The organism is Porphyromonas endodontalis (assembly GCF_052173515.1).
Classification (GTDB): domain Bacteria; phylum Bacteroidota; class Bacteroidia; order Bacteroidales; family Porphyromonadaceae; genus Porphyromonas; species Porphyromonas endodontalis_A.
In genome coordinates this window covers 1-52,191 of sequence record NZ_JBQMYL010000015.1, presented here as the reverse complement: position 1 = coordinate 52,191, position 52,191 = coordinate 1, and the positions used below count along the sequence as shown (strand labels likewise).

General features: G+C 46.5%; 44 protein-coding genes, 1 tRNA gene and 1 pseudogene. 24 read left to right on the top strand and 22 right to left on the bottom strand.

The genetic code is table 11. The features are described 5' to 3' along the window. The 6 genes from ACTTHR_RS07585 to ACTTHR_RS07560 form a co-directional block, all read left to right on the top strand. A partial coding sequence (locus tag ACTTHR_RS07585; RefSeq protein ID WP_442605739.1) for a hypothetical protein occupies positions 1-247 on the top strand: 247 nt, incomplete at its 5' end. Further along, positions 244-1,236, top strand: a complete 993-nt coding sequence (locus tag ACTTHR_RS07580) for a pseudouridine synthase (RefSeq protein WP_442605738.1) — start codon at positions 244-246, stop codon at positions 1,234-1,236. The genes ACTTHR_RS07585 and ACTTHR_RS07580, both read left to right, overlap by 4 nt. Before the next feature lie 17 nt (positions 1,237-1,253). Then, positions 1,254-3,353, top strand: a complete 2,100-nt coding sequence (locus ACTTHR_RS07575; protein WP_442605737.1) for a protein-disulfide reductase DsbD family protein — start codon at positions 1,254-1,256, stop codon at positions 3,351-3,353. A 6-nt stretch (positions 3,354-3,359) separates the two neighbouring features. Further along, complete coding sequence (mazG, locus tag ACTTHR_RS07570; RefSeq protein WP_442605736.1) at positions 3,360-4,154, top strand: nucleoside triphosphate pyrophosphohydrolase; 795 nt, start codon at positions 3,360-3,362, stop codon at positions 4,152-4,154. A 34-nt stretch (positions 4,155-4,188) separates the two neighbouring features. Next, positions 4,189-5,082, top strand: a complete 894-nt coding sequence (locus tag ACTTHR_RS07565) for a class I SAM-dependent methyltransferase (protein ID WP_442605735.1) — start codon at positions 4,189-4,191, stop codon at positions 5,080-5,082. Positions 5,083-5,086: 4 nt separating this feature from the next. Next, positions 5,087-6,238 (top strand): hypothetical protein, encoded by a 1,152-nt coding sequence (locus tag ACTTHR_RS07560; RefSeq protein ID WP_442605734.1) that lies wholly within the window; start codon positions 5,087-5,089, stop codon positions 6,236-6,238. 61 nt (positions 6,239-6,299) lie between these two features. Here the strand turns inward: ACTTHR_RS07560 and cbiD are convergent, their stop codons facing one another. Together cbiD and cobM are read right to left on the bottom strand one after the other, a co-directional pair. Further along, positions 6,300-8,114, bottom strand: coding sequence for a cobalt-precorrin-5B (C(1))-methyltransferase CbiD (cbiD, locus tag ACTTHR_RS07555; RefSeq protein WP_442605733.1), 1,815 nt, complete (start codon positions 8,112-8,114; stop codon positions 6,300-6,302). Positions 8,115-8,134: 20 nt separating this feature from the next. Beyond that, a complete protein-coding gene (gene cobM, locus ACTTHR_RS07550) occupies positions 8,135-9,970 on the bottom strand; it encodes a precorrin-4 C(11)-methyltransferase (protein WP_442605732.1) in 1,836 nt (611 codons plus the stop codon). Between the two features lie 489 nt (positions 9,971-10,459). Here cobM and rplM point away from each other — a divergent pair, with 489 nt between their 5' ends. The 15 genes from rplM (at position 10,460) to dnaA (ending at position 30,275) form a co-directional block, all read left to right on the top strand. Then, positions 10,460-10,915 (top strand): 50S ribosomal protein L13, encoded by a 456-nt coding sequence (gene rplM, locus ACTTHR_RS07545; RefSeq protein WP_297947565.1) that lies wholly within the window; start codon positions 10,460-10,462, stop codon positions 10,913-10,915. 11 nt (positions 10,916-10,926) lie between these two features. Next, positions 10,927-11,313 (top strand): 30S ribosomal protein S9, encoded by a 387-nt coding sequence (gene rpsI, locus ACTTHR_RS07540; protein ID WP_304284925.1) that lies wholly within the window; start codon positions 10,927-10,929, stop codon positions 11,311-11,313. Between the two features lie 237 nt (positions 11,314-11,550). Then, positions 11,551-12,420, top strand: coding sequence for a 30S ribosomal protein S2 (gene rpsB, locus ACTTHR_RS07535; protein ID WP_442605731.1), 870 nt, complete (start codon positions 11,551-11,553; stop codon positions 12,418-12,420). Positions 12,421-12,458: 38 nt separating this feature from the next. Further along, positions 12,459-13,283, top strand: coding sequence for a translation elongation factor Ts (gene tsf, locus ACTTHR_RS07530; RefSeq protein WP_442605730.1), 825 nt, complete (start codon positions 12,459-12,461; stop codon positions 13,281-13,283). Between the two features lie 339 nt (positions 13,284-13,622). Continuing rightward, a complete protein-coding gene (locus tag ACTTHR_RS07525; RefSeq protein ID WP_424776930.1) occupies positions 13,623-14,546 on the top strand; it encodes a hypothetical protein in 924 nt (307 codons plus the stop codon). Positions 14,547-14,761: 215 nt separating this feature from the next. Continuing rightward, a complete protein-coding gene (alaS, locus tag ACTTHR_RS07520; protein ID WP_442605729.1) occupies positions 14,762-17,386 on the top strand; it encodes an alanine--tRNA ligase in 2,625 nt (874 codons plus the stop codon). A 3-nt stretch (positions 17,387-17,389) separates the two neighbouring features. Continuing rightward, complete coding sequence (gene aroB, locus ACTTHR_RS07515; protein WP_442605728.1) at positions 17,390-18,472, top strand: 3-dehydroquinate synthase; 1,083 nt, start codon at positions 17,390-17,392, stop codon at positions 18,470-18,472. A 31-nt stretch (positions 18,473-18,503) separates the two neighbouring features. Continuing rightward, positions 18,504-18,578 (top strand) — tRNA-Pro (locus ACTTHR_RS07510). 497 nt (positions 18,579-19,075) lie between these two features. After that, positions 19,076-20,668 (top strand): sensor histidine kinase, encoded by a 1,593-nt coding sequence (locus ACTTHR_RS07505; RefSeq protein WP_442605727.1) that lies wholly within the window; start codon positions 19,076-19,078, stop codon positions 20,666-20,668. A 66-nt stretch (positions 20,669-20,734) separates the two neighbouring features. Further along, positions 20,735-21,463, top strand: a complete 729-nt coding sequence (gene rprY / locus ACTTHR_RS07500; RefSeq protein ID WP_304284922.1) for a response regulator transcription factor RprY — start codon at positions 20,735-20,737, stop codon at positions 21,461-21,463. A 193-nt stretch (positions 21,464-21,656) separates the two neighbouring features. Continuing rightward, positions 21,657-22,091 (top strand): ribose 5-phosphate isomerase B, encoded by a 435-nt coding sequence (gene rpiB, locus ACTTHR_RS07495; protein WP_304284923.1) that lies wholly within the window; start codon positions 21,657-21,659, stop codon positions 22,089-22,091. 185 nt (positions 22,092-22,276) lie between these two features. Then, positions 22,277-25,963, top strand: coding sequence for a phosphoribosylformylglycinamidine synthase (purL, locus tag ACTTHR_RS07490; protein WP_442605726.1), 3,687 nt, complete (start codon positions 22,277-22,279; stop codon positions 25,961-25,963). 21 nt (positions 25,964-25,984) lie between these two features. After that, a complete protein-coding gene (dprA, locus tag ACTTHR_RS07485) occupies positions 25,985-27,091 on the top strand; it encodes a DNA-processing protein DprA (RefSeq protein WP_442605725.1) in 1,107 nt (368 codons plus the stop codon). 11 nt (positions 27,092-27,102) lie between these two features. Next, positions 27,103-28,236 carry a glycosyltransferase family 1 protein gene (locus ACTTHR_RS07480; RefSeq protein ID WP_442605724.1) on the top strand — a complete coding sequence of 378 codons (1,134 nt, stop codon included), beginning with the start codon at positions 27,103-27,105 and terminating at the stop codon, positions 28,234-28,236. Positions 28,237-28,859: 623 nt separating this feature from the next. Further along, the gene (gene dnaA, locus ACTTHR_RS07475; protein WP_424776936.1) at positions 28,860-30,275 is read left to right on the top strand and encodes a chromosomal replication initiator protein DnaA; all 1,416 of its coding nucleotides are present in this window, start codon (positions 28,860-28,862) and stop codon (positions 30,273-30,275) included. Between the two features lies 1 nt (position 30,276). Here dnaA and ACTTHR_RS07470 read toward each other — a convergent pair whose 3' ends face one another. The 19 genes from ACTTHR_RS07470 to ACTTHR_RS07380 form a co-directional block, all read right to left on the bottom strand. After that, positions 30,277-30,912 (bottom strand): WbqC family protein, encoded by a 636-nt coding sequence (locus ACTTHR_RS07470; protein ID WP_442605723.1) that lies wholly within the window; start codon positions 30,910-30,912, stop codon positions 30,277-30,279. Beyond that, positions 30,909-31,451, bottom strand: a complete 543-nt coding sequence (locus ACTTHR_RS07465; protein ID WP_442605722.1) for a S26 family signal peptidase — start codon at positions 31,449-31,451, stop codon at positions 30,909-30,911. The genes ACTTHR_RS07470 and ACTTHR_RS07465 overlap by 4 nt, the downstream gene beginning before the upstream one ends. A 42-nt stretch (positions 31,452-31,493) precedes the next feature. Next, entirely contained in the window at positions 31,494-32,903 is a 1,410-nt protein-coding gene (gene lepB / locus ACTTHR_RS07460; RefSeq protein WP_442605721.1) for a signal peptidase I, read from the bottom strand. 42 nt (positions 32,904-32,945) lie between these two features. After that, on the bottom strand, positions 32,946-33,671 hold the full coding sequence (locus ACTTHR_RS07455) for a 4-hydroxy-tetrahydrodipicolinate reductase (RefSeq protein ID WP_442605720.1): 726 nt from the start codon (positions 33,669-33,671) through the stop codon (positions 32,946-32,948). Between the two features lie 324 nt (positions 33,672-33,995). Next, positions 33,996-34,571 carry a nicotinate (nicotinamide) nucleotide adenylyltransferase gene (gene nadD, locus ACTTHR_RS07450; RefSeq protein ID WP_442605719.1) on the bottom strand — a complete coding sequence of 192 codons (576 nt, stop codon included), beginning with the start codon at positions 34,569-34,571 and terminating at the stop codon, positions 33,996-33,998. A gap of 24 nt (positions 34,572-34,595) precedes the next feature. Next, positions 34,596-35,774, bottom strand: a complete 1,179-nt coding sequence (gene pncB / locus ACTTHR_RS07445; protein WP_442605718.1) for a nicotinate phosphoribosyltransferase — start codon at positions 35,772-35,774, stop codon at positions 34,596-34,598. A 27-nt stretch (positions 35,775-35,801) separates the two neighbouring features. Beyond that, entirely contained in the window at positions 35,802-37,502 is a 1,701-nt protein-coding gene (locus ACTTHR_RS07440; RefSeq protein WP_442605717.1) for a hypothetical protein, read from the bottom strand. Between the two features lie 89 nt (positions 37,503-37,591). After that, positions 37,592-38,890: an L-cysteine desulfidase family protein gene (locus ACTTHR_RS07435; protein ID WP_442605716.1), complete on the bottom strand. Its 1,299-nt coding sequence runs from the start codon at positions 38,888-38,890 to the stop codon at positions 37,592-37,594. Between the two features lie 49 nt (positions 38,891-38,939). Next, on the bottom strand, positions 38,940-40,025 hold the full coding sequence (locus ACTTHR_RS07430; protein WP_442605715.1) for a GDP-L-fucose synthase family protein: 1,086 nt from the start codon (positions 40,023-40,025) through the stop codon (positions 38,940-38,942). 21 nt (positions 40,026-40,046) lie between these two features. Next, on the bottom strand, positions 40,047-41,213 hold the full coding sequence (gmd, locus tag ACTTHR_RS07425) for a GDP-mannose 4,6-dehydratase (protein WP_304285012.1): 1,167 nt from the start codon (positions 41,211-41,213) through the stop codon (positions 40,047-40,049). A gap of 21 nt (positions 41,214-41,234) precedes the next feature. Then, positions 41,235-41,771, bottom strand: coding sequence for an FHA domain-containing protein (locus ACTTHR_RS07420; protein WP_424776945.1), 537 nt, complete (start codon positions 41,769-41,771; stop codon positions 41,235-41,237). Between the two features lie 6 nt (positions 41,772-41,777). Further along, entirely contained in the window at positions 41,778-42,788 is a 1,011-nt protein-coding gene (locus ACTTHR_RS07415; RefSeq protein ID WP_442605714.1) for a calcium/sodium antiporter, read from the bottom strand. After that, positions 42,785-43,750 carry a diacylglycerol/lipid kinase family protein gene (locus ACTTHR_RS07410; protein ID WP_442605713.1) on the bottom strand — a complete coding sequence of 322 codons (966 nt, stop codon included), beginning with the start codon at positions 43,748-43,750 and terminating at the stop codon, positions 42,785-42,787. The genes ACTTHR_RS07415 and ACTTHR_RS07410 overlap by 4 nt, the downstream gene beginning before the upstream one ends. After that, complete coding sequence (gene queF, locus ACTTHR_RS07405) at positions 43,719-44,180, bottom strand: preQ(1) synthase (RefSeq protein WP_281676895.1); 462 nt, start codon at positions 44,178-44,180, stop codon at positions 43,719-43,721. The genes ACTTHR_RS07410 and queF overlap by 32 nt, the downstream gene beginning before the upstream one ends. 142 nt (positions 44,181-44,322) lie before the next feature. After that, positions 44,323-45,765: a methyltransferase RsmF C-terminal domain-like protein gene (locus ACTTHR_RS07400; protein ID WP_442605712.1), complete on the bottom strand. Its 1,443-nt coding sequence runs from the start codon at positions 45,763-45,765 to the stop codon at positions 44,323-44,325. 12 nt (positions 45,766-45,777) lie between these two features. After that, positions 45,778-46,491: an SAM-dependent methyltransferase gene (locus ACTTHR_RS07395; protein WP_442605711.1), complete on the bottom strand. Its 714-nt coding sequence runs from the start codon at positions 46,489-46,491 to the stop codon at positions 45,778-45,780. 17 nt (positions 46,492-46,508) lie between these two features. Continuing rightward, complete coding sequence (locus ACTTHR_RS07390) at positions 46,509-47,204, bottom strand: peptidylprolyl isomerase (RefSeq protein WP_442605710.1); 696 nt, start codon at positions 47,202-47,204, stop codon at positions 46,509-46,511. Beyond that, the gene (locus tag ACTTHR_RS07385; protein WP_004334280.1) at positions 47,201-48,112 is read right to left on the bottom strand and encodes a YitT family protein; all 912 of its coding nucleotides are present in this window, start codon (positions 48,110-48,112) and stop codon (positions 47,201-47,203) included. Before ACTTHR_RS07385 ends, ACTTHR_RS07390 begins: the two co-directional genes overlap by 4 nt. A 120-nt stretch (positions 48,113-48,232) precedes the next feature. Continuing rightward, positions 48,233-49,093, bottom strand: coding sequence for a glycosyltransferase family 2 protein (locus ACTTHR_RS07380; RefSeq protein ID WP_442605709.1), 861 nt, complete (start codon positions 49,091-49,093; stop codon positions 48,233-48,235). 225 nt (positions 49,094-49,318) lie between these two features. On the opposite strand from ACTTHR_RS07380, the gene ACTTHR_RS07375 reads away from it, so the two are divergent. The 3 genes from ACTTHR_RS07375 to ACTTHR_RS07365 all read left to right on the top strand — a co-directional run bounded on the left by ACTTHR_RS07375 (position 49,319) and on the right by ACTTHR_RS07365 (position 51,694). Next, entirely contained in the window at positions 49,319-49,792 is a 474-nt protein-coding gene (locus ACTTHR_RS07375) for a histidinol phosphate phosphatase (RefSeq protein WP_442605708.1), read from the top strand. 77 nt (positions 49,793-49,869) lie between these two features. After that, positions 49,870-50,706: an EcoRI family type II restriction endonuclease gene (locus ACTTHR_RS07370; RefSeq protein WP_442605707.1), complete on the top strand. Its 837-nt coding sequence runs from the start codon at positions 49,870-49,872 to the stop codon at positions 50,704-50,706. A 19-nt stretch (positions 50,707-50,725) separates the two neighbouring features. Next, on the top strand, positions 50,726-51,694 hold the full coding sequence (locus ACTTHR_RS07365) for an adenine-specific methyltransferase EcoRI family protein (protein ID WP_012458261.1): 969 nt from the start codon (positions 50,726-50,728) through the stop codon (positions 51,692-51,694). Between the two features lie 36 nt (positions 51,695-51,730). Here the strand turns inward: ACTTHR_RS07365 and ACTTHR_RS07360 are convergent. Further along, positions 51,731-52,027, bottom strand: a pseudogene (locus ACTTHR_RS07360) (tyrosine-type recombinase/integrase); the annotation flags it as partial. Between the last annotated feature and the right edge of the window lie 164 nt (positions 52,028-52,191).

The following is a 52,191-nucleotide window of genomic DNA, read 5'->3' as shown; positions in this document are numbered from 1 at the left end:
TGTCCTTCTCTTGGGATCTTTGGGCTATCTCTCGGCAGTGGTTGCCTATCGGGCCGGCAAAGACACGCTCCGTATTAGGCGTCTTATTCGCCTCGCCCATTTCTCAGGATTGCTTTGGCTCTCAGGTGCTATATGCCTATTCTTCAAGAGTGAGTTGTGGATCCTCTTTTTCTCAGTAGCTTGCGTATTTATGCTTTATAGCAATATTGCATTGAGTCGTGGGCATAGTAAATCTCGTAATAAATGACTTATAATAAAAAGGGAACCCCACGGCGCTATCGTCGTGTAGTAGTGCAAGGGACAGCTTCTGAGGCTACTCCACTTATGGGTATGCTCTCTCAGTTGCTCCCCAATAGTAGCCGTACAACCCACAAACAATACCTGAGAGATCGTTGTATAAAGGTCAATGGTCAGGTTGTTTCTGAGCACAATGCCCCAATTGCAGTGGGGGACGAAGTGGTTGTATATAGTGTGGGGTTTGCTCCCGTATTGGACAATACAGAGGTAAAAGTGCTATGGCAAGACGATTGGTTTATCCTGGTGCAAAAAGAGCCAGGAATCCCTACAATCGCTTCCAAGCCCGGGGATAAACATACGGTATACCGGATTGTTGCAGATCACTACAAGAGTGGAGATGCTCGGGAAAAGATCTTCCTACTCAATCGCCTCGATCGGGATACACGAGGATTAATCCTCTTTGCTCGTGATCGAGAGGTGCAGCAGGAGATTTTGGATAATTGGGAGAAATATATTTTGAGTCAGACGTTTGCCGCCTTGGTCGAGGGGTTTGTACCCGAAGAAAAAGGCGAGTTTGCTCCCCCTCCCAAACCTAAAAAAACGGTAGGAGATAAGGATACCAAAAAGAAGGTGGTGCCTTCTCGCCGCTCTCGAGCTACCTATCAGGTAGAGGAGAGAGCCTCGTGGCGAATCCTTCTCCGCATCTCTTTACTAGGGCGTTATAATGGCATTCGCAGTCAGCTCAACGAGAAAAAGTGTCCCTTAGTGGGTGAAAGCAAAGGTGTGATCAAGGGAGCTCCCTCTATCGCCTTGAGCCAACAAGAGCTAGTGCTGTTGCATCCTGTAACAAAGGAAAAGCTTTGTTTTGAATCGCCTGTTCCTTCCTTTTTTTACAAGTTACTACGCCGCCGTTTGACCACCTCAGAGCGCAAAATCATCGAAAAACGAACAGAAAACGAGAAGGATCTATCCATAGATTCTCTCAAAAAGATAGACTGAACTAAACATATTAGCCTATGTATCGGAAATTAAAGAACCTTTCTTTCCTCAGCCTTTTTTGCTGTCTAACCCTGCTTTTCTCGGGAGCAGCCAAGGCCCAGATGCAGAATGACATTGTTACTTGGAAAGCCTCTCTAGAGGATAAAGGTACGGCAGAAAAGACTCTTGTTTTCTCTGCAAAAATCAAATCTGGGTGGCATATTTATGATCAGAATATGCCGGAAGATGGCCCCAACTCTACGGAGTTTAAGTTCTACAAGCTCCAAGGTGCCAAACGAGTGGGGGGCTTTGTTGCCGATCGTAAGCCTCACGAGGCGTATGAAAAGCAGTTTGAGATGACGGTACGCTCTTTCGATGGAACCGTTACTTTTCGCCAGAAAATCGTTGTTACAGATGCCGATAAGTTTGCTATAGAGGTCGGTGTAAAATCGCAAGCCTGCAACGAAGAGGCGTGTCTCCCTCCGGATGGGATTGAAGTTTCTTTTTCTTCCAAAGATCTTAAGTCTAAGGCTGTGGATGCAACGGCAGAGGCCGATGGAGCTACAGATGCTGCACTGGCCGATAGTACCGATACGGCAGTGGCTGATAGTGCCCTCGCTGCAGCGGCATCTTCTTCTCTCGAAGGAGATAAAGAAGCTCTATGGACTCCGGTAATTGACACCCTCAAAGCCTATGGAGACGAATCCCTGAGTCGTGCAGACGCTTCTCTCTGGCAGATTTTCCTTTTCGGCTTCTTGGGTGGGTTAGTGGCCCTTATAACTCCTTGCGTTTGGCCGATGATCCCTATGACGGTGAGCTTCTTCCTTAAGCGGACTAAAGAGCGCAAAAAAGCAGTTCGCGACGCTATTCTCTATGGGATGGGTATCATAATTATCTATCTAGTATTGGGCTTGGCTGTAACCATTGGTTACGGAGGGAGTAAGCTAAACGAGCTTGCTACCAATGCTGTTTTCAACCTCATCTTCTTTGCTCTATTGGTGCTTTTTGCAGTATCATTCTTTGGGGCATTTGAGTTGGTTCTCCCCTCTAAGTGGACCAATAAGATGGATAGCAAGAGTGACTCAACAACAGGGTTTGTGAGCCTCTTCTTCATGGCATTTACCTTGGTACTCGTCTCATTCTCGTGTACGGGTCCCATTATCGGTACGCTCCTTGTACAGGCTGCCTCTATGGGGCAATACTTAGGGCCGGCCTTGGGTATGTTTGGTTTTGCCTTGGCTTTGGCTCTTCCTTTCTCCATTTTTGCCATATTCCCCAACATGCTTCAGGGGCTACCCAAGAGTGGTGGATGGCTCAATTCGGTGAAAGTTGTAATGGCATTCCTCGAATTGGCTCTCTCTCTTAAGTTCCTCTCCATTGCGGATTTGGCATATGGCTGGGGTATCTTAGACCGTGAGACTTTCCTCGCATTGTGGATTGTGATTTTTGCCTGCCTTGGTTTTTATCTTCTTGGGAAAATTCGTTTCCCCCACGATACGCCTATGGAAAAAGTTGGGGTGGGGCGTTTCTTCCTAGCTCTCATATCCCTGTCGTTTGCCGTCTATATGATACCGGGGCTTTGGGGTGCACCTCTTAAGGCAATTAGTGCTTTTGCTCCTCCTCTTTATACGCAAGACTTTAACCTCTACGAGGGCGAAGTACATGCAAAATACACCGACTACGAAGAAGGGGTGGCCAAAGCGCGTGAGATGGGTAAGCCCATTCTGCTGGATTTCTCCGGCTATGGGTGTGTCAACTGCCGGGAGATGGAGAATAATGTTTGGATTGACAGCAAGGTAAAACAGCTACTCGATGAAGATTATGTTGTGATTACTTTGATGGTCGATGATAAGACAGAATTGCCCGAGGTTATAGAGGTTACAGAGAATGGCAAGACCCGAAAACTACGCACCGTAGGCGACAAGTGGAGCTATCTACAGCGTAGTAAGTTTGGTGCTAATTCACAGCCTTTCTACGTTCCCATAGACCATGCAGGGATGCCTTTAGGTTCTTCGTATCAGCACGATTTGGATATCAGCAAATACGTTCACTTCCTAGAGAATGGGAAGAAAGAGTTTGCGGCTCGCAAGGATGGTAAGCCTATTCCCTCTCTTCCTTCGCCCTCCGCACAACAATAAACAACAATGAATAGCAAGGCAGAGAAACTTGAAGCTTTTGCTCGCCTCCTAGATGTTCTCGATACCCTAAGGGCTCAATGCCCTTGGGATCGGGAGCAAACCAAAGAGAGTATCAGAGCCAATACGATAGAGGAGGTCTACGAACTCTCGGAGGCCATCTTGCAAGAAGATTATCAGGATATGAAGAAGGAGCTCGGTGATGTGCTCCTTCATATTTGTTTTTATGCCCTCATGGCTCAAGAGGAAAACCGCTTTGATATTGCGGATGTATGCAATACTCTTTGTAATAAACTTATCTTCCGCCATCCTCATGTGTACGGAGAGTGTGTTGTAAGTACAGCCTCGGCAGTGACCTCACAATGGGAGCAGATAAAACAGCAAGAGCGGGGAGGAAACAAAACGGTGCTCTCGGGCGTCCCCAGCTCCTTGCCCTCTTTAGTAAAAGCCTATCGCATCCAAGATAAAGCCCGAGCCGTGGGGTTTGATTGGGAAGAAGCGCAGGAGGTCTGGACAAAGGTGCAGGAGGAGATACAGGAGGTGCGCCAAGCTCTTGAGACAAAAGAAGCCGAAGATATCGAAGCGGAGTTCGGAGATTTGTTGTTTGCGGTAGTGAACGCGGCTCGGCTCTATGGGGTCAATCCCGATAATGCATTGGAGCGCACCAATCGTAAGTTTATATCTCGTTTCGGTTATATAGAGAGCCAAGCCAAGGCGCAAGGTCGGGATATAAAGGATCTTACTCTAGGTGAAATGGATGCCCTCTGGGAGGAGGCAAAGCATCTAAAGCACTCGCAAATCTGATCTAGGCCGAGGATTATTCTTAATTATTTCTTCTGTGATCTGCCCTATTTGTCACCATCAGCAGCAAACTCCTGTGGGGATTGCTTCGGATCATTTGGTGAGTGGGAAGAGTTTCCCACTCGTGCGTTGTAGTCATTGTGGGCTTATCATGACCGGATCCCTTCCCGCAAAAGAGGATCTAGGTGCCTACTACAAAAGCAATAACTACATATCGCATAGCGATGTGCACAAAGGGCTTATGAATCTCCTTTACCACGCGGCAAGGCGCAAGATGCTCAAGCAGAAGGGCAAGTTGGTAAAGCGCGCTACCCCTCATCAGGATGGGACTTCTCCTCGTCTTTTGGACGTGGGGTGTGGTACGGGATACTTCCCTCATCACATGCAGCAGCTGGGCTACCAGGTCTCTTGTGTGGAGCAAGATGCCGAGGCTCGTGCGTTTGCTAAAGAGAAGTTTGCACTCTCGCCATCAGAGGCTTTGCTGCACACCAATTGGTCCGATCACTCCTTCGAGGTCGTTACGCTTTGGCACGTTTTGGAGCATATTGCAGACCTTGAGGAGCATATGCAACGCCTGTCTCAACTTGTCACTCAAGGGGGAGCTTTGCTGATAGCTGTCCCTAACCCTACAAGCTACGATGCTCAGCTCTTGCAAAGCGAGTGGGCTGCTTACGATGTTCCCCGTCACGTATGGCACTTTACCCCCGATAGCCTGATAACTCTTGCCGAACGGTACGGATTCCGTTTGGAGAAGCTCCGCCCTATGTGGCTTGACGTCTATTATATTGCTCTCATGACCCAGCAACAACGAGGGCGTAAAGGCCTAAATGCATGGCTTCGGGCAGTGGCAATTGGGCTTTGGGGTAACGTGCGGACTCTGATGGATGCACGTGCCGCAAGTTCGCTTATTTACCTCTTTCGTAGAGTTTAATCTAATGAAACGCTTTTATCTCTGCCTATTTTTCTTTTGCTGTTTGGGCTTATCGGTGGGCAGAATGCAGGCTCAAGACTCTCTTCGGTGGAGTGCCAATCTTGGAGCCGAAGGCTTCTTTCGCAACAACGAATATGCCCAATCTTATGGCACGGGTTACACGCTACCCGGGTATCGTTTGCAGGGGACTATTGCCTACTCCATGCCCGAAGTGCTCTCGGGGGCTACCATAGAAGTGGGTGCCCATGCCACGGGTTTCTTTGGGGCAAGACGCTATCCTACGGGTACATGGTGGGCTGAGCTGCCCCATTGGACGGACGAATCTACCGTGAGCGCCGTACCCCATCTTGTCCCTCTCTTCGGTGTTTTTCTCCGTGCTAATCCCCATCTTGAGGTGCGATTGGGGCGAATTGACAATAGTCGTGCGCACCAACTTATCCAGCCTTTGTACAACCCCGAATTACTTTACTCTGCCGATCCGGAGATGGGCGTACAGCTGAAGGCCAATTATCCTTGGCTCAAGAGCGATTTTTGGATTGACTGGCAGAGCTTCACGTTCCGAGCCGATAGGCACCAAGAAGCATTTACCATGGGGCTCTCTCTTGACCTCCCGATTGTGGAAAAGGATCCCTATTCTCTACGTGCTGTAGGGCAGGTTGTGGCTACACATCGAGGGGGAGAGATAAGTTGGCATCGACACGATACGGTGCATAGTTACTTGGCATCTGCTATAGGGATACGTGCTTCTTGGGCATTATCACATGGAAGAATTGAGGCGGCTGCCTATTATCTTCCCTCTCTCCTTAGGGCAGAGGCTCCGGCGCCTATGGGGCATGCTTTTTATGCCACCTTGGGGTATCAAAGGAAACATTTGCTTACGGAGCTTTCTTATTGGAGGGGAAGTCACTTTGTCTCTCCCATGGGAGGACCCTTTGTCAATAGTCGAGTGCTCTGGGAGGGGCCGTTGGTTCGGGATCAAGAGCGGACTTCGTTTTTGGGGATTCGAGCGCATTATCAATTCTTTTCTACCCCTCTTGTGCAGATGGCATTCGTTGCCCGAGGGTGGTATCATCTCCTTGATTTGGAAGGAGCCCCGAAGCGTTTTAGCCACGCTCTAGAGTTAAATCTTGCGCTTACCCCCAGCTTCCATTTTTGATTTTTAGCCTCTGGTTAGGGGTGAATCTGATAACCTTCTCTCTTCGTAAAGAGGGGAAGTTTTATATTTTCTCGGGATAGGTGAGTATGGTTTCGCCTCCTTCGCTTATAAGGTGTAGCACGATGGGGGTATCGGGTGATAGCTGAGAGGCCGTTACGGAGTGGCACTTTTGGAGGAGGGCAAGGAGGAGGCGATCTCGCTCGGGGATGGTGGGAATGCCCCACAACTCTCGTGCCATGGTTAGCTCGTCAATCAAGGCATGCGTATCGGGGCTAGCGCCCACTTCGTGTGCTACGTTGTGCAGGAAGTCCTTGTTCATAACCACCTTCTTGCTATGGGTGTCTAGGTTACCCTCTGCCAGCTTTACGGCCTTACCTACCATAATACCGAGGCTGACCGAGGCAAAGTGCATCTCGTGGGCTATACTGAGAGCATCCCCTATAAAATTGCCGTAATGCACAAAGGCTTGGGGGGGCAACTGGGGGTAAAGTGCTTTTATATAGGCCTCACTTTTGGCTCCTGAGTTCATGACAAGGCGGGAGGGGCTAAGGGCAAAGGCCACACTACACTCTTTGCGTAGGGAGTCTACAAAAGCCTCGTGAGAAAAGGGTTTTACGATGCCGGAGGTGCCGATAATGGAGAGCCCTCCTACGATGCCCAAGCGAGGGTTGAAAGTCTTGGCAGCAAGAGCAGCCCCATCCGGAATACTTATGGTAACATCTATGCCGCCCTCGGGATAAAGGGCTCGGAGCTCTTGTGTGATGGTACGGCGGGGCGTGGCATTGATAGCAGGGGAGCCAATGGGTAGCCCCAACCCGGGCAAGGTAACTACGCCTACGCCCTCTCCTTGCAAAAAGCGTAACTCATCTCCCTCTACAAGTTCTACAGTGGCTGCAATGATATGCCCATGGATTACATCGGGGTCGTCTCCTGCATCTTTTCGGATGGTCGCACGAGCCTTGGTGGGAGATAGGCGTTCTACGCTCTCGATGGGGAGGGTTATAATTTCTCCACCAGGTAGGGCTACCTCTATCTCTAGCTCTTCACTCTCGTAAAGTAGAGCCATAAGGGCAGCTTTGGCTGTGACTGTGGCGCAGGTCCCTGTGGTGTATCCTCGTTTGAGGGGAAAGTAATCCGGGATATAACGGCGTACCATGCGGTACAGTCCATGTTGCCCCTCTACCAGATGAAAGTGAGAGGGGAGCGGTGGGCGCACTACAACGTAAATGCGAATGCCTGCACGGCGAGCCGCCTCTATTTTCTCTAAAAAACCGCCACTCTCTCCGCTCTCTTTGGTTATGATGGCATCGGGATGGATTCGGTTAATGGGGGCGTCTTCTCCCTCTTCGGGCGTGTAGAAGATCACATGCTCCTCTGGGAAGCCCTCTTTGCGAGCAATATCGAGGGACTCTTGGCGTGATAAAATGCGAAATGTTGTCTCGCGCTGTTGCCAAAATCGCCGAAGCTTCCCAATCGTTTGGGTGCCGGTGAGAGCCAGCAGGTGCTTAATTCCATCGTCAAGCATCCTATCTACAGCCTCTTCGTAGCTTGTGCAATAGGTTATATCCGGGTCGTGAGGCGGATAGTTCCTCTCCAAACGGATAACGGGGATCCCCAGCGATAGACTTGCCACTCCTATATTCTTGTGTAGCTCTTGGGCAAAGGGGTGGGCAGCATCAATGATAAGGCGGATCTCGTGGGTACGACAAAACTCCTCTATGGCAGGGGCATCCATCCCCCCCGTAATGCGCTGCACAAGGGGATCTTCTACCTTCTGTTGCTCTCCACGTGTAGAGTAGTAAAAAGGTTTCCCCCCCTCGCTGAGCGTGTCGATGGCTATACGCCCCTCAGTGGTACCTCCAAAGACGAGAATCATATAAGAGTGGATAGATTTGCTTATTTGCGGAAGAGATGTTTGAATTCGTCTGCATAGAGCCGTGATATGCCCTCGCGGTGATCAATGGCTTTGCCTACTACGAGTAGGGTGGTGAGGGTGAGATTATTCTCGCGCACCAGTTGAGTAAGTTGGCTTAGCTCTCCCCGGTAGATTCGTTCCTCCTTGTGTGTGAGTTTATAGCAGGCTGCAACGGGTGTATTGGGAGGGTAAACTTGTAGCAGTTCTGCCTGTACTCGCTCTACAATGGCCGCACTTAAGTATATGCACATGGTGCTTTGGGAGCGCGCCAGTAGGTGGAGTTGCTCTCGCTCGGGCATGGGAGTGCGCCCTTCGCCACGTGTAAGAATAATAGTTTGCACCTCCTCGGGAATGGTAAACTGAGAGCGTAGTGCTGCGGCAGCTGCTTGGAATGACGAAATACCCGGAGTGATGTGGTAGCTCATGTTGTAGCGGTCGAAGAAAGCCATTTGCTCTGCAATTGCCCCATAGATACAAGGATCTCCTGTGTGTAGTCGCACCACAAAAAGCCCCTTGTCGTAGAATTCTTTCATAAGAGAGAACTGTTCCTCCAGATTCATATTCGCCGAACTTCGTATCACAGCCCCCTCTTTCCCATAAAGGGTTAGCTCTCGGGGTACAAGGCTGCCTGCGTAGAGGATCAGGTCGGCTTTCTGGAGCATCTTTTTCCCTCGTACTGAGATGAGCTCCGGATCACCGGGGCCTGCCCCTACAATTTCGATATGCCCTTGAGAGCGATCGCACGAAAGGGGAAGAGCTACGGCAAAGGTGAAGTCGTTTTCGTTTTGGGTGGAACCTTTCGTCTTCTCGATAAGAAGTCGCCCCTTTTGAGAGGAGGCAAGAGCGGAAGCCTCAGCTACGCCCCATGCTCCGGTAGTCTCGTATACTTTTTGCGAGGGGTGTGGCACCTCTATCTCACCAAGTTGTGATGCCGTATAAATTTGGGGAGAGGGGCAGGTAAAGTGCTTGGCAAGATGAGCTATGAGAGGCTCGTCTTTTTTTAGTTCTATCGTGGCAATCTCGCCGACAGCAAGGGGAGAAATGCCTGCACTTATTAGAGTTTGCTCTATCGTATCACTAACACCAAGGGTAGGGCAGTCTCGTTTACAACCCACCCCGAGCGTAAGAAGCGGAGTATAGTACGCTAAGTGAAGAATATTTTGAGGAGAATAGATGCTATACCCCACGGAGATAAGGAGGTCATATTTTGCGAGAGGTATATCCTCGTATCGGTAGAATACATCTACATGGGGAGGGCGAGAAGCTTCTAAATGCTCAGCGCCTTGGTTGCGCACTTCTAGTAGTAGGGCGGTCTTCTTCCCTCCCACGAATGCAAATATCGCCTGATTCATCTCTTGGGGAGAGGCGGTGGTATGCCATCCCCACTGACCAGCGAGAAGGTCTAAAGCCCAGAGGTCTTGATTGTCGCTTTGGGTTGTGATAATGGCTTCTCCGCCCGTAATGCCGGCCAAGTGGCGTGCCAATTCGTTGCCGCCTCCCACGTGACCGGATAGTACGGGTATCACAAATTTGCCGGTACTATCCACGTTCACCACAGCCGGATCGTGGTACTTGTGAGCCACCTGAGTTGCAATACAACGCACACAGATGCCTAGAGCTCCAACAAAAATGATAGCAGAGCATTCTCCAAAGTGCTCCTCTATAAAGGATTGATAAGAGTTGATAAAATAGGTGCCCTCGGCCTCTCCTTTGTAGTAAATGATGGCGTTGGGAAGTTCTTTTTGTATGGTGCGAGCGACTTTTAGCCCTGCTTCTGAGATTACTACTAGGGCAGTCTCTTTCTTCTCTTTACTCATAACTGAAGTACAATATATGGTGGAGCTATCTATTTTTTTCTCCTGTTTTTTCGTCACAAAGGTACAGATTCGCCCCCGAAGAATGCGATACTTTGGTAGATATGGGTCAAGGAGGCTGTATAGTGGGCGTGAAACGCTCAAAAAACGCTGCCTGATAAATAAATCGCTACAGGCTAAGAAAAAAATATTTCTCAGGCAAAGAGGGAGGGGCTTTCTGCCTAATAAATCCGAGGAAATAGGGCAGAAATATAGTTGCTATTAGAGTGGAATTTTGTACCTTTGCCGCGCTGATTATTATCGAAAGATAAAGAAGCTCCAATAATGGCAAGGTGCTGAGCGAGTCTCTGCCTTGGTACTACTCGAAGAGAGGGCCCCGTCCAAACCCTCTAAAATGCGAGGTAGTGGGTGACAATGGTAGTGGCTATAAACCGCATAGTATTGAGCCGGAAGAGGAGCAGTAAGTAACACAATTGTAAGTAAAAAGAAGAAATGAACTCTGTAAGTTACCAGACAGTATCGGTGAACAAGGCAACTGCATCCAAGGAATGGGTGATTGTGGACGCCGATGGTCAGAGCTTGGGTCGTTTGTGCTCCAAAGTAGCGAAGCTTCTTCGTGGTAAGTACAAACCCAGCTTCACTCCACACGTAGATTGTGGCGACAACGTTATCATCATCAATGCCGAAAAGGTTGTGCTCACGGGCAAGAAATGGGAAGATCGCGTCTACCTTAAGTTTAGTGGCTACCCCGGTGGTCAGCGCGAGTTTAGCCCCCGTGATCTCCAAAAGAAGGGGTCTGATCGTCTCTTCCGCAAAGTAGTAAAGGGTATGCTCCCCAAGAATAAGTTGGGTGATAAGCTCCTCAACAATCTCTACGTATACGAAGGTAGTGAGCATGCACATACCGCTCAGCAGCCTCGTACTATTGACATCAACACTCTTAAATAACCCCTCGGATGATGGAACAGATTAATGCAATAGGCCGTCGCAAGTGTGCCATAGCACGTGTATATGTAACCGAAGGCACAGGTAAGATTGTAATCAATAAGAAGGATCTTGCCAATTACTTCCCCTCTAGCATTTTGCAGTTTGTAGTGCGTCAACCACTCAACAAGCTCGAAGTTGCAGAGAAGTACGACATTAAGATAAATCTCCGTGGTGGAGGTTTTAAGGGTCAGAGCGAAGCTGCTCGCCTTGCTATCACACGTGCTCTTATCAAGATCAACCCCGAAGACAAGGCTGCGCTCCGTGCCGCAGGTTTCGTAACTCGAGATCCTCGCGTAGTAGAACGTAAGAAGCCAGGTCGTCCCAAGGCTCGTAAGAGATTCCAATTCAGTAAGCGTTAATCTCCTTTTCTTTTCCCTCTATTGCTCTCTATTATGGGGGAACAAAGATTTTTCTTTGGGTACGATAGATGGGAAGAATACAGATTACTCGCGTTTAGTATCTAAACTGCTTGGATGGCTCTTTATTCACCACCTCTTGTACAAACATCCGGTGGGTACAAATGAGGGGTAGAACCCTACCAAGTGGTTGCAAAATCAATGGTTTAATCAATTAAGAACGTAAACGAAACAAACAATATGGCATCGATCACATTCGAACAGCTACTCAAAGCCGGGGCTCACTTTGGACACCAACCCCGCAAGTGGAATCCCGCTATGGCTCCCTATATCTTCATGGAACGTAATAACACCCATATTATCGACCTCCACAAGACAGTTGCTAAGATAGAGGAGTCTACCGAGATTATCCGCAATATGGCACGCAACGGCAAGAAGATCTTGTTCGTAGCCACCAAAAAACAAGTAAAGGAACCCGTTGAAGAACTCGCTAAGTCTGTAGGCATGCCCTACGTAGTAGAGCGTTGGCCGGGTGGTATGCTTACCAACTTCCCCACCATCCGCAAAGCGGTAAAGAAGATGGTGCAAATCGACAAGATGAAGGAAGATGGTACCTACAGCAACCTCTCAAAGCGCGAAAAACTCCAAGTAGAGCGTCAGCGTGCTAAGCTTGAGAAGACGTTAGGTTCTATCCAAGATATGAATCGCTTGCCTTCGGCTCTCTTTGTTGTAGACATCACCAAAGAGCACATTGCCGTGCGCGAGGCTACTCGTTTGGGCATCCCTGTATTTGCTATCGTAGATACCAATGCGGATCCTAAACTTGTGGATTACGTTATCCCTGCTAATGACGACTCTAGAGAGACTGTAGAGCTTATTATGGGTGCTATGTGTAGTGCCATTAGCGAAGGTCTCACCGAGTATAAGTCTCAAAATGTAGAAGAAGAGGTAAAAGATGAAGCAGCTGTAGAAGGTGCTCGCTCGGGCCGTCGTACGCGTACCGGTGCTCGTCGCGAACGCTCTAAGGAGACTTTAAAAGAGGCTCCCGAAGCTACTAGCGCAGAAACCGAAGCTCCCAGTGTAGAAGCTGAAACTCCTGCTGCCGAATAAAAATTCTCTTTTCAGAAAACATACTAGTAATAAAGGAAATGGCTATTTCAATCCAAGATATTGCAAAGCTCCGCAAGATGAGTGGAGCAGGGCTTACGGACTGCAAGAACGCCCTCGAAGAAACAAATGGAGACTTCGACAAAGCTATGGAGATTATCCGCGCCAAGGGTAAGGCTGTAGCTGCTAAGCGTTCTGATCGTGAAGCTGCCGAAGGGTGTGTACTTGCAGACCACGCTACAGGGTTTGCAGCAATCGTATCTCTCCAGTGCGAAACTGACTTCGTAGCTAAGAACGAAGGGCATATCCAATTGACTAAGGATATACTCAACGTGGCAATGGCTAAGCAACCTGAGAACAAGGAAGCCCTTCTTGCTCTTACGCTTGCTGATGGTCGCACGGTGGCTGATCACATTACCGATCGCACCGGTACTACGGGAGAAAAGATGGAGCTCGGAGCTTACGAATTCGTAAAAGCTGAGCATACAATTTCTTATATCCACCCGGGGAATAAGCTTGCCGTTGTTGCTGCTTTCAACGAAGCAGTTGATCAAGAAATGGCTCGTATGACAGCTATGCAGATTGCTTCTATGAACCCCGTTGCTGTTCGCGAAGAAGAGGTGCCCCAAGAAGTGGTAGAGCGTGAACTAAAGATTGCTCGTGAGAAAGCTCTTGAAGAAGGGAAGAAACCCGAGCTTATCGATCGCATTGCTCAAGGTGCTTTGCAGAAGTACTATAAGGAAAATACCCTCCTACGCCAGGCTTTTATTAGCGATGGCAAGATGGATGTGGAAGCTTATCTCAAGACGGCAAGTAAGACTCTTACAGTGAATGCTTTCCGCCGCGTGACACTGAATGCAGAGTAAAGCACTTCCTCTCTTTCTCTCTCCGGCTTCTTACTAGATAAAGGGGCTAGGATGGAGAGAAATGGATAATGTACTATTTTTATACCCACTCATCCTTATTTTGGGATGGGTGGGTTTTTCTGTATCATTCTCCCTTTTTTACCGCTTCATAATACTAGAATATCAACGATTTCTTTTTGTCTCTACTATTGTGAGGAATAAATAAATTGCTATCTTTGTGGTGTTGGATTTCCTCTTTTTAGAGGGTGGGTTTTGGAGCTTGCATGCCAAAAGACCCAGTTCTCGGGGAGAGTCCCGGTGCAGATAGATAACGAACAATTTAGATATGTCTAACACTAAATGAAATTGAAAATGAAAAAGTTTTTTGCGGCACTTGGTGCCTTGGCAATTGTAGGTATGGTTGCCGTGGGATGTGAAGGGAAGCAACCTAAGGTTGAAGACTCTATTACAGTAAAGCAGAGTGGAAAGGATGTTACTGCTCTTACTATGAGTGTTGGCGACAAGGTAACGATTACTACTAATGCAGCTTCTGCAGCAGATGGTGCTCTTGTTGTGGTTGCTAAACCCGCTGGTTTCACGGTAACAAGTTCTGATCAGAACATTGTAGCAGCTTCTAATACAGCTCTTGAGGCTAAGGCTGCTGGTACTGCTAAGGTTACTTTTACTTCCGGTAAAGCTAAAGTGGAAGTTGCTGTTACAGTGAAAAAAGGAGAAGATGTAACTTTCGATCCTAAGAATTTCCTGGGGAAAGAGATCTATATTCCTAGCGACAAGAAGTTTGAGATGATGAAGGATTGGAAAGCTGAATTGCTAAAGGCTTATGGGTCTATAAATTGGGAGTTTACAGCTTATAGTAATGACAAGGACTCGGAGCGAACATATCTCTTTGTTGTTAAAGACGGAGTTCAATCTGTGCTAGGACGTGTAACTTTTGTTCATAATCCTACGTCAGGCCCCAAGTTTATCTCTGCTGAAGCAGGCTATCAATTAGGTTTTTGGAAAGAAGAAACTCAGAAAGCTCTTCTCGATCTCTTTGGTTTTGTTGATAACCAGAAACTTGGTGCTAAACTGCAGGATGAAACACCTGCTGCTGGTGGTGAGAATAAAGCTCGTGGGTTGGATGCTATTATGTTCATGAAAAAGCAAAAGGGGGAAAATGGTCAAGAGTATGAACATGTGACTCTTCAAATTTCGGAATTGCAATCTAAATCTGCTACTACTCTTAGCAAACGTATGCCTTATAGTATCCCTTATGAAAAATGAAATAACCTTTTTCTCTTAAGGATTTAGTAAGAAAGCCCTTGTATCTGCCGCTAGATATGAGGGTTTTCCCCTTCTGATATTGCCTCCCACGTGGTATCCTCTCTCCTTGAAGGATACGATGTGGGAGGCTTTTTTTATCCCTAGAGATGCCATATAGTAGCTAATTTGTACCTTTGCACCCATAAGAAATAAAGAGAGAACCATATTATACAGATATGATGACCGCTAATGAGATACGTGCCGCTTTTGTGGCATTTTTTGCTGAAAAGCAGCACCATATAGTCCCCTCTGCCCCTATGGTGGTTAAGGGGGATCCGACCCTAATGTTTACCAATGCCGGGATGAATCAATTCAAAGATATAATCCTTGGGAATGTGGAGGCAAAGTATCCGCGCGTTGCAGATGCTCAGAAGTGTCTTCGCGTGAGTGGTAAGCACAACGACCTAGAGGAGGTGGGGCACGACACCTATCATCATACTATGTTTGAGATGCTCGGGAACTGGTCTTTTGGCGATTACTTCAAAGAGGAGGCCATCTCGTGGGCATGGGAGTTCTTGCACGATCGTCTGGGTATCCCTGCCGACCGCTTATATGCCACCATATTTGAGGGAGCCGAGAGCGATGGCCTAGAGAGGGACAACGAAGCAGCCTCCTATTGGGGACGCTTCCTCCCCCAAGAACGGATTCTCGATGGTAACAAAAAGGATAACTTCTGGGAGATGGGAGAGACGGGGCCGTGCGGACCTTGTAGCGAAATTCACATCGATTTGCGAAGCGACGAGGAGCGTATGCAGCAATCCGGTAGGGAGCTCGTAAATCGGGATCACCCCCAAGTAGTAGAGATTTGGAACCTTGTATTCATGCAATATAATCGTATGGCAGATGGCTCTCTATCTCTTCTCCCGCACAAAGTTATTGATACCGGTATGGGCTTTGAGCGTCTTTGTATGACCATGCAGGGGAAACGCTCTAACTACGACACCGACGTTTTTCAACCTTTGATTAGAGCCGTTGCCGAGCTCTCGGGCATTCCCTACGGGAAAGAGGAGAGTAGCGATGTGGCAATGCGTGTAGTTGCAGACCATGTGCGCACTATTGCATTTGCCATTACAGACGGGCAGCTCCCCTCCAATGCTAAGGCCGGTTATGTTATTCGTCGTATTTTGCGTCGCGCTGTACGCTATGGATATACTTTCTTGGGGCGTAGAGAAGCCTTTATGTATGCTCTATTGCCCACTCTTATTGAGTCTATGGGAGGGGCTTACCCCGAACTAATAGCTCAGAAAGACCTGATTCAAAAAGTAATGAGAGAGGAGGAAGAGAGCTTCTTGCGTACGCTGGAGGCCGGTATCAAACTCCTTGATAAGAAAATAGAAGAGTTAGGGAATAAGGGACAACTCTCGGGGCACGATGCTTTTGTGTTATACGATACATTCGGCTTCCCTCTAGACTTGACGGAATTGATCTTGCGTGAGCATGGTATGACTCTCGACCAGGAGGGGTTTGATCAAGAGATGGCAGAGCAGAAAGCACGAGCACGGAGTGCTGCTCAACTTGAGACGGACGATTGGGTGACTCTCGCCGAGGGGGAAACTCTTTTTGTCGGGTATGATCAAACGGAGGCAGACTGCTCTATACTTCGCTATCGCCACGTAAAGCAAAAGAATAAAGACTTCTATCAAGTTGTACTCTCTGTTACTCCTTTCTATGCCGAGATGGGGGGACAGGTAGGCGACTCCGGTATTCTTGTAGACGAAGAGGGCGTGCGTTATGCCATCGTAGATACGAAACGAGAGAATAACCTCCCCGTACACCTTATGCCCAAACTCCCTAATGATCCCGGACAAACCTTCCGTGCCGAGATCAACCAGGAGCGTCGTCGCATGGCAGAGGCCAACCACACAGCAACACACCTCTTGCATCAAGCCCTTCGCACGGTACTTGGGGAGCATGTAGAGCAGAAGGGATCTTTTGTAAGTCCGGAGGTGTTGCGCTTTGACTTTTCGCACTACAATAAACTCACCCCTGAGGAGATTCGCCAAGTAGAGGAGCTTGTAACCCAAGCAGTACGTGCCGATTACCCCAGAGAAGAGCATCGTAATATACCCATTGCCGAGGCTCGTGCTATGGGGGCTATGGCTCTCTTTGGAGAGAAATATGGCGAAGAAGTACGCGTTATGAAGTATGGCACTTCTATCGAATTGTGCGGGGGGACTCATCTTCCCTCTACGGGTATGATTGGCTCTTTCCGTATTGTATCCGAGAGTTCGATTGCTGCCGGAGTACGTCGTATCGAAGCCGTTACCGCAACTAATGCAGAGGCATTCCTCTACAAACAAGAGGATACGCTTAAGGAGATAAAGGCTCTTCTTAACAATACCCCAGATGTGGTAAAGGCTTTGCAGAAGCTCCTCAGCGAAGAGAGTGCCCTCAAAGCTGAACTTGATACTCTGCAACGTGCCCATGCAGTAAGGCTCAAAAAAGAACTCTTGGCATCGAGTGCCGAGCGTTCCGGCTATCGGATGTTTGTGCTGCAGGGAGAAGAAAAAGCCGATACAATCAAGGATATAGCCTTCCAATTGCGAGGAGAGTTACACGAGCCATTCGTTTTTGTGGCGGCAACTACAGAGGGTGCAAGAGGGCTTCTTACGGTAATGCTGAGTGAAGAGGCCATTGCCTCTGGGCTCCACGCCGGCAATCTCGTAAAAGAGGCTGCACGATTGATCCAAGGTGGCGGTGGTGGACAACCCCACTTTGCTACAGCAGGGGGGAAAGATGGGAATAGGCTTCCTGAGGCTCTAGAGTTAATTCTATCCCAAGTAGACGCACATGCTAGATAAGCCATGTCGTTAGCGACCTCTCCCTCCTACATTGCTCTAGATGTTCTCAACGAAAGGTGGCTACCTTTCTATGCGAAAGGTGGCTTCGATCGGTGTCTAGCGATTGTGGACGAAGAGGTTGCAGCAAAGGCTGCTCCGCGTCTTGCTCCTCTATGGACTTGTATAGAGCCTTGCAATCGTCTTGTTATTCCCGGAGGGGAAGAGGTGAAATCCCTCACTCATGTGGGAGAAACGATTGACTGGCTACTTGCACGATCAGCCACTCGTTCAACCCTATTGGTCGCTGTGGGAGGAGGGGCTTTGCTCGACTTTGTGGGATTTGTTGCCTCTATATATAAGAGAGGGATACCTTGTGTCTATGTGCCTACCACTCTCATGGCCATGATTGATGCTTCTATCGGAGGGAAAACAGCGGTTGATTATGCCGGAGTAAAGAATCTATTAGGAGCCTTCTCTCTCCCCAAAGCTGTGATGATAGACCCTCAATTTCTATCCACCCTGCCGCAAGAGGAAATCCTCTCGGGGTACTGGGAATTGGTGAAATATGGACTTCTCTCCTCAGGAGACCTATGGAGAGAGATTAAAGCTTTCGACCCTTTTGGCAGTATAGACTCTTGGCTCCCTTTTATAAATAGGAGTGTAGCTATCAAAGAGCAATTTGTAGAAGCCGACTTTACCGATAAGGGGCTTCGCCAATGGTTAAACCTTGGGCATACTATAGGTCATGGGGTGGAGGGACTATCCCATATCCGAGCCCAAGAAGGATCGAGTAGGGTATTGCGGCATGGAGAGGCCGTGGCTATCGGGCTTGTATGTGAGCTTTATCTCTCCCATATTTTGCTTGGTGCTGATAAAAGTTATCTCTCGGATCTTATCGCTCTTATGCGGGAGTATTTTTCTCCTTATACTTTTTCTTGTAAACATTATCCTACTATCCTGTCTCTCCTTCATCAGGATAAAAAAAATGAGGATGATACTGTTTCTATTATTGCCTTTAAGTCTCTGGGAAAGATGGAGAAACTCTCTTGTACGGACGACTTACTCAAGGAATCGCTCGATTTTTATCGAGAAATGTTTGGTCAGTAGAAAAAAAGTATCTACCTTTGCAGCCGTTGTTCGGGATGTAGCTCAGTCCGGTTAGAGTACGCGTCTGGGGGGCGTGGGGTCGCTAGTTCGAATCTAGTCATCCCGACAGAAGTTGGAAGAAGCACTTTGCATAGTCTTGCAGAGTGCTTCTTTTTTATAAAGAGGAGAGAGAATCCTCCTTCTCTTGGGATAGAAGATCAAGCGAGGAGAAGCGAGTTTTATCTATCTATCAGGATCGTTAGGATATCGTAAAGGGTACTTGTATATCGCTTTCTGTTTTTCTTTACAGGGTAGAATTCCCTTTCTGTATAGGATGTCCATTGTTACTTATTTCAAGACTTCTTTGGAGCCTAGCAGAAAGATTTTTAAAAGAGATATCATTAAACCTCTTGCCTATTAGGGGATTATTGTTATTTTTGTATCTGTAAGATGAGGCAAGGGGGTGTAAATAGAAAGCTAATTATCGCGCTTGAGAGTATCCTCAAGTACCCGAATTCGCAGATTTCCCGAGAGCAGGGAGGGGTTGCGTTGTTCCATGATAAAAGAAATTTCCCCCTGATGTATTGTATTGCATAAGAGAGAGCAAAGAGGTAAAGAGGTTGTATGTTTAAGAAGCGTTGGGTCATAATTCTTTTCGTCCTACCCGTTTTGGCTTTGACTGTGTCTCTCTACACGCAGTTTCGTTTCCTACGAGACATGCACGAGATGCGGCAGGAGTATTTTATCTCCAACATAAAGAATGCAGTAGATCAAGCTGTAGAGGAGGTAGAGCGCGAGGCCATCGCTCAGTTTGTCGCTAGTCAGCTCGACCTTCGTAATGTGGTTTGTAAAATGCAAGATAATTGTCGGGAAGAGGAGCGAAGGGCACTACCATCGGTTCTTGACAAGCGTATCAAAGATCTTGTTTTATGGAATTCTTCGGCCAATCGCTCTCGTTTTTCTGATCGCTCAATGGCATATTTAGAAGATACCCTCCCACCACCTCCTCCCGTTATAACGGATTCTCGTTCGCTTTTTACAATGGGAATCCAGAAGCGATTGCTCGATGCCTATCTATTTCATCAGGATGCTCTTAATGAGGTGATACTGAGTTCTATTATAGACTTAGAGAGTGATATTCATCCCTCTTTCGACAAGATTTCTTACTCTTATCTCGATGCTTGTCTCAAATATTCGCTGGAAAGAGTAGGTGTATACGAAGACTTTATAGTTCGCATTTACGATAAAGAGAACCATTTAGTGTACGAAAAGGGACCTTCTCACAATGCCCTCGCTACTCCGGAGAATAGCGTACAGCATACTCTTTTTGATAAGATTGCGATGAGTAATTCGGGGCAGGGGTTCGTAGAGGTTGTCTTTTATGAGCACGATAGATACATCACAACGCATACCTACATAGTTGCTACGATGTTTACTACACTGGTCTTATTGGTCCTGTTTGCCGTAGCTCTAGTTTTCTTTGTCCGCCAACAGCGTTTTGAGCGAGGTCGAAAAGACTTTGTGCACAACATGACACACGAGCTGAAGACCCCTGTCACATCAATAAAACTAGCTTCTGAGATGCTTGATGATGACGTACTTGTAAAAGACCCGGCACGCCGTCAGCGATTGTTAGGAGCAATGCAGAGTGAGACTAAGCGGCTCTTTTTCTTGATAGAGAAGATCTTGCAGTTTACGCTTGTCAATGAGAGTAGGGTACGATTTAATCCCTCTTTATTCGATGCTCATATCCTGCTAGAAGATGCTATTACGGTCTATTCTTTTAAGTGCGAAGAAAAAATGGGAGTAATGACTTCGGACTTACGTGCGAAGAATAGCTATCTCAACGTGGATAAGATGCACTTTCAAAACATTATATTTAATGTATTGGACAATGCCATCAAGTACTCCAAACTCAATGTGCCTCCTAGACTTTATTTGTCTACATCGAACCCTAAGCCCAAAGTACTTCGCATTGAGATAAAAGACAATGGTATTGGCATATCGCGCAAGGACCAACGTAATATATTCCGTCAGTATTATCGAGTAGATACGGGGGATATACATGATGTAAAAGGTTTTGGATTGGGGCTTTCCTATGTAAAAGCCACGGTCAAATCTATGAAAGGGCGCGTAAAAGTGGAAAGTGAGATAGGGATAGGAACAACCATGATCTTTGAGTTGCCCACAGAAGACGCACCCTTAGATGAACAATAGTACTCCTTTAGATTTTCTATTATAGAGGAGTTAAGAAAAAAAAGAAACAATCAATAATAAGTAGCTATGAATGAAAAAACGAAAATCTTTTTCTGCGAAGACGATGACAATCTAGGTCTCTTACTCAAGGAATATCTTGATACTAAGGGATTTGAGACGCATCTCTTTCGCGATGGTGAAGAGGGGCTTCATAACTTTGAGAAGACAGAGTACGACCTCTGTATCCTCGATGTAATGATGCCTCGTAAGGATGGTTTTACTCTTGCTAAGGACATTCGTGCAATCAATACTATGGTGCCCATTATTTTCCTCACGGCAAAGACAGAGAAAGGTGATGTGCTTCATGGCTTTGAAGTGGGGGCTGATGACTATGTAACAAAGCCATTCAGTCTCGATGAATTATTAGCTCGCATCGAAGCTATATTGCGACGTGTAAAGGGTGTTGAGTCTAAGGTAATGCCCTACTACCAGTTGGGTAAGTTCTTTTTTGATATACAGAAGCAAACGCTCACAATTGGTGAAAAGGTGATTAAACTCACCACCAAAGAGAGTCAGCTTCTCAGCCTCCTTTGCTCTTTTGCAAACGAAACTTTGGAGCGCAACTATGCCCTTAAAACAATTTGGGAGAACGACAATTACTTCAATGCTCGTAGTATGGACGTGTACATTACCAAGCTACGTAAAATCTTGAAGGAAGATCCCTCTCTCGAAATTAAGAACGTACACGGAAAGGGATACCGCCTCAATACGACTTTGGGAGACGGTGTGCCCGAAGATCTTGTAACCAAGATTTAAGCAAATAGATAGGTCTAAGCCTATCCATCAATGGCTTGGGGAATGAGTGCTACCAGCCCCTAGTGGGTGTATGAGGTGATTCATTCCCCGTATTTTCTATGTGCAAAAAGGAGACGATTTTCTATCCAGTGCATCGTGGAAAAAGGGCTAAGGATTTTACGAAAGAGATAAAATAGAGAAGTTTTTCATTGCTATGAAAAGATTTGGATTGTGTTCGGATCATGCTGGTTTTGCTCTCAAAGAAGAGGTGAAGAAGATCCTCTCCGATCTGGGGATTGAGTATCAAGATTTTGGCACTTACAGCGAAGAGCGTGCAGATTATCCCGATTTTGCACACAAATTGGGAGAAGCTATTGATAGCGGACAGCTAGAGTGGGGGATTGCCATATGTGGCTCGGGTAATGGCATATCTATGGCTCTCAATAAGCATCCTCATGTGCGTGCTGCACTTTCTTGGAACGAAGAGATTGCAGCACTGGGTAGAGCGCACAATAATGCCAATGTACTTTCACTCCCTGCTCGGTTCGTTTCGTTAGATGAGGCTAAGAAGATTATAATGGCGTTCCTCTCTACAGATTTTGAAGGGGGACGGCATGAAGCTCGTGTGGCAAAGATCCCTCTTTGTTAAGAATAGAGGGAGACTCCTAGATATATTGAGGGGAGGGACTTTAATAATAGTCTCTCCCTTTTTTGTTTCTTCTCGTGAAAGAATATTCGCTAGATGCGAGAAAATTCCTACTTTTGTAGGGTTCCTGCACTTTCTCAAGGGAGAGAATTTAGGATACCAGATTTATTTTTTATTACCGAATAGCGATGATTAGTTATTTCCCCTCGCAGTGCGATATTCTCTATGCCGTAGAGCATAGTGTCGTTTTTTCTGATCAAGACCTCGAGAGGCTCGGGTGGCTTTTTGCTTTAGAGGGCAAAGTGGATCCCCAAGAGCAAGCCGAAGGAGATTATATAGGACCTCGTAGTGAGATTGTTTCTCCTTGGAGTACCAATGCTGTAGAGATTACTCAAAACATGGGTATTGAGGGGATTACGCGTATTGAGTTACTTAGACGCGTTAAGGAAGAGCAACCCATATTCGATCCTATGACCGAATGTGTGTATCATACTCCCGGGGCATCTATATTCCATACGGATGCAACTCCGGCCCCCATTGCGTACATCGATGATATTGCAGCTTACAACCAATCTGAGGGGCTCGCTCTAAGCGAAAAAGAGATTGATTTCCTTCAAAATCTTTCAAAGCGCCTAGGGCGTAAACTTACGGATAGTGAGCTATTTGGCTTCTCTCAGGTTAACTCGGAGCATTGCCGGCATAAGATATTTAATGGCACCTTTGTTATTGATGGAGAGGAGCAGGAGCACTCTCTTTTCTCCATGATTAAGGCTACTTCAGAAGCTAATCCCAATGGTTTGGTATCCGCTTACAAAGACAATGTGGCTTTCATCAAGGGGCCAAGGGTGGAGCAATTTGCCCCATCTTACGGAGATCGCCCCTCTTTGTTCTCTACTAAACCGATAGATACTGTACTTTCTCTCAAGGCAGAGACACACAATTTCCCCACAACAGTAGAGCCCTTCAATGGTGCTGCCACGGGTACCGGAGGGGAGATACGAGATCGTATGGCAGGAGGAAAGGCTTCGATCCCTGTGGCTGGTACGGCTGTATACATGACAAGTTATCCTCGTCTCCAGTCTGCCATTCCTATGTCTATGGAGGCTCGCCCTTGGCTTTATCAGCATCCTCAAGGAATTCTTACAAAGGCCTCCAATGGAGCCAGTGACTTTGGGAATAAGTTTGGTCAGCCCATTATTACGGGTTCACTACTTACCTTCGAACATCAAGAAGATGACAAGGCTACACGTTATGGCTACGACAAGGTAATTATGCTTGCCGGGGGAATCGGCTATGCTCGCCAACGAGATGCTATCAAAGAAGAGCCTAAGGCGGGAGAGACCGTTGTAGTGCTAGGTGGTGATAACTACCGTATTGGTATGGGTGGTGGCGCTGTAAGCTCTGTAAATACAGGGCAGTATAGTGCCGGCATTGAGCTTAACGCCGTACAAAGAGCCAATCCGGAAATGCAAAAACGTGTAGAAAATGTGGTGCGAGCTCTTGCCGAGAGTGACGATAATCCTATCATTAGTATTCACGATCACGGAGCCGGTGGGCACCTTAACTGCCTTACAGAACTTATCGAAGCCACGGGTGGAGAGATAGACATTGATGCCCTCCCCGTAGGGGATGCCACTCTATCAGATAGAGAAATTATTGGCAACGAGAGTCAAGAACGTATGGGCTTACTCATCGAAGAAAAAGACTACGAGCGAATTGCTGCTATTGCTGCACGAGAGAAAGCTCCTATATATAAGGTAGGTAAAACGACCGATAGTCACGAGCTTTGCTTTGGAAGAAAATCTACCAAAGAAGAAGCAATCCATCTTGCTGTAGAGGATATGCTTGCAAAGCCTCCGCGTACTATCATGAGAGACTCTACACTGGAGCATTCTTATCAAGACGCTACATACGACGCTCAAGCACCTGAGAAATATCTCCAAGGAGTGCTCAGTTTGGAATCCGTTGCCTGTAAAGATTGGCTTACCAATAAGGTAGACCGATCTGTGACAGGCCGTATTGCTCGCCAGCAATGTTGTGGAGAGCTACAGCTCCCTCTTGCAGATCTTGGTGCTATTGCTCTCGATTATCGTGGAGAGAAGGGCTATGCTACAACTATTGGGCATGCGCCTCAAGCAGGACTTATAGACTCTGCTACGGGTTCAATACTCTCTATTGCAGAGTCTTTGACCAATATCGTTTTTGCCCCTCTTACCGAAGGATTACAGAGTGTTTCGCTAAGTGCCAATTGGATGTGGCCCTGCCGCAATGAGGGGGAAGACGCACGTTTGTATCGTGCTGTAGAGGCTTGTTCAGATTTTGCCATAGAATTGGGTATCAACATCCCCACGGGGAAAGACTCTCTCTCTATGACACAAAAGTATCCGACAGAGCCATCCGTTGTAAGCCCAGGCACCGTTATTATATCGGCAGCAGCTCCGGTAAGCGATGTTCGTAAGATTGTAACGCCGGTTATTCAACCTGTTGCCGGTTCGTCTCTTTTGTACATAGACTTTAGTTTTGCGCCCCTTGCATTAGGCGGATCTGCCTTCTTCCAAAGTCTGGGAAAGGTCGGAGAATCTGCTCCAACAGTTGCTAATGCGGAGTATTTTGCAGATGCTTTTGCTGCGGTACAGTCCCTGATTAAGAAAGATCTTGTACTTGCTGGGCATGATATATCTGCAGGGGGGATGTTAACAGCATTGCTCGAAATGTGTTTTGCCAATACCAAGGGAGGGCTCTCTATTGACCTCTCAGAGCTAGTGGAAGAAGACCTTACCAAGCTCCTTTATGCAGAGAATCCTGGGGTACTACTCCAAGTAAATAATCTTGATAAGGCTCAGAAGGTGCTCGATGAAATGGGCGTTGCTTTCTCTGTAATTGCGACTCCCTCAGAAGAGCGTACTCTCTCGATTAAGAAGGGAGATAAATTGATTACTATCGACATAGATAAGGCTCGTACGGATTGGTATCGCCCATCATTCTTGTTAGATTGTTATCAATCAACAGAGAAACTTGCTCAGGAGCGTTTTAATAATTATCCTATTCAACCTATCCGCTACCGCCTACCTCAAGACTTTTCAGGGAAGAAAACCTCTTTAGGACTTGATGCAGACCGGAGTAACCACTCGGGTATTGTCGCAGCCATTGTACGAGATAAGGGTACGAATGGGGAGCGTGAGATGGCCTATGCTCTTCACCTTGCAGGTTTTGACGTAAAGGACGTACACCTTACGGACCTTACCTCAGGACGCGAAACGCTCGAGGATGTACGAATGCTTGTTTTCTGTGGTGGATTCTCCAATAGTGACGTGCTCGGTTCTGCCAAGGGATGGGCTGCAGGTATCTTGTACAATGAACGAGCAAAAGCAGCTATTGATGCTTTTTATGCCCGCCCCGATACCCTAAGTTTGGGTGTCTGCAATGGTTGTCAACTAATGGCTGAACTAGGCCTTCTCTATGCCGATAAGAGACCTCGACACAAAATGTTGCACAATGAGTCGCAGAAGTTTGAGAGCTGCTTTGTTGGGCTAACAATTCCCAAAAACAATTCGATAATGATGGGTTCACTTGCTGGTACTACCCTTGGAGTATGGTGTGCCCATGGCGAAGGTCGTTTTGCCTTTGACGCTCCTGTTGATAAGTACAATGTTGTTGCTCAATACGACTATAAGACCTATCCCGGTAATCCTAATGGCTCTCCGGAGGGAGTTGCTGCCATTTGCAGTGATGATGGTCGTCACCTAGCTATTATGCCACATCCAGAGCGATCTGTATTCCCTTGGCAGTGCGGTTTCTATCCAGACGGTTCGCATGAAGTAACTCCATGGATGGAGGCTTTTGCTAATGCTTTTGCCTGGTTAAAGGAGCACTAATAACTAGTTCTTGGGAAGCTGATGGGCAAGGCAGCTTATCTTTTAGCCCTAAGTCGGATAGAGGGAGTAGGTGCTATTACTCTCCGTCGTATCTTAGAGGCTGTAGATGATGTCTGCGACATATTTTCCAATCCTGCTATTTTAGAAGGTGTGGCACCTGCGCTTTATAGGCGTGTGGTGTCGCACCTTTCTCTTTCTGAGCTCCTTGAGAGTGCCGAGCGGGAGATAGAAGAGGCTCAAAGAAAGCATATCGATACATTTGGATTAGGGGATGCGGACTATCCTCAGTTACTTGCTGAGTGTGCAGACCCACCTCCTGCCTTCTTTTATTTTGGTAATAGAGACGCTTTGCGCTCTCCTCATTGCATTAGTGTAGTGGGAACAAGGCGGGCTTCTCGTTATGGCTTAAAAGCAGTAGAAGTACTACTTGAAGATTTGGCGAATAAGATCCCCGATCTCGTAGTGATTAGTGGCTTGGCATTTGGTATCGACGTAAAGGCTCATAAAGTGGCTCTTGACTTAGGAATCCCCACTATTGGTGTATTAGCTCATGGTTTGGATAGGATTTATCCAGCGGCTCACCGCAATATTGCTATTGAGATGCTCAAAAAAGGGGGGTTGCTTAGCGAGTATTCCTGGGGGAGTAAAGTGGAACGTCACCATTTTGTGGGGCGAAATCGTATTGTAGCAGGCCTTTCTCATGCCACCCTTGTGGTAGAGAGTGCTGCCCGTGGAGGTTCGCTTCTTACTGCTGCAATGGCTTCGGGTTACGGACGGGAGATATTCGCTGTCCCAGGGCGTATTACGGATTCTACCTCTGTGGGGTGCAATCGCATCATAGCATCTATGCAGGCCGTCCCTGCCATTAATGCTGATAGTATCATATCCGTATTAGGGTGGGGAAAGAGTAATGGAGGGGAAGTGGAAAGCTCATCTTCTCTTTTTGCTCCTCAAGATCTTCCGGACGACCCTGTATTACGCCTCATTGTAGAGGAAGAAACAATACACTTTAACGACTTATTGATGCGCTTGGGGATCTCTGCCGCGGAGCTATCTAATAGATTATTCACGCTTGAGTTTGACGGCTTCATTAAGCCTCTCCCCGGAGGCCTCTACTCCAAATCATAATTGTCAACACCATGGAAAGACGATTACATATAGTATCTTTTGATATTCCCTATCCTGCAGATTATGGAGGAGTAATAGATGTTTACTATAAGATAAAGGCTCTTGCCGACCGAGGTGTTAGCATAATACTCCATTGTTATCAGTATGGACGACCCGAGCAAAAGGGACTGGAGGGTTTGTGTGAAAAGGTCTACTATTATCCTCGCCTTAGGGGGATATTTTCTGCACTATCACGTGAGCCCTATATCATTTACAGCCGTCGTTCTCAAAGCCTTCTCTCCCATCTTTTGGAGGATGATGCGCCTATTCTCTTTGAGGGATTACATACGTGTCATTTTTTATCTCACCCTGCTCTTAGCAATCGGCTTCGTATTGTTCGAGCCTGCAATATAGAGCATGAGTATTACCACTATCTGGCGAAGGGTACTCGAAGTCTATTCAAGAAGCTTTATTTTTCCCTTGAGAGTCTTCGGTTGCGTCTCTTTGAGAAAAACCTTCGTTATGCACATCATATCCTAGCAATTACCCCTCGAGAGCGAGATTATTTTGCTTGCCGCTATCCAGAAGTAAGGGTAGAATGGGTTTCGGGGTTTCATGGAGATCAGGAGGTGAAGAGCCAACCGGGGAAGGGAGATTACTTCTTATTTCATGGTAAACTCTCTGTATTAGAGAATGAACTTACAGCAAAGAGATTGATTCGCCTAGCTCCTCAACTTCCCCTTCCTCTCGTAATAGCAGGACGAGATCCGTCACCTAGCCTCCGAAAATGTGTGCAGAAAAGCGGAAATGTTCGTTTGGAAGCCAACGTATCAGGCGAACGAATGGAGCGTCTCATTGAGCAGGCTTCTGCACATATCTTGGTCACAAATCAGCCAACGGGGCTTAAATTGAAACTACTCAATGCCCTTTATTCCGGTCGTTATATTATAGCAAACGAAGAGATGGTCTACGGAACGGGACTAGAGGAGTGCGTCTATAGGGTAAAGAGCGATGAGGATATTCTACGTCAAGCCTCTGCCATTGCCTCCAGAGAGTTTACCCTAGAAGAGCAGGAACGGAGAGCAAAACTCTTATCGCCACGTTATGATGATTTCTACAATGCACAACTTCTTCTTGAGATCCTCCCAGAGTATCCAGACCTCTGATTGAAGCCTCAAAAAATAAAGGATTTGTACCTAGAAACAAATAAGACGTATAGCTATTTTCTCCTTATAAACTAGCCTGTAAAGTTGTACTTTGTCTGATTATTAAGAGTTGTTCTTCTACCCCTATTGTTACACGCCTAAAGTGCAATATAGTAAGGGACTTACGCTTTTTCTTGGTTGTTGATAACTTGTCGTTTCATAAAGTTGTTTCTTTATATCTGTTTGATATTTAGTAGATTATAATGCTACTTCTTCGTAGTCTATAAGTAGTTGTGCAAGGTGCTGATTCTATAGGTAGTTAGCTATATCATTAGCCTCATTGTGGATTTTCTCGGTTTGTTTAGCCCAAAAATAAGCACTAGTTTTGCGTTGTGATTGAACAAAGAGAAATACTGATTTTCCCTGTTCATTCAGAGTGAAGTAGAGGGATAGGTATACTATCTCAATAGACCAAGTTACACCTTCGGATAGATAGGAAGGAGAGGTTGATTACGCTGTATTATTGCTCTGTTGTAGGGCACTTAAGGCGAGTAGATTTTCTCTCCCTAGGGGGAATCTCTCCTCTTCAAAAGAGGGTATGATAAGGATTGAAACAAGAAATATAGAACGCCTAAAGAGAGAATATGGAACAGAACGTAAATAGCATATGGCAGGAGTGTCTCGTACACTTGAGTTCTCATATTCCCTCCAAGCAGTTTAATACTTGGTTTCATCCCATAGAGCCCGTGCGCTTAGAAGGGAATGATACCATCGTGGTAAAGGTGCCTAGTGCCTTTTTCTGTGAATATATTGAGCAGAATTTTGCACTCCAAATGCAGCAAGCCTTGCGGTCTGTACTTGGCGAGCATGCTCGACTAAGATACCTTGCAATGGTGGATAGCACCTCCAATAACACGACAGAGGGCTGCTTACTGACTTCTATGTCCGAAGCCTCTCTTTCTACATCCCCTGCAAGTATCCCTCAAGGTATTTCAGTCCCTCACAACGATGTCGGGGCAACAAATCCCACTCAATGGGACACGAAGTTACTCCCTCCTTTTACATTCGATTCGTTTATCCGAGGGGAGTCTAATGATGTAGCTCTTTCTCTTGCTCGTCGCATTTGTGTAGAGCCAGGGGATGCTATGATGAACCCCTTCTTCATCTATGGACCTCCCGGGGTCGGAAAGACGCATATGATGAATGCCATGGGGTGGGAAATACTCCGTCAGCATCCGGACTTGCGTGTGCTCTACGTCACTACGTTGCAGTTTGTACAGCAATTTACAGCGGCAAGTAAAAATAAGAAGGTCCCCGACTTCATCAAGTACTACCAGCAGATAGATGTATTATTGCTTGATGACATCCAAGAATTGGAGGGGAAAGAGCGTTCGCAGCAGGCTTTCTTTGAGATATTCAATCACCTATATTCTCTTGGTAAGCAGATTGTTCTCACATCGGATCGCTCCGTGAGTGACTTTAATGCGTTGAGTGAGCGCATTGTCTCTCGTATGGCAGGCTCTCTTACAGCGCAGATCAAACGCCCGGATCTTTGTCTTCGTCGGGAGATTCTTAATAAGCTTGCAAGTCAGGGAGGAGTTGTCCTTACAGAAGAGGTGAGTGACTTTATTGTCAAGAACGCTTCCCATAGTGTGCGAGAGATCGACGGTGTCCTTTCTAGTATCTTCTTGAGTGCCTCCGTTACAGGTAGCCCCATAGACCTTTCATTTAGTCGGGAGATTTTGTCTCGCACCATACGGCTAGAGGAGAGAGAGGTAACGTTGGAGAATATACAGAGGCTTGTGTGTGAGAACTTCCACATCCCGGCACATCAAGTAAAAGGGAAAAGCCGTCGCCAAGATATTGTTATGGCTCGCCATGTTATCATGTTTTTGGCCAATAAGCATACCAAAGAGTCCCTTTCTAGCATCGGGCACTATCTGGGAGGGAGAAGTCATGCTACCGTTATCCATGGCTGTAATTCTACCCGTGATGCCATATCCATAGACCACGAATTTGCTACAACCATCTCCAAACTAGAGCAGCAATTGCAGTGCTAGCTCACAGGATAGAAGGGTGGCGGATAATCGACTTTTTGAGTAGAATTGGAGCTAGAGGACCCTCATTGAAAAGTAGATCATAAATGCTCAGGTTGGGCGTAAAATCTGTGCCATTCTCACCCTTGAATACCTGGTAGTAGGGGACTTGAGCATTAAAATAGGGGTCGAAAGCAGGCTTTTTGGGACGTATAGAGAGACGAAAATCCTCGGGATAGGTAGCTTGATACGTCTCTGTTTCTGTGATTGAGATATCCAAATGCATTAGCCCTGCGATAAGTTCCATTAACTCCAGATTAAAGTCGTACAAGAACGTATATCGCTTTCGATAGAATGGCTCAATATCGGGAGCATAATACTCGTAAAAAGGTGCCATACCATAGCAGCTTTTGAGTGTTTGCCAATGTCTTGCACGCCAATTATTCTGCTCCGATATGCGTACTTCTCGGATAGGGCATTGCTCAGAGGCTCCTTGCTCTACCGGAATGCTTAGCTCTTGTACGCCATCAGCCGCTAGTATGCGACATCTATTGCGATAGGTTTGCTTGATATAATGCTCACAAGCCTCTAGCAGTACTTTACCAGAGGCTAACTTTGCGAAATACTGTATGGGAGGGGCGTAGGCTGTAGATAATATCATAGGGCTTGTATGCCGTACAATCGATTGCGATGTATTGGGCCATAATGGCGAGAGTCCATGCTATTGAGGATAGAATAGGTTAGCAACCAAAACTCATTAGACCGAAGTACTAAACGATAGTAACTACTATCTGCCCCGTTAGAGGTTAGCGAAAGAGTATCCGATAGGATAGAAGCAGTATGTTTAGGTTCTGAAGAGGTGTTTCTCTGGGCGTTTGCAGAGAACCAAGACTTGCCATTGACATAGATAACCCCTGCGTAAGATTCGATAGTATCGCCAGGAAGCCCTGCAACCAATAGAGGCAATCTATGGGTGTCTCTCCTCTTCCCTTTGTTTTCTAGGGATGCAAGAACAAGTTCTCCTCGTTTGGGAGAGCCTATTCGTGCCATCAGAAGGTAACGCCCTGCATATTTCCCTAAAGCCTCGCTATCCTTGGGAACATGGTATACAAAGCCCACCCAAAGGCGCAGTAGCACTACTAAGATGATAAAAAAGATCGGTAGGGCATAGTACCTCCATACTAGACGGTTCTTTTTCATTCTCTGTTTGGGTGACATCTCGCCAAATAGGGAAGGTGATTATTACCACTTGGTTACTTTACGGAACATACGATGCCAGCGAATCTTTCCGGAGAACAGGCCTTTGTCTTTATCTAAAGAGAGCCAAAGAAGAACCGGTTTGCCTACCACATGATCTTCGGGCACGAAGCCCCAATAGCGGCTATCGGCAGAGTTATGGCGATTGTCTCCCATCATGAAATAGTAATCCATGGCGAAAGTATACGTATCCTTAGCCTCTCCATCAATCTTGATAACGCCATTACTATCTATGACCACGGAGTGTCTTTCGTAGGCCTCTATGCAACGCTTGTAGAGAAGAAGGTTATTAGGAGACAACTTGATAGTTAGTCCCTTTTTGGGGATCAGTATGGGACCATAGTTGTCTCGGCTCCATCCTAGTTTAGCTTCTACGGGATAGGTAAATCCTTCGCTGTCGGGTTCTACAATTATTTTGAGTACTCTTGTATCACTTTGTAGCTTTTGTAGCATCTCTTCGGTGAGAGGGAAGTGATAGAAAGAGCTCTTACCCCCTTCTAAGGCTAAGTCAAAACCCATGCTTGATAGGGAACTAGAGGTTTCGTGAGATAGCTGTATGTATCCGCGATCACTTTCGCTAATACCTAAAGTTTCAAAGTCTCGTACCGACAAACCTTCTGGCTTTGCTTGTACATAATAGTTGAGTTGCATGTACTTGGGGCGAGCCTGTTTTTCTCCATTAATATAGAGATCGTTATTGCGAATCTGTAGGGTCTCTCCCGGCATTCCCACGCAGCGTTTTACATAGTGGTCGCGACGGTCTACGGGGCGATACACTATCTCTCCAAATTCAGATGTGTTTTTCCACACTACATCTCGCCCATAAAGCGCGATAAGGGTATAGTAGTCGGGGTTGGGAACCTTTACAGCTACAGTATCTCCAGCGGGGAAATTGAAAACGACTAGGTCTTCGCGCTCTACATGACCTCGCCCAGGGAGGCGGCGATATTTGAGAGTAGGTGTTTCGCTATAGCTCTTCCCTCCTAAAAATGTATTATGAACAAGAGGAATGGCCAGAGGCGTATTAGGAAGCCTAGGTCCATAGCTCAGTTTATCAACATAGAGATAATCCCCTACAAGTAAGGTCTTCTCGAGAGAAGAGGAGGGAATGGCAAAGTTTTGGAAGAAGTAGATATTGAGTAGAGCTACCCCTATAACACAGCAGACAATATCGCAGAGCCAAGCGCAAATATTACGCAACAGGCTATTTTGGATGGAGTTATACCAATTCCATTTGATCTTGTGAAAGAAGTAATAGTCTATGATAAGAGGAAGGAAAATCAACCATAGCCAACCTGCCCAAATGGCAAATGCGATAAAGAGGAGAGATACAATAACCCCTACAATATTGCGTCGGGTTAATAGGTTTTTCTTCTGCGTGCTATTGTGTTGCATATATGCTTAATATTAGGTTCTTAGTTCTTAGATTAGATGGATTTAGTCAGAAAATCCGAGCATCATTCTCATGGAGAGTACACCGTGATGCGCAACCGCATATTCGGCAGCCAGTACAGCTCCAAGGGCAAAACCCTCTCTTCCGAATGCTTCGTGGGATAGAGTTAGCTCATCAACCGGAGAATGCCACTTGATGCTATGAATGCCGGGAATCTCTCCTATTCGCTTGGCTTCTATCGGGAGAGTGTGAGGATCTAAATTTGGGGCAAGTGCCCATCCCTCCAAATTAGGAGACTCTTTTATTATATCTTCCGCCAAAGTGATAGCCGTACCACTAGGGGCATCAAGTTTGTGTACATGATGTGTTTCCTCGAGAGAGACACTGTACTCGGGTTCCTTCTGCATGATTCGGGCGAGTTGCCGGTTGAGTTCAAAGAGGATATTTACCCCTAAACTAAAATTACTGGCATAGAAAAAAGTGCCGCTCTTAGAGATCGAAATGTCATCTTGTAGCTTCTGTACATCGTCGCGCCAACCCGTTGTGCCCGATACTACCGGCAAGCCTTTATTGATTGCATGTAGGCAGTTTTTGTAGGCAGTTTGGGGAGTTGTAAATTCGATACAGACATCAGCTGGCGGCAATTGCTGTTGCTCGGTAAAGCATTCACCATCAGCATCGAAAATCGCTGTAATACGATGTCCTCTTCGTATAGCCTCTTTTTCGATGGCTTTTCCCATACGTCCATAGCCTACTAATAGTATATCCATGAGTCTTAATATATCTGAGATGGGCACTGTTTCATTCTTAATCCTCCCTCAAAAGTACGAATAACTAGTAGAATAGTGGCATTATGGCCGAAGCAATAGCCCCGTGATGTGTGTATCCTAAGAGGTTGGGAAGGAATTATCGTTGGTTCTTATACAAGGCAATAAAGACGAGAATTCCCGAAAGAATGATGGCTAATATTGAAAAAATATCCAGCCTAACGGACGAAAAAAGCCAGCCTGCAATTACAAACCAAATAGCCGAAATGCAGGTCACTTGCAGGGCAGAAAGTTTGCGGCGAGGTCTTGTCATTGGTAGATAAGGCTTTAGAGAAGATCAAATAGTTCGGGCCGTGGCATCCAATAGCGGAGGTCTTCCCCCTTATGCCGAGCAGATCTAATTTCCGAAGAAGAGATCTCCATGAGAGGGGCATCATGCAGTAGAGTGACATTGTTATTTTCCACCTCTTTGGGGAGGGTGTATCCAGGGCGCGGATAAACCAAGATAGGGTATTGCTCGATCAATTCTCTCCAAAGATACCAGTGCTCGATATTAAGCCAATTATCGGCTCCCATTATGAGGATAAATTGGTACTGAGGGTAATGCTCCCTCAGTTTGTCCAGAGTATATATCGTGTAATGGGGGGCTGGTAAAGTCTCCTCTATGCGGCAGCAAGCAAATCGAGAGTCATTGACTATCACTTCTTCGATAAGGCGGCATCGCTGGGTAAAGGAGAGTTCTGTAGCCCTAGGCTTGAGCGGATTTTGAGCTGTGGGAACAAACCAGAGTTGCTCTATCCCTTTGTTATGGCAGAGGATATAATTGGCTAGCGCCATGTGCCCAATGTGTATGGGATCAAAAGAGCCTGCAAAGAGGGCAATTTGGGGCTTTATACTCTCCATATCCATGGGGCTTTTGAGAGATGATTAGTCGTTAATCCCTAATGTGAGACGTGCCAAATCGATTTCTTCGGGTACACCTGTATATTTCCCGTGAGCGTCACTAAGTTTTACACAGTAGCTCCACTCCTCTCGCTCGGTCATCTTGCAGCGCCATAGTTTCATTACAATGTTTGATGGGGCTACACCACAACCGGTATCGTTGGTAAGGTTAGTGCCAATACCAAAGGAGCAACGGATATGATCTGCACAATAGTTACGTATCTCTATAGCTTTGTCCACATTAAGACTATCGGAGAAGATGATGTATTTGATTTTCGGATCCACCTTTAGCTCTCGATAACGGGCAATTGCTTTGTCTACAAATTGGAAAGGATCTCCACTATCATGGCGCAAACTCGTATATAGCTGGGCATGTTTTTTGCTGAAATTCCTCAAGAAAACATCCGTCGTATAGGTGTCTGTTAGTACAGTACCTAAGTCTCCGTCATAGACATTGATCCAGTCTTCCATTGCCATATAGTTTGCCATTTTGTAGCCGTATATGGCTCCATGGAATTGAATCCACTCGTGGGGATGAGTACCCGATACATTGAGGTTATATTTGTGCGCAAAGTGCACATTGCTTGTACCAAAGAAGTGTTGCGGAGCATACTCCCGCATAATACACGTGATTTTGTCTTCTACCTCGTAGCTAAAGCGTCGGCGCATCCCGAATAGCGAGAAGTTTAGTTGCTCCCTTTCTAGTCGGGTAGCCTTGTCTATAGCCACTCGCTGCATGTACTCCTCGTCCGGAGTGATATTCATCACCCGATAATACAATTCACTTACTAGTGCTAGGATGGGCGTCTCCCAGAGAGTTACCCGATAGAGAGGCCCCTCCGCATCTATATACAGATGCCCCTCGCTGTCTTGTGTGATGGTAAGCTCATCGGGATTGAAACGAAACCCTCTTAGCATATCAATGTGAGTGGGAGGGATATAGGGCATTCGATGGGCTATGAACTGCGCTTCGCTATCACTTAGGGCAATTCGAGACATATGGTCAATCTCTTCTCTTAGCAATTGGGCAAACCCCTTGGGATAGATGCGATGATCCCGATCTATGAACTTGAAGTGTCCATAGGCATAGGGGAATAGTTTGGCATAAGCGTAGCCTGTAGTAAACTTATACAGGTCGGTATCGAGAAGACTATTGATGATCATAAGAGAAGAGAGTAGTCTTTGAATGGTTTAGCGGAAAAATGGAAAAACATTGCATACCCACAGAGCATGGATAGGCGGAGTGACTTGATATAGTGAATGCTCAAGATCCGAGAGTAGAGTGGTTCTGCTCTGATCTTGCTCAACCACTACAACTATTTGGGCAACTTGAGAAGCCAATAGATGAACCGAATCGAAGGGTGCGATAAGAAGGGTAGGAGTCTTTCTCTCCGCTTCTGCGAGTGCTAGATCTTGAGAAAATTGTTTACCTCCCCAATACCCCTGTTCTATAATGCGAGCATGGGGTAGGTTAGCCGCAGAACTATTGGAGGCGTGGAGAAGATGTACTATTTTACTCACATTCCCACCTCCTAACGAGTAACTTGCAGCAAGGTCTGCCACCAATTTATTCAATCGTTTCTGAGCTTTTGAGCTTTTAGATGGAGTGGTAAACAGGATGGGACGAGCACTGGCATCCTCCTTCAGGTTAGATTGAAGCGTAAAACGGAGGGCATCGATCGTTTCAGGAGTATCTGAGTAGTTCCCTCTCTTGCGATGCAGACGAAGCGTTGAGATAAGGGCTTTTTGCCAGAAGGGGGATAGTTGTCGAGGCTCCAAAACACTCCCTCGTAAGAGCCAAGCATAATAGATTAATACAGTAGGAATAATCAGCCCTAGAAGCAAAAAGATGATCTTGACCGAGAATGCTCCTACGGGAGATGGCTGGATAGCTGGGGATGCGGTAACTTCAATCAAATGGTCGTAGCGTAGTACTTCTCTATTACTTATGGTACGAGCCAGTCTCTGTTGCAGTTCTTTTATCTCTTGCGTACGAGATTCTGTCGTGAGACTAGCGGAAACAGAGTCGGGATGCGTTAGCCTATGAAGTGCAGCCTCTATCATCTCCTCCTCTTTGTCTAAGTCAAGCGTTACATTGTAGCGCACTAGAGAGTCCAGATCGACCAGCATCCCGGCAAGAATCTGCTTTGCACGTCGCGCAGAGCCTGTGGTGGAGACTTCCACATTGAGAAAATTGGGAAGTTCATTCTCAATCTCCATATCCCAGTCGTACTGAGCACGAGTTTCTGTTACACTCCGTCGTGTGATATAGATGGGTTTGTCTGAGGCATAGGATCTTATTCCGTATTCTTCCCATCCTGGGTTGTCTTGTAGTATTACTTTTCCTACAGGGGTCTCAACGGTACTATTCCAAGGTAATAGTATGGAGTATGAACTCGTCCCTTTTAGCTCCTTCCCTTGATATACCCCCTTTATTTGGGAGAGTTGTAATCCGTCAGCTTCTTGTCGTACTACCAAGGTAAAGTAGTCGGCATCAACAGCATCGGGAAAAAGAAGTCTGAAAGGAATGTGATTGTATATATCGCGAGAAGAAAAACCGCTTCGTTGAGCGTATTCTACTTCGAAACCCACCCTCTTTCCTGTTCGATAGATAATGTCCGCTGAGACAATCCATCCATAGATTTGAGCTGCATCGAATGCGGGAGTATGCTTCCAAAGAGGCTCTTCTTTTCCAGAGTTTGCATCTACGAAGACCTTATCAGATTTAGGAGTCTGTATGGGGAAGCGTGTCATTACAGCCATGCGGTACTTATTATTCCCGATAGCAGAACTATTCCCTAACATTTTGATAAAGCCAAAGGCTATCACCAATGATAGGGCAAACCAATACCAATTGAGCACTACAAGGCGAACAAATGCAGAGAAAGACATGCGCTGTGGAAGAACAGTCTTTGAAGGAGAGAAAGTAGAATCCATATATGATTAGAAGGGTTGAATACTTTACAGAGGAGAGCTTAGTGTTATTTCTGAGTCATGATATCGAGTACAAGTCGATCCGTCTCATTCATTCCTACACGGCCAATACTTGCAAGATTACTTATGGTAGAGTCTACACTCTCGTCTACAATGCCTTCACTACTAGTTACAACTTTGTGTTCCATAGCAAGTAGGGCAGAGAACATGGCCGTAGATACTCCACTTGAGACCTTCATACTGCAGCTCGGTTTGGCTCCATCGCACAGCATCCCTGTAATGTTGCCCACCATATTTTTTATGGAAAACTCGATTTGTTCTCGACTGCCTCCCATTAGGTAGGTCAATCCACAACTCGATCCTGTTGCAGCCACAACGCATCCACAGAGAGCAGATAGGCGACCTAATTTTTGCTTTACGTAGATCACCATAAGGTTGCTGAGAACCAATGCTCGTATAGTTTGCTCCTCGCTTGCACCCTCATGCTGTGCAAAGGTTAGTACGGGTAGGGTCGCCGTGATTCCCTGATTGCCGCTACCAGAGTTACTCATAACGGTAACGGGAGCACCATCCATACGGGCATCGCAAGCTGCACTTGTGTAGGTAAGCATCTCCGTGAGAGCCGAGTTCCCGAGATATTTCTTTCCCCAATCCCCCTGTATCATCTGTCCAACAGAGTGACCGTAAGAGCCTTTGAGACCAAATTCACTTGCTGCTTTATTGAGTCGAGCAGCCTCTTGTATGAAAGTAAGTTTCTCTAGAGGAGTTGTGGTGGCAAACTCATAGACTAGATCAAAAGTAAGTTGTAGTCCTTCTGCTTCATTGCTTGACCCTTGTGTAGAACAATTATCGCCGGAGAGTTGATCTAGGAGAACCTCATCATCCCGACGTATGTAAGCGATATTGCGGTGGTTACTTTGGATAATTGTGCTCGCTGTATGGTTAGCTCCTTGGAGGTTAATTTCTATATAGAGCTTATCTATATCGCCTTCTTTGAGACGTATAGACATGATCTTTTTGTCTACTAAGGCTTTTGCTTGCGCCAGCTGCTCTTGGCTAAAGTTTTCTAGTATAGTAAGATCCTTCGAAGGGTCTGCCAAAATAATTCCTAGAGCAACGGCAATGGGAAGCCCAATCATTCCCGTACCGGGGATGCCTACTCCCATGGCATTTTTGAGCATATTGGCACTTAAGAGAACCTCTATAGACGTAGGAGATTCCCCAAGAGTTTGGGCAGCTTGTGCAGCCGCTAAAGCCACAGCTACAGGCTCTGTACATCCCGTAGCGGGTATAACTTCATTCTTGATAAGCTCAATACACTGAGCTTCTATTTCTGGAGTAAGCATACAATCTATCAACGGAAGAAAATAAGTTCGTATTGTTGTGGGAGTAGTTTTATAGCGTATTCGTTTGACAATACCATTGATACAATTTGGGAAGCCCCTCTTCTATAGAGGTGGTGTATTCCCACCCAAGGGTTTTGAGGCGAGAGGGATCTGTAAGTTTTCGTCGGGTACCATCGGGGTGAATATGATCGAAGGCAATAGTGCCTTCAAAGTTGACAGCATTTCGTACCTCTTCAGCAATTTGAGAGATAGAATGCTCTACACCTGTGCCCACATTGAGATGACAATTGCGGATTTCTCCTCTAGGAGCATCTGCCGATAGATGAGAAAAATCAATGTGATTCATTACGTAGATACATGCTGCTGCCATATCTTCACTCCACATAAATTCGCGTAAAACAGAGCCCGAGCCCCAAAGTACAAGTTCATCCGAAGTGATACCAAAGGAGGCAAGACGCTCGGTAATTTGATCTAGGGAGGAGTTTTTGTCCAATCCCGAGATAGGACGCAAGTCAATATCGCGTCGTAAGGCTTCCACGTCTGCCTGGCGAAGGAGTTTTGCTAAGTGCATTTTACGCATCATAGCCGGTAGTACATGACTATTTTCTAAATGAAAGTTGTCCCCGGGACCATAGAGATTGGTAGGCATTACTGCGAGATAGTTGCAACCATATTGTAGGTTGAAGCTCTCACACATCTTGAGCCCTGCGATTTTGGCAATAGCATAGGGCTCGTTGGTATACTCTAGAGAAGAGGTCAGGAGGCAGTCCTCTTTCATGGGCTGAGGAGCATTGGCAGGGTAGATACATGTACTCCCTAGAAAGAGGAGTTTCTCCACATGATGGTGATAGCTCTCGCCAATCACATTTTGTTGTATCCCTAGGTTCTTATAGATAAAATCTGCCCGATAGCGACTATTGGCAAGTATCCCTCCAACAAAAGCTGCTGCAAGGAATACGTACTGAGGCTGCACTTTGTCGAAAAACTTGCGAACAGCTACAGCATCAAGGAGGTCAAGCTCCGAATGGGTACGAGTGATGAGATTTTTGTATCCCTGTCGCTTGAGCTCTCTATAGATGGCACTCCCCACTAGCCCTCGGTGACCTGCAATGTAGATACGGGCACTCTTATCCATAAGTATGATGGCAGAAAATTTTTATTCAAAGTAGTTGTAGATGGAAAATCCTCCCTGCTTTAGGTAGGCTTCTCGCTTCATAAGTTGCACGTCGCTTTCCATCATATCGTGTACAATATCAGCAAGAGTATACTCCGGTTGCCAATGCAGAAGATTGCGAGCCTTAGTTGCATCTCCCAAAAGAACCTCTACCTCAGTAGGACGGAAATAGACTGGGTCTACGGCAACGATGGCTTTCCCAACTAAACTGCGTGCATGAGAGAGAAATTCTTTCCCCACAGTCTGAGCTACGCGATCGGCATCTATAGCAGTAACCACCCCCTCTTCATTCAATCCTTTTCCGCGGAATTCGATAGAAAATCCGACTTCAGAAAAAGCGAGTTGGACGAAGGTACGTACCTCTGTAGTGACCCCCGTAGCTACCACATAATCGTCAGGGGTATCGCGCTGCAAGATGAGATGCATAGAGCGTACATAATCTTTGGCGTGCCCCCAATCACGTCGTGCCGAGAGATTGCCTAGGTAGAGCCGATCTTGTAAGCCCATGGCAATGCGGCTGGCACTTCTGGTTATCTTGCGAGTTACAAAAGTCTCTCCACGGAGAGGGGATTCGTGATTAAAGAGGATGCCATTACTGGCATGTATTCCGTATGCCTCCCGATAGTTCACCGTAATCCAATAGGCATAGAGTTTGGCAACGGCATAGGGGCTTCGGGGGTAGAATGGGGTAGTCTCCCTCTGAGGCATCTCTTGCACAAGCCCAAAGAGTTCGCTGGTAGAGGCTTGGTAGAAACGCACTTTATCTTCCATACGGAGTAGATGTATTGCCTCTAGTAGACGAAGAGTACCCAAAGCGACAACATCGGCAGTATATTCCGGCAGCTCAAAGCTAACCTTTACATGGCTTTGTGCTGCAAGATTATATACCTCATCCGGAGCAATCTCTCCAATGAGACGAGTCAGCCCCTGCCCATCTGTCATATCAGCATAGTGAAGGTAGAAGTTACGCCCTTCTAGGTGAGGATCTTGGTAAAGATGATCTACACGCTCTGTATTGAATAGAGAAGAGCGGCGCTTCAGCCCATGAACTTCGTATCCTCGTTTGAGTAGGTATTCGCTCAAATAGGCTCCATCCTGCCCTGTGACACCGGTGATAAGGGCCTTTTTTCTAGAGGTAGGTGTACTCATATCTCACTCTTATGGCAAAGTTTACTTTATGGAAAAAATAAGAGAAGTAGCCCCAAGGGTTATCACATCTCCATCAGAGAGTTGATGCTTCTCGCCCGGGTCAAGCTCGCGTGCATTCACAAAGGTCCCTGTCATGCTATCATCATCCATAAGGATAGCAACTACATTTCCCTCTTTATCTTTCTCTATGGTTAGTAGCGATTGATTGCGATCGAGGCTTGGGTCTGCCGTGCGAATGGCGACCTCAATTTCCGTATGTCTATCATTATAACGGCCTATCCTATTGAGCCCCTCGTAGAGAGGGAATTGTGCCGAATAGCCAAATACATTTTCTACAACCTGCAAATAAGCAAGAGGTTGCCCCTCTTCGCGTTTGTCCAGGCGACCTGTACTCCCGCCCTCCATTTGCCTGGAAGCTTTGGGGGGGCGTAGGGTAAAGGCAAGTTGTCTATGACACCCGGGACAAGGAGTATCCACATGACCATTCTTATCCAAAACACTCCGAATCCAAGTAGCCTCAAGGCGTTTCTTACAATAGGGACACAGTATGTACTTCATGTTGTTTTATGCTAAGAAGGAGGTTTCTTGGAGGATCAGCCAAACAGTATAGATGATGTAGACCAAGAGAAGAGCTATCCCCTCCAATCGTTTGATCTCACGCTTGCCGTAAAATAGAGTAAAGACAAAGAGCAGTACAACAGCGAGCAGCATTACTCCATAATCTAACAGGGTAATGCCTTCGGTTTCAATGGGGCGGATAGTGGCGGTTATTCCGAGGATTAGTGCAATATTAAAGATATTGCTACCTACGATATTGCCTATTGCCATATCTACTTCTCCTTTTCGTGCTGCGACGATAGAAGTGGCAAGTTCGGGTACAGAGGTACCCACTGCAACGAGAGTAAGCCCTATCACAGATTCGCTAACTCCTAGAGCACGAGCAATGGCAGAGGCTCCTTCCGTGAATAAATTTCCTCCAATAATGAGCATTACAAGGCCCCCTATTACCATCCCAATAGATAGCCACCAACCATAAATTTTGATTTGAGGAGCATTACTATCGGGTTGCTGCGCTACATCTTTCCCCTTTGTCCCCTTCTTACGAGCAATGTAGAAGGTGTAACACATAAAGAGAAGAAAGAAAAGAAGCAATACAAGACCATCACCATGATCAAGGCTATTTATGGTGCTATTATGTAGGAGTGTGTCATTAGCAAGTAGAATGAGAGCAATGGAGATAACAAACACCATAGGGACCTCGGCATACAATGTGCTCTTACCTACTCGCAGTGGGGTAATAATAGCTGTGACGCCTAAGATAGTCAAGATATTGAAGATATTACTTCCTAGGACGTTACCTAAGGCAATACTCTCTTTCCCCTGTATGGCACTGGAGAGACTGACGGCAAGTTCGGGAGTAGAAGTACCAATAGCAACAACTGTAAGCCCAATAACAAGAGCCGACACCTGCATCCGTCGAGCAATAGAGCTAGCCCCATCGGTCAAGAAGTTGGCTCCGTAGAAGACTAGAGCCAGCCCCCCAAGCAACATGCCAATACTAAGAAGTGTACTCATTTTTCAGTAGGTTGGGGGGTATAAACGAGAAGACTTTGTTTGCGTACGCCAATCTCTATACGATTGCCGGCCAGTACAGACTCTCCGTCAATCTGAGCCGGGGCTTTATCATCGCACTCTCGCTCTATCACAATATTAGCCCCTCTATAACTATCGACACAGCTGTTTTTGTCTATATTTTTGGTCACAAGCTGTAAGGCAACGTGCCCAGCGAGTAGGGGATCGAAGGGGCGTAGAATGACAAGATCGAGTAGCCCATCGGAGGGACTTGCATCCGGAGCTATATAGAAGTTATTGCCGTATTGATCTATATTGGCTGCCGTAACAAGAAAGGCTTTTGTCTCAATGATTTCGCCATCAATGGTAATGCGGTACTGTTGGGGACGGAAAGCGATGTACTCATCAATGGCCGCTTTGATGTAAGTAATCAGCCCTCGGCGCGAAGTCTCGGCATACCGCTTGGTCATCTCCGCATCAAATCCCACGCCGCAAGTACAGAAGAAGGGTTTACCATCAACCAAACCTGTATCTATGGCTGTGGTATGCCCTTCTGTGATTACTCGAACAGCCTCGGCATCGCTGGAGAGAGGGAGTCCCAAGGCTCGTGCTAAACCATTACCACTCCCCTTGGGGATTATTCCCATTTTGACGTGAGAGCCATGCAATGCACTCGCAATCTCGTTGATGGTACCATCTCCACCCACAGCAATGATGCTGTCTATATCATTTTCTATTGCCTCCTTTACTAGGCGAATGGCATGACCCTCTCCTTTTGTATAGGTGATTAGTAGCTCTTCTTCTCTTGAGTTGTAGGCATCTGCAAGAAGCCCCGGGATACGGGTCTTGGAGCCAACTCCGGAGATGGGATTAATGATGGCAAGTATGCGACTAGGCTTGAGCATGAAAGTCTTGTCTTCTAGGGAATGATGATTAATGGCGATCATGGCGGAGCAGTCGCTCACGAGCTATAGCCTCATATTGCGTCCCAGGGCGCCCATAGTTGCAGAAGGGCACAATACTAATCCCTCCACGAGGGCTAAAGTCACCCGTTACCTCTATGTATTTGGGATTCATCAGCTTGATGAGATCGTCCATAATGATATTGACACAATCTTCGTGAAAAGCACCATGCGAACGAAAGCTGAAGAGATAGAGTTTGAGACTTTTGCTCTCTACCATGCGTTCGTCTGGGATGTAATCGATGTAGATTGTAGCGAAGTCGGGTTGCCCCGTAATGGGGCAGAGAGCCGTAAACTCCGGGCAGACAAAGCGAACCCAGTAGTCACGTTGGGGATGCTTATTGCTGAATGCCTCCAGGACTTCCGGAGCATAATCTTCTTTATACTCAGTTTTTTTACCAAGGAGCTCAAGCCCCTCTTCTGATCTATCCATAGAACTTATAGTATATTCTGTTTGTCTCTACAAAAGTAGTCAAACATACGCTTATACCATTATTCTTAGTTGCTTTCTCCTTAGGGATTAAGCTAATAGTATCGATTTTCCTCCTAGCAAGGTAAGAGTAGGGCGTGGGGAGCTACTGAGGCAGGTGCCTTAGACGATAAGGTTTGGGGTAGAGATTGTTGTACCTCGTTCCAATGTTTTTGACAAATCCGAGCGGAATCCCTTCGTAGCAAACGAGGCAAAATCCTTTGGGAGTTGAGGGGAAGGATGCAAGAGTTTCTCCTGCTAAATACGCCAATGCTTGCTCCCTATCAAGAACTATGGTAGGGAAGGCTGAGATGTTGCAAAGCTGACTATAAGGGAGCAGAGGAGAGGGCACTATTTCTTTCCCCTTAGATTCTCCTACAGAAACCCCTGCTGACAAAATGCGGATGGCTTTTGAGGATGCCAATTCTTGGTATTTAGGGAGGAGCTGTGAGGGGATCCACTGTATAACCTCAGGTGCGACGGGGGATATAACGAACTTCCCCACTTCCCTTTCATCTCCCTCTTCGCAAAGGAACCAACGTCTATCTATATCAGAAAATGAAATGCCGGATGTTTCTTTACGTCCTGCTTTTCTCTTTGCTGTTTTGGAGAGTGGAGTAGAAGAGGTGTTATTATCTTCCTCTTGAGGCTTGTAGAAAGCGGCGAAATAGAACCCTTCTCCCATGGTTATCCCGGGGAGGAAGTGCCATCCAAGCCCGCCTTTCCCCTCAACCCAATGCCATTCTTCGGGTGGGGTAATCGCAGCGATAGGGCTGGCATTATGTTCTCGCAAGAGATATTCCGCCTGCTCCTCGTCTTCGTGTCGATTAAAGGTACAGGTACAATATACGAGCATGCCACCAGGCCGTAACATAGCCCACGCAGCATCAAGAATCTCTCTTTGGCGTAGGGCGCATTCGTTTACTGATTGTATCGACCACTCCAGACGAGCCTCCGGCGTTTTACGGAAGAGACCTTCGCCCGAACAAGGAGCATCTACTACAATCATATCAAACTGTGCTCCTGTTGCTGCCAACTGATCCGGATAATTGTTGGTAACTATCGTATGGGGATAGCCCCATTTCAAGAGGTTCTCTCGCAATATCTGAGCACGTTTGGGAATTGGTTCGTTGGCTACGAGGGTACTATGCTCGGGTAAAATGTCGAGTAAAAGGGTAGATTTTCCCCCTGGGGCGGCACATAGATCTAGCACCTCTATGGGATGTTTAGGGATGAGAGGCGCTAGCTGGGCGAGAGCCATAGAGGCAGCCTCTTGTACATAGTACATACCAGCGTGCCACAGGGGATCGTGAGCGAAGAATGGGCGCCCCTCAAGTCTATATCCCTCTTGGCACCAAGGGATCGGCGTGGCAGGGTAAGCTGGGGAGCATGCCGCATTGTAACGCGCACATTTGCGGATATTGAGACGAAGACTTACGACAGGATCGGTATCATCCAATGCAACTAAAAGGTTTGCAGCCTCTCGTGGAAAGTCCTGCTCAATCTGATGAACAAAGTCTTGAGGCAAGGGGGGAATAAGATCGGCCATAGTGCTATCCCTCTAGGAGCCTAGGATGAAAAGGGTAGGGACCTTCGCTAACGAGAAAGGCTTCTTGCGCCACTGAGCAATGGAGCGAGTCTCGATATGCTCCTCTTGCCCCGTAATATCTTGAGCAACACAAAGGCGAGTAGTGGGCCGGCAGTGGGCAAGCAAACTCTCCATTATCTTTTCGTTGCGATAGGGAGTTTCAATGAATAGTTGAGATTGCCCTTCTTCCGTGATGCGCCGCTCTAGCTTTGCGATGCATTTCTTTAGCTCGGTTGGCTCTTTGGGGAGATAGCCTGAGAAGGCAAAGCACTGACCATTAAGACCGGATGCCATCAAGGCTAGCAGTAGGGAAGAGGGGCCTATAAGGGGTACCACTCGTATCTTGTGCTCATGGGCTAGACGAGCTACTCTAGCTCCGGGGTCCGCCACTCCGGGGCATCCGGCTTCGGAGAGTACTCCCGCAGACTCTCCCTTCTCCATCAGAATAAAGGCCTCACTAAAGGTTGCCTCATCGGCATGTTTCCCGATCTCTATAAAGGTGATGGGGTCTATCGGTTTATGGGGACAAAAGAGCCTAATTGCCCTACGTGCCGAACGAATATTCTCAACAAAGAATAGGTTCAATTGCTCTATTATGGGAGCATTCGCTTGAGGAAAAAAGTCCGTTATACTACCCTCTGCAATGGGTACAGGTAGCATATAGAGGATGCCGGAAGAGTTTGTCATAAGACGTTAGGATGCTCCTATTTCTTAGGTTTGGCAACGATGCTTACTTTCTTGATGATAACATCTTTGCGAGGTCTGTTTTGGTCGTTGGTAGCCACACGCTGTATCTCCTCTACCACATCCATACCACTTACCACTTCGCCAAAGACGGTGTATCCATTGTCAAGGTGGGGTGTTCCTCCATAGAGCTTGTAAGCCTCTCGTTGCTCGGGTGTGTACTTGCGTCCGGTGCGAGCCTCCAGCTCATCAAGATCAAGATCGGTAAAGTAATTCCCCGTCACAATGTAGAATTGCGTAGACGAAGAGGCCTTTTCTGGATTCACCTCATCCCCTTCGCGAGCCGCACATAGAGCCCCATGCTTGTGAAAGAAGCGCGTAAGATCAATTTCGTGCGGAATGCGTGTGCTTATGGTGTCTTGGCTCACATCTGTAGACGAAGTAGCCCCTCGAGTCATCAGGTTGCCCCCTTGTATCATAAAGCGGTCGATGACACGATGGAAGAGCGTGCCCTCATAGCTATGAGCGCGTACTAGCTGCAAGAAATTGTCTCGATGGCGTGGGGTGCCATCATAGAGAGCAACCACAAAATTTCCCTTGCTGGTCTCTATCTTGACAAAGAAGGATGCTTCATTGGTAAGAGGAGCCGTATATTGAGCTTTGAGCTGAGTAGTGAGGGCGATGAGACAGAGGAAAGAGAGTACAAGTCTTTTCATATTAATGGGGGTAATGTATCGTTGGTTGCATTAGCAGTAGCGATAAAAGCCTTTGGATCCTTCTCCAGCACATATTGTTTAAGCCTAGGTACATCTTTGCGCTCTGCAATCATAAAGATGATATCGCGCTCCACGCCTGCATACATCCCTCTACCATGTAGATAGGTGGCACGGAGCTGTAGTTCGTCTATAATAAGAGCACGTAGTTCTTGCGGGTTTTCGCAGATGATAAAGATGGCTTTGTTGGGATTCTCGGGGTTCATCAGGTCTAGTACCTTACCATACACAAAGATGGTGACAAGGGAGTATAGAGGCACTCTTAAATCACGGAAAACGATAAGCCCGAATAGTACCACAAGCGAATCGATGAGGATAATGAGGTTGCTGGTTTTGATATTGCGCCCCTTGCCCAAAACTCGAGCCAGTACGTCGGTACCGGCACTCGTGCTCCCTGCTCTAAAGGTGAAGAATACCCCAAGCCCCAAAATCGCTCCTCCATAAACAGCGGCAAGGAAGGGGTCGTCTTCTATGATGGGGAGCCCTTTGGTTATATGCGTCGTGATAAGGTCAGTCAGCAGGGCAATCAGGAGGAATGTAGCGATGGTTTTCCCTCCGGAATAAATGCCGAGCTTACGAGCCGCCAGCAAGAATAGAGGGATATTGAAGCACAGGGAGACCTTACCAATGGGTAGCCCTTCGGGGAAGAGTGACCAAAGCCCCTCTGTTAGGTGATTGATACCAATGCTGATACCATATACACCCCCAGGCACAATCCCTGCCGGTGCAATAAAGATGGAATAAGCCGCGGCCTGAAGGATAGCACCGATGAGTACCAAAAATAAATCGTTGGCAACTTGCTTCCCCGTGATTGTTGGATTGGAGATGAATGGATTCCTTCTCATTTTCATCCGGATGAATAGGGTTTCTTCGTTTATATCACCTAATTGTTTGGCTGCAAAGGTAGGGAAATTTGGACTAGTTATCCAGCCCTCCGACAAGAGCCAAAGGAGGAAATTCTAGCAAAAAGCCTAGATCTCAATCTGCGAAAAGCGAGAGGGGAGCTGTACAACCCGAGGCGAGCAAGGCATTTTGGGCTTGTTTAGGGCGTATAGGGGGCGGTAGAGCGTTTGCCAGCGCCGAGCACGGGAGAGTATTTTGTCTGAGGGAATTGCCTTGTGATGCGTAGTGTAGTAGATCGTTTTGGCTCTGCGCTTGAGGTGGGCTCCCCACGAGGCATCCGTCCGTTGCGAGTCTTGCGTACGGAGTTGGAGGCGTTTTAAGTCGCAGTATCCCGTGTGAACAAGGTACAAATCGGTCAGAATGTGATAGTTATGCCCCTTAACTCGATGAAATCCCGACCCCCATTGCAAGGGACGAGCCAAAATGACAGCCTTGGTATAGCGCGAACTCAATACAGCGTAGTGCCTTTGAGCGAGGAAAGAGCGACTACTATCCAACGTCTCTTCTTCTCCGATGCGCTGCCCCAAATCCAACCCTAATGCACTAGCACACGAGGGAAGATCTTGTCGAGAAAGGTACTCGGCAAGCCCCATTTCTCTTTGGGGATCTACGATAAGGAACTCATCAGCATCACAGCCTATGACAAGATCGTATCCCTTAGCAAACAACTGCTGTGCAAGAGAGCTGAGCAAGCCGATACGATATTTATCCCCTTGAGCTCGGGATAACGTACGATGCTCCCAACGTTTTACTTGTTCGGGGATAGCTCGTGAGGGGATTGCCTGCTCCAGTCCGTCTAGGTATATATATAGGTGTTCGTAACCGAGTGCTTCTCCATAGTAGCGTACCCAGCGATTGAGAAAAAAGTCATCGTTTCTTGCCATTGTAATGGCAGCAATGCGACGTGGAGTGTAGGCTGTCTTATCCATAACGTTTAATCCCCAGCAAAGGTAGGAGATTCTCACCGAACCCCTCTCTCTTCCATGGGCAACCTCACAGAAGTAAGCATCTAAATGTCTCCCCAATCTCGTAATTGCCTAGTATCTTTCAGTATAAATTAAGTACATTTGCACCAATTAGTGTAAGGAGTCGCTCTCGTGAGCGAAATCCTCTGACTTCGAGAGAGAAAACAAAGGAGCAAACACCATTGAATTATGGCAAATAAACCATTGCAATTCGTTCTTATGGAACGCAAGATGAATGTCGGTCCTCAGGCAGGAAAGACGGTACAAGTTGCCCATCCTACGGGCAGACGTCGTGTGGACTTCCGCAGTTTCTTCGAACGTGTAGCAAAGTCCACCACATTTAATCGTCAAGAAGTGGAAGCCGTATTGAACTACGCCACGGAAATTGCATGTGATATTGTAGCCAATGGCGACATCGTGGAGTTCGGAGATTTGGGTGCACTGAGTCCATCGTTCAAAAGTAAGATAGTGCCACAAGGCGAGGTTTTCAACGTGCAGAAGCACATCGAAAAACCAGTCGTTCGCCTCAGTCCTTCAAAGAAATATTTTACTCTTACCGATGTCACTTACGAACAGACAATAGCTAAGCCCAAGAAAGGCTCAAAAAAGCCTACTCCACAACCCAATGAAGGTGGTGGCTCAAACGAAGACGACGGACTTTAATCGAACTTGCGGAGCAATTGCCGATATCAGCATTCACTCCGTAACTGCTTTTAATTGTTATACACGAAGAAAGATTTATGTCTAAAAAGAATCAGTCCAACAGACTAACAACCCAACAAAAGGGATCAAAAGGGGTTGTCGGTATTTTCGGAGAAGAGGCGAAACTGCATGACTTGACCGTTGGAGAGATTTCGCATCGTGTCGTAAAAGAGCTTCAAAAAGAATATCCACAATTGGAATTTCGATATAGGACGAGCATCAAGAAAGAAGAGATTAATGAAGCCTTAAAGAAAATTGACCCAGATTTGGGGCAGACGCTTTTCGTTCCAAATTCAAGTATTATCCCTGATGGCGGAATTGTTGAAGTGAAAGACGACAACGGCAATTGGAGAGTAATTTTGGTTTCCGAAGCAAAACATCAAGGAAAGGATATAGAAAACATCAAGGCCGGCAAACTCGTTGGGAAAAAGAATGACCAAGACCTTATGGCTGCCGGCAATGCTATTGAGCGTTCGCACAAGAACATATCCGAAATTGCCAATCTGATGCTGGCAGAGTCGCACTTTCCTTATGTATTGTTCTTGGAAGGGTCGAATTTTCTTACAGAAACCATTTCTGTGAAGCGTCCTGACGGAAGAGTCATAAAACTCGAATACCATTCGGGGATACTGAACAGACTAGACAGACTGACCGCTGCCAATTACGGTATGCCTATCAATACAAACTTGTGCAAGAACAAGTTTGTCAAACATAACGACAAGGCAATCATGCTTCAAGCAACCTCTATTTACACACAGGGAAATGGAGAAAGATGGGGTGTCAACAAGATGCTCGAAATTATGCTTGATATTTCAAAAACTTCTCTGCAAATATTGGGTAGCGATCTATTTAAGCAGCTAACTCTGAAAAAGTAATCAAAATAGAATTTGGAGTATGGCAAGGAAGGCGACAAATGAATTGCTGCAAAAGGCAAAAAAGCAGAAGAACGATGAGTTCTATACACAGCTTGCTGACATAGAGAGCGAATTGCAGCATTATAAAAGTCATTTCAAAGACAAAGTGGTATATTGCAATTGCGATGACCCACGCATCAGCAACTTTTTCAGGTATTTTGTTTCTCATTTCAAAGAGATGGGAATCAAGAAAATTATTGCAGCCTGTTACAAGGAGCAGAATATGGACTTATTTAATACAAGGGAAAACAAACATGGATTTTTCTTTGAATATACAGGTACGGAATTAACTGACAACGACCCGAAAAAAGCCAATGTCGTTTACTTCAAAGGAGATGGCGATTTTCGAAGTCCGGAAAGTATTGCCTTGTTGAAACAATCGGACATCGTTGTTACCAATCCTCCCTTTTCTCTATTCCGAGACTATGTTACACAATTGATTAGATACGATAAGCAATTTCTGATTATCGGGAACATCAACGCCATTACCTACAAGGAAATCTTCAAACTCATTCAAAACAATAAGGTATGGCTGGGGGTTAATCTTGGCAGAGGAATTTCGGGGTTCATCGTGCCGGAACATTATGAACTCTACGGGACGGAAGCACGGACAGATGATTCGGGCGACAGGATTATATCCCCCAATAATTGTCTATGGCTTACTAATTTGGATAATTTCTTGCGGCATGAAAATATCTTGCTAACTAAAAGCTATTGCGGACACGAACAAGAATATCCCAAATATGACAATTATAACGGTATCAATGTCAATCGAACGCAGGATATTCCGCAAGATTATAACGGATATATGGGTGTTCCGATAACATTTCTGCATAAGTTTAACCCTAAACAATTTGAAATTGTCAAGTTCCGAAAAGGAGACGATGAGAAAGACCTATCAGTAAATGGAAAGTGTCCTTATTTCAGGATAATCATCAGACCGAAATAAACCACTCTTAAAATGAAAGGATATTGCCAATAAGTATCAGTTTACATCATTAGTACTCTTTTGTTGCATCAATCTCTCCATATCCCTTGCAATCTTTTGGTCGGTGATTTGGGCATAGATTTGTGTGCTGGCAATGGACGAATGTCCCATCATCTTGGCAATGCTCTCCATCGGAATACCAGCTTCCAAGGTCAGCGTGCCGAAGCTATGTCGTCCAACGTGGTAGCCCAGCGGAGTACGAATGCCACATGCCAAGCCCACGACTTTGAAATGGGTAAGTAGTTTGCCCTTGCTCATTGTTTCAAGGAATATCTTGTAATTACCCTTATTCTCTTCTTCAAAATCTAAAAACCATCAAGCGGAAGATCTTCTTCATCTCAGCCTCTTCCTCCCCGATACGAACCTTTTCCTCTATTCTTAATGACCACTCAGGCGATTGCTAATGACCATTCTTATAAAAGCTCATTAGGAATTTGATGAAAGCTCATGAGCTTTTT

Excerpts from the sequence above, each read along its gene's own strand:
- dprA (WP_442605725.1), top strand. The coding sequence starts at position 25,985 with ATGGGCAAGGCAGCTTATCTTTTAGCCCTAAGTCGGATAGAGGGAGTA.
- ACTTHR_RS07430 (WP_442605715.1), bottom strand. The coding sequence starts at position 40,025 with ATGGATAAGAGTGCCCGTATCTACATTGCAGGTCACCGAGGGCTAGTG.
- ACTTHR_RS07465 (WP_442605722.1), bottom strand. The coding sequence starts at position 31,451 with ATGAAAAAGAACCGTCTAGTATGGAGGTACTATGCCCTACCGATCTTT.
- ACTTHR_RS07395 (WP_442605711.1), bottom strand. The coding sequence starts at position 46,491 with ATGACAAACTCTTCCGGCATCCTCTATATGCTACCTGTACCCATTGCA.
- aroB (WP_442605728.1), top strand. The coding sequence starts at position 17,390 with ATGTCGTTAGCGACCTCTCCCTCCTACATTGCTCTAGATGTTCTCAAC.
- ACTTHR_RS07420 (WP_424776945.1), bottom strand. The coding sequence starts at position 41,771 with ATGAAGTACATACTGTGTCCCTATTGTAAGAAACGCCTTGAGGCTACT.
- cbiD (WP_442605733.1), bottom strand. The coding sequence starts at position 8,114 with ATGATTCTCGTCTTTGGAGGTACCACTGAGGGGCGTATAGCCATCGAC.
- rpsI (WP_304284925.1), top strand. The coding sequence starts at position 10,927 with ATGGAACAGATTAATGCAATAGGCCGTCGCAAGTGTGCCATAGCACGT.
- ACTTHR_RS07455 (WP_442605720.1), bottom strand. The coding sequence starts at position 33,671 with ATGGATATACTATTAGTAGGCTATGGACGTATGGGAAAAGCCATCGAA.
- ACTTHR_RS07435 (WP_442605716.1), bottom strand. The coding sequence starts at position 38,890 with ATGCTTACTCCAGAAATAGAAGCTCAGTGTATTGAGCTTATCAAGAAT.
- ACTTHR_RS07400 (WP_442605712.1), bottom strand. The coding sequence starts at position 45,765 with ATGGCCGATCTTATTCCCCCCTTGCCTCAAGACTTTGTTCATCAGATT.
- ACTTHR_RS07480 (WP_442605724.1), top strand. The coding sequence starts at position 27,103 with ATGGAAAGACGATTACATATAGTATCTTTTGATATTCCCTATCCTGCA.
- alaS (WP_442605729.1), top strand. The coding sequence starts at position 14,762 with ATGATGACCGCTAATGAGATACGTGCCGCTTTTGTGGCATTTTTTGCT.
- ACTTHR_RS07380 (WP_442605709.1), bottom strand. The coding sequence starts at position 49,093 with ATGGATAAGACAGCCTACACTCCACGTCGCATTGCTGCCATTACAATG.
- ACTTHR_RS07440 (WP_442605717.1), bottom strand. The coding sequence starts at position 37,502 with ATGTCTTTCTCTGCATTTGTTCGCCTTGTAGTGCTCAATTGGTATTGG.
- queF (WP_281676895.1), bottom strand. The coding sequence starts at position 44,180 with ATGGATAGATCAGAAGAGGGGCTTGAGCTCCTTGGTAAAAAAACTGAG.
- pncB (WP_442605718.1), bottom strand. The coding sequence starts at position 35,774 with ATGATCATCAATAGTCTTCTCGATACCGACCTGTATAAGTTTACTACA.
- rprY (WP_304284922.1), top strand. The coding sequence starts at position 20,735 with ATGAATGAAAAAACGAAAATCTTTTTCTGCGAAGACGATGACAATCTA.
- mazG (WP_442605736.1), top strand. The coding sequence starts at position 3,360 with ATGAATAGCAAGGCAGAGAAACTTGAAGCTTTTGCTCGCCTCCTAGAT.
- ACTTHR_RS07525 (WP_424776930.1), top strand. The coding sequence starts at position 13,623 with ATGAAATTGAAAATGAAAAAGTTTTTTGCGGCACTTGGTGCCTTGGCA.
- nadD (WP_442605719.1), bottom strand. The coding sequence starts at position 34,571 with ATGGAGAGTATAAAGCCCCAAATTGCCCTCTTTGCAGGCTCTTTTGAT.
- ACTTHR_RS07580 (WP_442605738.1), top strand. The coding sequence starts at position 244 with ATGACTTATAATAAAAAGGGAACCCCACGGCGCTATCGTCGTGTAGTA.
- rplM (WP_297947565.1), top strand. The coding sequence starts at position 10,460 with ATGAACTCTGTAAGTTACCAGACAGTATCGGTGAACAAGGCAACTGCA.
- purL (WP_442605726.1), top strand. The coding sequence starts at position 22,277 with ATGATTAGTTATTTCCCCTCGCAGTGCGATATTCTCTATGCCGTAGAG.
- ACTTHR_RS07375 (WP_442605708.1), top strand. The coding sequence starts at position 49,319 with ATGGCAAATAAACCATTGCAATTCGTTCTTATGGAACGCAAGATGAAT.
- cobM (WP_442605732.1), bottom strand. The coding sequence starts at position 9,970 with ATGAGTAAAGAGAAGAAAGAGACTGCCCTAGTAGTAATCTCAGAAGCA.
- ACTTHR_RS07505 (WP_442605727.1), top strand. The coding sequence starts at position 19,076 with ATGTTTAAGAAGCGTTGGGTCATAATTCTTTTCGTCCTACCCGTTTTG.
- ACTTHR_RS07415 (WP_442605714.1), bottom strand. The coding sequence starts at position 42,788 with ATGAGTACACTTCTTAGTATTGGCATGTTGCTTGGGGGGCTGGCTCTA.
- lepB (WP_442605721.1), bottom strand. The coding sequence starts at position 32,903 with ATGCAACACAATAGCACGCAGAAGAAAAACCTATTAACCCGACGCAAT.
- ACTTHR_RS07560 (WP_442605734.1), top strand. The coding sequence starts at position 5,087 with ATGAAACGCTTTTATCTCTGCCTATTTTTCTTTTGCTGTTTGGGCTTA.
- dnaA (WP_424776936.1), top strand. The coding sequence starts at position 28,860 with ATGGAACAGAACGTAAATAGCATATGGCAGGAGTGTCTCGTACACTTG.
- rpiB (WP_304284923.1), top strand. The coding sequence starts at position 21,657 with ATGAAAAGATTTGGATTGTGTTCGGATCATGCTGGTTTTGCTCTCAAA.
- ACTTHR_RS07575 (WP_442605737.1), top strand. The coding sequence starts at position 1,254 with ATGTATCGGAAATTAAAGAACCTTTCTTTCCTCAGCCTTTTTTGCTGT.
- ACTTHR_RS07365 (WP_012458261.1), top strand. The coding sequence starts at position 50,726 with ATGGCAAGGAAGGCGACAAATGAATTGCTGCAAAAGGCAAAAAAGCAG.
- ACTTHR_RS07370 (WP_442605707.1), top strand. The coding sequence starts at position 49,870 with ATGTCTAAAAAGAATCAGTCCAACAGACTAACAACCCAACAAAAGGGA.
- ACTTHR_RS07470 (WP_442605723.1), bottom strand. The coding sequence starts at position 30,912 with ATGATATTATCTACAGCCTACGCCCCTCCCATACAGTATTTCGCAAAG.
- rpsB (WP_442605731.1), top strand. The coding sequence starts at position 11,551 with ATGGCATCGATCACATTCGAACAGCTACTCAAAGCCGGGGCTCACTTT.
- ACTTHR_RS07385 (WP_004334280.1), bottom strand. The coding sequence starts at position 48,112 with ATGAAAATGAGAAGGAATCCATTCATCTCCAATCCAACAATCACGGGG.
- tsf (WP_442605730.1), top strand. The coding sequence starts at position 12,459 with ATGGCTATTTCAATCCAAGATATTGCAAAGCTCCGCAAGATGAGTGGA.
- gmd (WP_304285012.1), bottom strand. The coding sequence starts at position 41,213 with ATGAGTACACCTACCTCTAGAAAAAAGGCCCTTATCACCGGTGTCACA.
- ACTTHR_RS07390 (WP_442605710.1), bottom strand. The coding sequence starts at position 47,204 with ATGAAAAGACTTGTACTCTCTTTCCTCTGTCTCATCGCCCTCACTACT.